This is a genomic window from Porphyromonas sp. COT-239 OH1446, from assembly GCF_000768875.1.
In the GTDB taxonomy this organism is placed as follows: Bacteria; Bacteroidota; Bacteroidia; order Bacteroidales; family Porphyromonadaceae; genus Porphyromonas.
Window position 1 is genome coordinate 173,015 of record NZ_JRAO01000015.1, and the last position, 57,671, is coordinate 230,685.

The window sequence follows — 57,671 nt, forward strand, 5'->3', positions numbered from 1 at the left end:
CAGCCCTTGCGAATAGAGTCTCCGAAGCCCTCCCCTCCAGCAAAGAGAGCCCCAATCAAGGCCAATATCAGTATAACACCAATGATCGTAAGCACACCACCACTTATTTCAATATTTTAATACTTGAGCATTCCAAGCACTCTAGAGCCATCTCAAACTTAATAGGACATTCTTCAGTACGAAGATAAGGAAATTCGAGCAATTGCATCTGCCCCTCGCCAAAGATATCCCCGAAGGCTCGTCTGAGATCTCGGAAGGATCGCAAGTGAGGCTCAGATAGGAGTTCGATCGAGGTCTAAGTAGGATCGAGGGTGAGATCCTATCTAAGTCTCGACAAAGGCCTAGATAGGACTTCATCTGAGGCTCCCCCGAGAGCGAAGACGGACTCTACTCGAGAGCTCTAGGGTTGCCCTCTGAGAGAAGTTTACTAACTTCGCCCTAGCATTCTTGCACTTATCCGAATATGAAGTCCGACCACAGAGATCCTCAGAGATCTATATCTTCCGACCTGCCCCTCCTCAGCGTCATTGTCCCCGTCTACAATGTAGAGGCCTACCTTCGGGATTGTATAGACAGCATTCTGGCACAGAGCTATCCTCGTCTAGAGATCCTCATCGTCGATGATGGCAGCTCCGACACCAGTCCTCAGATATGCGACACCTACGCAGCACAAGATCCTCGCATCAAGGTCTATCACACGACCAACGGTGGCCTATCGGCTGCCCGCAACTATGGTCTTGAGCGTATGCGAGGGGATTATGTTACTTTCATCGACTCGGATGATTGGCTAGAGGGGGATATTCTCAGTACTTGTATGCAGTACATCGGGACACATCCCAAGACAGACTTCTTGCAGTTTGGGATGCAAGAGTACTGGCAGGACGAGGGCGTTGGGAGGGTTACCACGCCAACATTCCGATCTGAAAATCAAGAAGAGATCCTACGAGACTATGCGCTTAAGAGAGAGATACAGCACTGCGCTTGTGCCAAGATCTATCGGGCTCGTCTCTTCGACGAGCTACGCTTCCCGGTCAGGAAGTACCACGAGGATATCGCCACGGTATTCGATACACTCTGCCTCTCTCGAAGCGTTGCTAGCCTGCCTCAGGCTGGGTATATGTACCGACAGAAGCGTCCAGGCTCCATCACCGAGCATTTCTCTGAGAAGAGGCTAGACATCTTCGACAACATCCAGGCCTCCATAAATCGAGGGGCAAACGCTCCTACCGATAGGGCCATCTACCTCAATACCATTCGAGTTATGTACCTGCGCTTCTATGCCCTTGAGGCATGGGAGAATGATCCTCAGAGACGCAGCTATTGGCTGCAACAGTTTAGACCCCACCTCAAGAGGGCTAGATCCATGGACTATATTTGGGGGAATAGGACAGAGCGACTGCACTGGGCAGCCTTCCTCGCAATGCCTCGCCTCTATCTAAGCCTCTGGAGCTCCTATATGAGAAATAAATAACGCAGAGACACTCCCCTAGAGACTATGATGCACTGGGCACAACTACTCTCAGACAGGCGCATGGGTGCAGACAAGCAACCAGGAGCTACGAGCAATACCGGCCGGGTGGCACGAAGCGAATTCGAGCGAGACTATGACCGCTTGGTCTTCTCCCCAGCCTTCCGCCGACTGCAAAACAAGACGCAGGTATTCCCCCTACCCCGAACCATCTTCGTCCATAATCGTCTCACCCATAGCCTCGAAGTAAGCTGCCTCGGACGATCCCTCGGCAACATGGTAGCCTCCTGCCTACAAGAGCGGCATCGGAGGGAGGGGGGCATCCCCTTCATCCCAGCGGTCAGCTCAATCGTCAGTGCAGCTTGCCTGGCACATGACCTGGGCAATCCCCCCTTCGGGCATAGTGGAGAGCGAGCTATCGGGGCATACTTTAGAGAGGGAAATGGAAGGCGATGGGAGGAGCTGGTACGCAGAGAGGGGGGGCGATGGGAGGACTTCTTGCTCTTCGAGGGCAATGCCAATGGCTTTCGCCTGCTGACGCATCAGTTCATTGGTCGCAGACCAGGGGGCTTCGCCCTGACCTACAGCACGACGGCCAGCATCATCAAGTACCCGTACAGTAGCCTCTTGGGAGCAGGAAGGCCGAAGTTCGGCTTCTTTGCTACCGAAGAGGAGACCATGCGAGGCCTTGCCGACGAATTGGGGCTGATACAGCAGAGCCGAGAGCCTCTAGCCTACGCCCGCCATCCGCTTGTCTTCCTCGTCGAGGCTGCCGACGACATTTGCTATCAAATCATGGATATTGAGGATGCCTACAAGATGGGGATCCTCTCCTACGATGAGACTCGAGAGCTGATCCTACCCTTCTTCTCAGCAGAGGAACAGGGAGAGGTACTCAGCACCCTCAGGCTCATCAGCGACCGAAACGAACAGATTGGCTACCTGCGTTCTAAGGCGATCAACCTCATGGTCGAGGAGGCTGCCTCGATCTTCCTCGACAGCGAGACCGAGATCCTCTCGGGCAAGCTCTCTCGCCCGCTCATACGCCTATCCTCCCCACGCATTGTCGAGGCCTACGACCGGTGTAGCCAAGTCGCCTGGGAGCGGATCTATCGAGCCCGTGAGGTGCTGGATGTAGAGCTTGCAGGACATCGCATCTTCAGTGCCCTATTGGACAGCCTCGTCGAGGCACAGATGTCTCCCGAGCACCTCTACAGTCAGGCTCTGCTCGGAAGGGTGAGCTCTCAATACGATACCCGTCGGAGTACCGTCTACGGACGGATCCAATGCGCCCTAGACTTCATCTCAGGGATGACAGATATCTACGCCCTAGACCTCTACAGACAGATCACAGGGATGAGCCTCCCAGCGATTTAGCCTAACTTTGTCCCCTAATCTTAAGGAATAGACCCAATAACTGAATGAACAAGAAGATTATTGTCGCTATCGACGGCCACAGCTCTTGCGGTAAGAGCACTATGGCCCGTAAGCTCGCCGCACAAATAGGCTATATCTATGTGGACACAGGGGCGATGTATCGAGGCGTTACCCTCTATGCCCTGAGGCATGGCTACCTCACCGACGAGGGGCTCGACGAAGAGGCTCTGCGTAGGGATATGCCTCAGATCGAGCTAAGCTTCAAACTCAATAGCGAGACCGCACGCCCAGACCTCTACCTCAATGGGAAATGCGTCGAGCAAGAGATCCGATCGCTAGAAGTAGGCCAATATGCAAGCCGTATTGCTACGCTGGACTTCGTCCGTGAGGCCCTCACAGCCCAGCAACAAGCCATGGGCAGAGCCAAGGGCATTGTCATGGATGGCCGGGATATTGGGACGAACGTCTTCCCCGAGGCTGAGCTCAAAGTCTTTGTAACGGCCTCACCGATGATCCGAGCAGAGCGCAGACGACTGGAACTCCTGGAGAAAGGGGAGGCTGTCCCCAGCCTCGAAGAGATCTGTGCCCAGCTTCAGGAGCGAGACTATCGGGACTCCCACCGAGCCGTCGCCCCACTGCGTCAAGCCCCGGATGCCATCGTTCTGGATAATAGTCATCTGAGCATCGAGGAGCAGCACGCACGCCTCGTCGAGCTCTTCGCCCAAGCTTCCTCAACCCCACAGCCATAGCTAACCGAAGAAACTGACCCATGCAACCTAAACCACACTTTGCACACCTCGATCTGCTCAAGGGGATTGCAATCTTCCTCGTAGTCTGTGGACACATCTTCGTCTACGGTAGCAATCATTTGGGTGGGCATGACGACTTCGTCCTTTGGAGAGTCCTGGAGGGCGTACATATGCCTCTATTTGTGATGCTCTCAGGATATTTAGCCTTAAGTACGAGGCACGAGCTGAGGGCTCTACCCAGCTTCCTAAGGAGCAAGGCTAAACGACTCCTCGTACCTCTGCTCTTCATCCCGCCACTCTATCTACTCTGCTTCGACGAGAGCTTTAAGCTTGCGATAAGTCAGACAAAGAAGGAGGGCTACTGGTTCACCTTCGTACTCTTTGGCATCATGCTGGCTTTCTTCCTCTTCGGCTGGATAAACTCCTGGTTCAACAAGCGTAGGAGGATCTCTGTCGAGCTTGCACTCGGGGCTATATCCGTCCTGGTTGTTGTGCTCATCGATGGGGTACTGCATGCCGTCAAGGATAGCTTCTATGAGAGGCTGCTCAGCTTCGACCAGTTCAACTGGCTGTACAAATACTTCCTACTGGGCTACTTCGTTCGACGTATCCCTCGGCTAGAGGCCCTTCTTCGCTCGGATCATATCGTGGCTGTGCTCACGCTGAGCTTCATCGGCCTAATGCTGCTGCCCTACCAGGGGATCACATTCCCTGAGAGCTGGAGTTGCTATCACGGGCTCATCGGCCTCAACCTCGAGGCTCTACAGACTCTGACAGGAGTACTCACCCTCTATGCCCTAGGGTTAAGGGCCTGCGACCTCGGGATCGACAATAGAGGGACAAGGTTACTGAACTACTTGGGCCGAGAGAGCCTGCCCATTTACCTAACCCACTATTTCTTCCTGCCAGTACTCCCCATGATGATGCCCTTCCTGCTGGGACTGCCTAACCCCGCAGCAGCCTTCTCTTGGGAGCTGCTCTTCGCCTTTGTTGGCTCGACCTGGGTACTGCTACTCACCCTCGGGACGATCCGAGTCGTCAAGCTCAGCCCAACACTTGCCATGCTGCTCTATGGCGAGCCACTCAAGCGACACACCAATAAGCAGAGATAGATATGTCGGTGGCACTCAAGATCGCCCTAGCGGAGGCGAAGTACATTGGCCCAATCCATGCCCGATACCTGCTCGAGGAGCTGGGGAATGTGGAGGCGATCTTCTCCTCGGAAGCAGAGCTCAAGCGCAGACTGCCTCGGCTCAGTCGGCGCATACTGTCCTCGCTCTTCTCAAGTGAGCTACACCATAGGGCTCAAGAGATCGCCCGATGGAGCGAGCAGAGGGGCCTTCGCTGCCTCTTCGTCGAGGATGAGGGCTACCCTCAGCTCTTGCGGGAGTGCCCCGATGCCCCTGTGATGCTGTATGCCTCGGGCGACTATGACTTCAACGCCAGCGAGCTCCACCTAAGCGTCGTGGGGACGAGAAACATTACCCCCCACGGACAGAGTGCCCTCGACCGACTCCTCGAGGAGATCTACAGCCTCACACCTCGGATGCCGATCTACAGTGGTTTGGCCTACGGGGTGGATGTGGCGGCACATCGCAAGGCCCTCGCCCTCTCGATGCCAACGGTTGCTGTACTGGCGCATGGGTTAGACCGCATCTACCCCTCGGTGCATGCACAGACGGCCCAAGAGATCGTGCAGAGGGGTGGAGCACTCCTCTGCGAATACCCCCCTGGCACTCGACCCGACCGATTCAACTTCGTCGCTCGCAATAGAATCATCGCAGGGCTAAGCCAAGCCAGCCTCATCATCGAGGCTGGGAGCAAGAGCGGGTCGCTGATCACGGCCGAGCTAGCAGCCTCCTACGATCGAGAGGTCTTGGCTGTACCAGGGCGCATCCAGGACACCTACAGCCGTGGCTGCAACGAGCTCATCGCCTCGATGAAGGGGGTGCTGGTGCAGAGCGGCCAAGACATCCTCAGCCGCATGGGCTGGAAGCAAGAGGGTAATGCCCTCCTACAGGAGCTTGCCTTCGCCCCACCGCAGACGATCGACCAACCACTACTACGGCTCATCGCCGAACTACAGCCTGCGCACATCAACGACCTCATTCGCCGCTCAGGCATGGATATGCGCAAGATCAGTGCCGAGCTCTTCGAGCTAGAGCTAGAGGGGCATATCCGCTCTCTACCTGGGAGCCTCTACGCCCTAGTCTAGAGACCTCAATACAGCGACAAACATCTAACCCGCCCGAATAAAACCAATGAACTCAATGAGACGAAACCTACTCCTAGCCTCCTGCTCGGCCCTCCTACTTTGGGGCTGCTCGACACATCTGCCCTCCTCTCGCTCCCAGAAGCACCAGGCCCTCACGGCACAAGCCAAGGAGGGGGTGCGCAGCTATCTAATGGCACAGATGGACAAGGAAACCCCCGAAATGCTACAGAAGCGACAGCGAAACCTACTCTCGAGCCTGCCTTTGAGGGTAGGACATCTCGAGGAGGCCCGGGAAGAGCTATGGCAACTGTGGAGAGAAGCCAACGAAAAGAGAATGCAAGATAATCAATTTACGAGCCTTTGTCAAGCCCCCCAAGAGGTCATTTGGGATCTCCCCGAGGGAGAGCGGATGAAGATAGCCCTCTTCTGCAAAGGGAATAAGCCCAGTAGAGGCTATGCCCTCTACATCAACCTGCACGGAGGGGGCAAGGATCCCAGTGCTAGTTCGCCCTGGGGAGCGGCCTTCAACGACAGAGAGTGGGCCGCTGCCCGCTCACTAGGGCAGGCCTATAAAGATACCGGCTCGCTCTACTATGTGCCTCGTATGGCTGACGATCGCAAGGGGAGATGGTATCTAGCTCCGCAGCGCGTAGCCTTTCGCCGAGCCTGGCAACTGGCAGTACTCAGCGGCGAAGTAGACCCCGATAGGATCTACCTGATGGGAATCTCGGAGGGGGGCTATGGCAGCCATCGCCTCGCCCTCTATATGCCAGACTACTTCGCAGGCATAGGGCCTATGGCGGCGGCCGAGCCCCTGAAGGCCGCGGAGAACCTGCGCAACGTTGCCTTTCGCCTCTCTGTCGGCGAGCATGACCGTGGCTTCGGGCGCAACAAGCTGGCCCAGGCGTGGAAGGAGGAGCTTGCCCGTCTAGCAGAGCAGAACCCTGGCGACTTCGTCCACGAGGTCCACATACAACCCGCCATGGGGCATGGGATCAATTACTACCCCACAGCTCCATGGCTCGAGCATCATAGTCGCCGCAACTACCCTAAGCGGGTCAGCTACAAGTACCACAACATGACCCACGACTATGCCGCGGCAAGCTACTCGGCTGGGGTGTACTACCTAGACTTTCGTCAAATTCGAAGGGCCTCCGATGCCAGCAGCATCTCGCTCGATGTACACCGCTCGGGCAATACCCTCTCGGTAACTACCCACGAGGGCAATGGGGTCTCGGGCAAGCTGCGCCTCTACCTCGACGAGATAGACTACAAGCAACCCATCGTTGTGCAACTCAATGGCGTAGAGGTGGTGCGCAAACGCATCGAGCCCAGCTGGGATGCCCTCGTCGAGTCGCTCATGCTCTGGGGAGACCCTAGACGCCTCTACGGCTCGTATGTAGAGATCACCCTACCTTAGCGGCAGAGAGGGCAGCACAAAGCGACCATCCCCAGTCATCACTCGGATGACTGGGGATGGTCGCTTTGTGCTTAGTAGCCCTGAAGGACTAATGCTTAGAGCGCAATATCGCTCTCGATAGCTAGCTTGCCACGATAATAACCGCAAGCTCCACACACGGTGTGGAAGATGTGCCATTCACCGCAGTTAGCGCACTTAGCGAGTGTAGGTGCCATAGCCTTATCGTGTGAACGACGCTTGGCTGTTCTTGTCTTGGACTGTCTTCTTTTTGGATGTGCCATTTTATTTATTATTTATTATTACTGATCTCTTAATTTTTTGAGGGCAGCCCATCGATGGTCTATACCCTCCTCGTCCCGATCGCTCTGATCCTCGGGCACACGCAGCTCGTCCACAGAGAGACGGGCAAATCGCTCAAGCATCTCGGGGTCACAAGCCTCCTCGGCGTGCAGACGCTGTAGGGGCAGAGCCAGCATGATCTCTTCGTAGATATACTGTCTGAGGTCGATGACACCCTCCCGCTCAGGGACGATAACAATATCCTCCCCCTCGTCGAGGTACTCTGCTCCGAACTTTACTACGATCTCTCGCTCGGACTCGAGATCTACCTCGACGGGCTCCAAGCAACGATCGCAAGGTACATCGACCACACCCTCTAGGTTCAGCACAAGTGTATGTGTACCACCAGCTTTGTTGAGGTCTACCTGTACATCCACTTCGCCGCCAAGCAGCAGAGGGGAATGGAGGCTATCGAAGAAGTCCTGCTCGATGAGGTAATCAAAAGTATGATCACCCTCGGAGAGGGACTTGAGGTTCAGCTTGTATGTATCGCTGTGCTCCACTTGCATTTTGAGTAAAATCCGTGCAAAGGTAATCAAAAGTGAGCATTATTCCAATACATCCTAAGGGCAAATACCCGAGGGAGGCCTTCCGAGCTCAGCTCAGGCAGGGGAGATGCTCCAACCCCAAAAGTCAAGACCTAGACCCAGGGACTAGGAGGCAAGAGCTCAGATATACGATGACTATAGGATGATAGAGGGTATCAGTTGGGCAGCTATACAGGAAGTACTATCTTTGTAGCAACAAACTAAAATTCATCGATATAAATCAGACAATCACTATGAGCGTACTAGCATTTACAGGCCTTGAGCAGGCTAAGGCCAGCAAGGTAGCCGAAGCACTAGGTGTGCTGCTGGCAGACTTCCAAATCTTCTACTCAAATCTACGTGGCTACCACTGGCACGTACGTGGGGCAAACTTCTTCACCCTGCACGCACACTTCGAGAAGATGTACGATGGAGTGGCAGAAACTGTGGACGAACTAGCTGAGCGCATCCTACAGCTCGGTGGAGTGCCCGAGAACCGTTTCTCTCGTTACATCGAGCAGAGCAACCTGCGCGAGACACATAACGTAAGCAATGCCAACGAGATCCTCAATGACATCCTCGAGAGCTATCGCCTTCTGATCGCTCAGGAGCGTTCGGTACTGGCACTGGCCGAAGAGGCTGAGGACGAGGTTACGATCGCCCTCGTAGGCGACCTGCTCGCCTCTCAGGAGAAGGATATTTGGATGATCGATGCCTTCCGCGGCTAGACCCAGCAAGACCCTCCTAGCAGACAACCGTCAAGATGTACGGCATCGTAGGCCTCAAGGGGCTTCACGATGCCGTACTTTAGCTTTTTTCAAGCTTCACCATCTCCAACCAGTCAGACTCTAAGAGCAAAAGAGAAGGCGTGTCGATGACTCGACACGCCTTCTCTTTTGCTTGGCTTCGTATATAGAGAAACCTCAGACTAGGGAACTAATCTTGTCCCCAGTAACTTACTTAACCTCTTCGGCCTTTACTTCCTGTACTTCCTCAACAACCTTTTCTGTAGCCTCCTGAGCAGCTTCGGCAGCATTCTCTACAGCTTCCTGAACAGCCTCAACAGACTTTTCGGCAGCCTCCTGAGTAGCCTCAGCAGCGTTTTCTACAGCTTCCTGGGCAGCAGCCTGTTTGTTCTCCTCGCAAGAAGCGAGACCAAGGACAGCTACAAGGGCAAAGAGAGATACGATCTTCTTCATTTTCGTTTTTGTGATGTAGTGAATAGCAATATTTACTAGATGTGCTTTGTCTAAAGCGGTGCAAATGTACGGCAAGTTTTAATACCAACAAAAGTTTTCCCGATCTTTTTTCTGATACACAGACTTTTACCCGACAAGTATTCTTCGCTGGATCTATTCAGCTACCAATAGAGATCGAGGACAAAGATTTCGCTGCGAGAGAGCACTCTATAAGGCCCTCCAGCTGCACCCAATCCACTATTAACAAACACCTTAGTTTCGCCATACTGAGCCCATCCGCTCACGATCCCGTACTTGAGCCACACAGCCAGGTGCATCGGCCAGATTTGCCCGCCATGCGTATGGCCGTAGAGAGCCAGGTCGATGGTCTCCCCCTCGAGCAAATCCAGCCCCTCGGGCGTGTGCTCGAGGAGGATCACAGGCCTCGATGTCTCGACCGAGTCCATGAGCTGAGCTAGCGTGGCCCGAGTATCATTCACATAGTCATCACGCCCGACGAGGGCCAGCAGACTATCGGCCGGGTAGACTACTTCGTCTCTAACAAGGCGTGCCCCTACCCGACGCACCCAGTCGATCTTCTTCTCCACCCCTGCCCGATACTCATGGTTTCCGAGCGTGTAGTAAACTCCCATAGGGGCTCTGAGGCGGCCCATCGAGGCAATCATCTCCGACGTCTCGGCATAGGAAGCATGGTGATCGATATAGTCCCCGCCGATGAGAATGAGGTCGGCCTCTTGCTGCATCACCTGCTCGACCGCTCGATCAATGTAGCTCTGGGTAATCCCCTGTCCAATGTGTAGGTCTGTCAGGTGCACGATGCGCAGCCGCCTCTCAGGGCGGACACCTGGCTCGGTCAGACGATCCAGGACAATGTGCTCGTGCCTGAGGCGTGGGTAGCGCACGTTATAGTAGCCCACACAAAGCATCAGTGGCACGATGCCCCCTGCTACAGCGAGCAGGAGCGAGAGGCCTCGCCGACGAACCGAGGGGCTGAGCCTTGACACCAGTCCGAGCCAACGCCTGTCGATCCAGAATAAGAGATCCCACAGCACGAGCCACATCATAGCATAGCCCATAGAGAAGAAGAGGGAGCTGCCCCCGACAGCATACAGATTGACCCATTCGTCTGTAACCACGAGCTGTAGCAGGAAGCCCAACAGATAGAGGACAAATTCGCCAATCATCGCCCGACGTAGCCACTTCACCCCTCGAGGCGAGAGTACAACGGGGGCTCTGAGGCCTAGATACAGATAGAGGATAATACGTCCAATGAGGGACTGCAGATATACCATAATGGTTGAGTTTTGGTGAATAGTCTTTGGATTGGGCCTAGGGCCTCATCTCCTGGTGCATCATGCGACGCATTTGCCAGCCGATAAGCAGCATACCGAGTATCCCCGAGCAGGTATCGGAGATCGCAGCAGCATACCATACCCCATCAACCCCCAACCTAGGGGGCATAACCAGGAGCAGAGGGATGAAGAAGAAGGTCTGCCTTGAGATGCTCAGCACAAAAGATCGCTGCACCACCCCGAGGCTCTGCAAGAACTGCGTTGCCGTAATCTGAAAGCCCACAAAGGCAAAGCCTACAAGGCATTTGCTTAGGGCATCCGAGGCCACAAGCATGAGCGTCTCGCTCTGCGTGAAGGCCGAGACGATAAAGGGGGAGAGCAGTAGGGCCGATAGGGCGATCACAAGGCCCACTAGGGTATTGATCGAGGCACACATGAGAAAGGTCCTGCGTACCCGATCGTAGAGCCCCGCTCCATAGTTGTACCCGACGATGGGTTGCATCCCCTGCGAGATCCCCAGCATGAGCATGACCCCAACCATCGCATAGCTGCTGATGATACCATACGCCCCAATGGCCAGATCCGCCTCGTGGCTGCTGGGGCTGTAGATAGCGAAACTTCTATTGAAGAGCACGCTTACGAGACTGCCCAAAAGCTGCACAGCAAAGGGTGAGAGCCCGATCGAAGCAATCGCCCACATCGGTGCCCAAGACAGACCGATATACCTACGGCGGAAGCGGATAACACTATCCTTGAGGAAGAAGTGCCTCAAGACGAACGCCGCCGAGACGGCCATCGCGATCACTGTTGCCCAAGCTGCCCCTGTGATGCCCCAGCCGAAACCATAGATGAAGAGCGCATCAAGTAGCGTATTGAGCACCGCCCCGATGAGCATGGTGTACATGGCCTTCGTCGGGTAGCCCGAGGCCCTCATGACAGCATTGTAGCTGAAGCAGAGAGTCATGAGGATATTGCCAGGGACGATGATCCGAAGATAATCTACCGCATATGGGATCGTCCGCTCACTACCGCCAAAGGCCTCGAGCAGCTCTCGCATCCAGATCATCGAGGGAATGATGGTCATCAGCTGGGTGATGAAGGTCAAAACGATCGCCTGACCGAGGATGCGCTCTGCCCCCTCTCGATCTTGCCGACCGAGTAAGATGGAGACCCGAGCTGAAGCCCCAGCCCCGATCAGCATCCCGAAGGCTTGCAGGAAGATCGTAATTGGGAAGGTCAAGGCTAGCCCTGCGATGGCATGCTCGCCCACGCCTTGACCGATGAAGATCCGATCGACTACATTGTACAGAGCCGTAACCATCGTCCCCACTGTTGCAGGGATGGCATAGTGCATGAGCAGCCGCCTCAGGGGCTGCTCGGAGAGGCGTCGTGTGCGCTCCTGATGATCCATCATAGTCATATCGTAACGTATAGGGGAGGCAGGGCCTCGCAGAGACCCTAATAGGATCGCAAGTGAGGTCCTATCTGAGCCTCGAGTGAGATCCTATCGAAGCCTCAAGGGCAAGCCCTCCGAGAGCTCGATCGAGCAGAAGAGCTTCGCTCACCGACGAAGCTACCGAGATCGAAACGCCGAGGGTGAGGGGGAATACGAAACAAGGGCGTTGCAGCTAGGTTCAAGCTCGCAACACCCTTGATGAGTAGCCTAGCCCTGAGGGCAAGGGGTGATTAGTCCGTCCTTTGAGAGTAATCGACTATGCGAAAAACTCCTGAACGGCTTCGTTGGGTACCATCTCTTCCATGAAGGTATAGGCACCAGTCTTGGGAGACTTAACCATTTTGATCACCTTCGAGTAGGTACGACCATCTGACTTCTTAAATGATGCAACCGCTTTCTTTGCCATTGTTCTAGTCTCCTAATTATTTGATTTCCTTGTGAAGGGTCATACGCTTGAGGATGGGGTTATACTTCTTCAGCTCCATGCGCTCAGTCGTATTCTTACGGTTCTTTGTAGTGATATAGCGAGAGGTACCAGGCATACCGCTATCCTTGTGCTCCGTGCACTCGAGGATCACCTGTACTCTATTGCCTTTTGCTTTCTTTGCCATTGTCGTGAACTCCTTATGAGGTTATGCGTTTAGATAGCCCTTCTCTGCAGAACGCTTGATCGCTGCATCGATACCAATCTTGTTAATGAGGCGCAGACCTGCTGCCGATACCTTAAGGATCACCCAGCAGTCGTTCTCTGGCCAGTAGAACTTCTTAGTAAAGAGGTTTACGTCGAACGTACGCTTCGTGCGTCTCTTAGAGTGCGAAACGTTGTTGCCGACCATAGCCTTCTTACCTGTAATCTGACAAATCTTAGACATTTCCTATATTATGTTAGTGTTATATTTTCGGTTCTGTAGCGTACTACATATACGAATCGGGGGACTGGCTACTCGCTAAGCATCATCGGAGTGAGGCGCAATCGACGTGCAAAGTAAGTGATTATTCCCGACATACACAAGTTGGTGAGCATTTCAAGGTCGATGTATTTGATTCATCGTATGCATCTTGATTCGAAGCTTTGTACCCGAGCGAAGGTCTGGATGGATGACCTCAATCTGACGTCTTTGTCCCCTAAGCATATCGAAACAGTTGTCCGAGAGGCGAACTGCACACAGCTCTGGCACTTCGATCACAAGATCCTTGACGAAGCTATCCGCCCGGAGCTCGATGATGGCCCTCCCTGCCTCTTGGCGCACGATGCGGTGCTGAATCTTAGCCTCAGGAAGCTCTAGAGCCTTCGTAGGCACTGCATACCATAAGAGCTCCGAAGTACCCGAGCTCGTCTTGAGCTCAAGATGTAGCACTCGAGAATTCAGACTCTCAGAAAGGCCTAGAGAGGCAAGACTATAACGGCCGAGCAACTGTGAGCTATTGGGCCGAAGAGACTCCCTCGAAAGGATGCGCTCTGTCAGGAGTTCACCCGAGAGTGCATAGACCCTTGAGCGCAGCCTCACCCCCGAACGGCCGTCGAGATCATCGAGTAGGCCATAGATCTCTAGTGTGTCTCCCCCTACGAGGCGCACACCGAGGGCCATCGGGGCATAAGCCCGTGCAGCAGTGTAGTGCATCGCTTTGTACTCGTGGTAGTAATCTATACTGCTCCACGAGACGGCAGGCCAGGCATCGTTGAGCTGCCAATAGAGCGAGCCCATACAGATGGGGCGATGGCTACGCAGAGTCCGCATGACCCGCTCCATTCCTCTAGCCTGGAGTACCTGAGATACATAAACAAAGTCTTCGAAATCTTTAGGAACAATGTAGTCCCGATCCATATACTCACGAATAAGGCCATTGCCCGTAGAAGCCTTCTGATGAACCCGCATTACAGGGGTCTCGAGGCCATAGTCCTCGGGCTCGGCAAAGCGAGCAATGCTCGGCATCGAGGGGAAGGACTGGAAGCCGAACTCACTGACCATACGCATCGGACGGTGGTCAAAGACCTCGAAGGGTTGCTTACCATACCACAACCCCCAGTAGTGGATGTCTCCGTGGGCAAAGCTCTCGGGACGACCCCAATTCGCCTGCATTGGAGAACCATGGATGTAGGCCTGCTCTGGTGCATGGGCTTGCACAACCCTAGGCAGGAGATCACCGAAGAGGGGGGCATAGCCCTCGACCATACGCTGGTAGTGCTCGGGGGCGAACTTACGCTGCCAGCCCCAGTACTTGAGGGCTTCCTCGACCTCATTGTTGCCACACCATAGGGCGATCGAGGGGTGATGCCTCAGTCGTTTGACCTGATGTACGGCCTCTGTACGGACATTGTCGAGGAAGTCTCGATCGCTCGGATAAGCCGTGCAGGCAAACATAAAGTCCTGCCAAATCAAGATTCCCGCCCGATCTGCGGCATCATAGAAGGCGTCATCCTCGTACACTCCACCGCCCCACACACGGATCATATTCATCTCGGCGAAGGCAACATCCTGCATCAATCGGTCGAAGTCCTCTGCTCTGCGTCGGGTAAGGAGCAGCTCGCCAGGGATATAGTTCGCCCCCTTGATGAAGAGAGGGTACTGATTAACCTCGAAGGAGAAACTCGTGCCGAGGCTGTCCGCTTCATTCACTAGACGAAGCTCTCGCAGCCCAACCGAGCGACTCAGACGATGGAGCTCGTACCCCTGGGCATCCTCGAGGCGCAGCTCGAGACGATAGAGATAGGGCTCGCCCCAAGGGCGAGGCCACCACAGCCGTGGCCGATCAACCTCGAGACTAATACGATGATTTTCCTGAGAGTCAAGCTCTTGAGTAGCCTCTTCCACAACCTTTCCTCGAGCGTCATAAAGTTGAGCTACGAGCCGATGCCCCCCTCGGGCCTCCCACAGCTCGACCTCGGGGCTGAGGCTGAGGTGAGCCCGCTGAGCCTTCCCTCTCTCATGCCAAGAGATCTCGGTCTCGATCCGACAGTCGTCGATACGACCCGAACGATAGGAGGAGAGGCGTACGGGCTGCCACGGGCCGATCGTAACGAGGCGCATCCCCCAGTCCCAACCGTAGTGATAGGGAGCTTTGCGGGTGAAGGGGCTGTAATGAATGGGGGCATGGTCGTTGTCGGCTGGGTAATTGAAGCCGTTGGAGAGGTACTGAGCATGTGCAGCCCTAAGGGGAGAGGTGAAGTGGATCACCAGGTGATGCTCCCTCGTCTTGGCCAGGAGGTCTGTGATATCGATGCGCTGAGGGACGAACATATTGCGGCTACGGCCAATCAGCTGCCCATCGAGGTAAATATCGGCATAGGTGTCGAGCCCCTCGAGCTCGAGCCGATGCCTGAGCTCAGGGTCTACGCCCTCGGTCTCTAGGGTGAAGCTAGTACGATAGACCCAGTCTCGCTCGCCTGGCCACTGTACCCGAGCCTCGTTGTCTCGATACCAGGGCTGGGGTAGGCGACCCTCGTCGATGAGGGATTGCTGCACGAGCGAGGGGACGGAGGTAGCGTACCAAAGGCTGTCCTCAAGGGCCTTGTACTGCCAGCTCTGCAGCAGGGCACTCTTACCAGCCTCGGGACGGATGGGGGTGGGGCTTAGGGCCAGGGTTGTGCCCTGCACTGGGGCTTGGGGGATATGGGGTCTTGTGGGCATAGCCTGTAGGGATGTCCAGCCCCCCATGCAGAGCACGAGGGCTAGGGCGGTTCTAAGTCCTTTGTTCATCATCTTGGGGTCTCTTTTGTGATGTATGGCTCAAAGATAGGCAAAAGGGGCGATAGGGGCGAGGCCAATGGCTCGCCCCTATCGCCCTTCTAGCCCCACGGGAGAGGGGAGGGCTAGCTCAGCCCCTCGATGAAGCCATCGACCAGGTCAATTCGCTCTGCTTGGGGAGACTTGGGAAGCCCTGGCATACGCATGATAGAGCCCATCACCAGGACGATCATCTCCGCCCCACAGTTGATCACAATATCTGCGACCTCGAGGTCGAAGTCCTTGACGCTGCCGTAGGCCTTGGCATCTGAGGAGAAGGAATACTGCGTCTTGGCGATGCAGATCGGGAAGTCGCCCCAGCCATGCTCGGCAATGCGGCGCAGCTGCCTCTGAGCCTTGGCACTAAAGCTCACCTGGCGAGCTCCGTAGATCTTGCGGGCGACGGCCTCGGCCTTGTCCTGAATGCTCGCCTCGAGCGGATAGGTGAACCGTAGGGGCTGCGACGGACGACGCTCGATAGTCTCGACCACGAGGCGGGCTAGGGCCTCAGCCCCTGCGCCCCCCTCGGCAAAGGCTGTATTGACAGCAAAGCCCACGCCCCGAGCAGCACAGTGCGAGCGCACGAGCTCGATCTCCTCCTCGGTATCGGTGGCGAAGCGGTTGAAGGCCACGACAGCACTCTGCCCGAAGTGGGCAATGTTGTCGAGGTGTCGATCCAGGTTAGCCAGTCCTCGAGAGACTCCCTCGAGGTTGGGGGCTTTGAGCTCTGTCTCGGGCACGCCGCCGTGCATCTTGAGCCCGCCGAGCGTCGCCACCACGACGGTAAGGGCGGGCGAGAAGCCTGCGGCACGGCACTTGATGTTGTAGAACTTCTCTGCCCCGAGGTCAGCCCCGAAGCCCGCCTCGGTAACGGCATAGTCGCCATAGGTGAGGGCCATGCGTGTGGCCAGGATCGAGTTGCAGCCGTGGGCGATATTGGCGAAGGGGCCTCCGTGGATGAAGGCGGGGGTATGCTCGGTCGTCTGAACGAGGTTGGGGCTGATCGCCTCCTGTAGGAGGACGGCAATAGCCCCTGCCACGCCCAGGTCTCGCACGTAGAAGGGTGCACCCGAGTGCGTGTAACCCAGGAGGATATTCTCCAGGCGACGGCGCAGATCCTCACGATCTCGGGAGAGGCAGAGGATGGCCATGATCTCGGAGGCAGGGGTGATGTCGAAGCCACTCTCGGCAGGCAGCCCATTGGCCGAGCCTCCGAGGCCTGTTACGATGCTGCGCAGCGAGCGATCATTAACGTCCAGCACACGCTTCCAGAGCACCTCGGAGAGTCCCTTCGAGGCATCGGCCCTATGCTGGTAGATATAGTTGTCCAGGAGAGCGGTGATCATGTTGTGCGCCGAGGTGATAGCGTGGAAGTCGCCCGTGAAGTGCAGGTTGATGCGCTCCATGGGCAGCACCTGGGCATAGCCTCCGCCAGCCGCCCCACCCTTCATGCCGAAGCAAGGGCCGAGGGAGGGCTCGCGCAGGGCCACGACAGCCCTCTTGCCTATTCGATTGAGCCCGAGGGCTAGGCCGATCGAGACGGTGGTCTTGCCGAGGCCTGACTTCGTCGGCGTGATAGCGGTAACGAGGATGAGCTTGCCTTGGGGCTCTCGACCCTCTAGGGCAGAGAGCGATACCTTGGCGATGTGGTGCCCGTAGGGCTCGAGCTGCTCGTGGCTGAGGCCTAGACGCTCAGCGACCTGGGTGATCGGCTGGAGGACGACCTCACGTGCGATCTCAATATCTGTCTTCATTGCTGTAATGTATAAGGGGTTTGTAAACCTAACCGAAAGACAAATATACACAATTAGCCACTCGATCGACGCCTCTCGGGGGACAAAAACTCATCCTCTAGGCAAGAGAGACCCGGCAAAGGTCTCGCTAGAAGCGATCCTCGCTGGAGTCGCTGCTGAGGCTCTTGCGGGGCGACTTGTCCTCGACCTTGCCAAACTTGTAGGAGACAGAGATATAGAGCGTGGGGTATTCGTAGCGATTGTTGAAGTGGATCTCAGCTCCTCGCATGCGAGAGACGCCTTTGTAGTTCGTCGTCCAGAGGTTCAGGGCCTGTAGCGAGAGGTTGAGGCGTCGCTGCATCAAGCTCCAGCGCAGGCCTCCACCCATGTAGGGCTGAGGCTCGACGGTGGAGTTGGAGCTGTACTGACGTCCGTTGTAGCCTGCCCAGAGGTAGGCGGTCAGGGTGCGAGCTTTGTTGAGGATGAGGGTCGAGGAGGCATTCACATTCCAGTCCTCCCCCTTAGCCTCGAAGGGCAGAGCTGGGATGATGCCCCAGGAGCGAACGTAGCCATAGCGACCATTGAGCGAGAGGCTGACGGAGCGGCTTCTGTCCCAGTACAGCGAGCCAGTGAGACCGAGGAAGGTCTTGCTCTGCGCATTCTCTTTGCGAGAGACGATCACATCGCCCTGCATCTGAGGTACGGAGAGGACCTCTGACCTCTTCTCCTCCAGCAGGACGCCCAAGGTCAGCATGCTGCGGTACGAGTAGCCTGCCTTGAGGGCATAGTTCGTTGCCAGCCCAAGATCAGGGTTACCCACATAGTGCAGGTTGGGCGAGATCATCCAAACGAAGGGGTTGAGGGCGGCGAACTGAGGCCTCGAGAGCCCTGAATTGAGCGTAGCGAAGACCCTGTGCCGCTCCGAGAGGCTATAGTCCCAGTGCAGCGAGGGCAAGAGGTGTAGGTCGGTCGTCTGCTGAGAGCTCTGCCCCCCAAGGGCGGTCTCTCGCCAGGTAAGTGGCAGCTGAAGGCCGGCCCGAGCCCACATCCGCCCCCCCTTAGGACGCCAGGTGAGGCTTGCATAGGGCATTACCCAGGCCTCGGTATAGACAAAGTGCGCCCCCTGCTCGGGCATCGAGCCGCTAATGTAGTTGCGTCGGTTGTTGGTTTGACTCCAGGCGGACTTCTGCCCCAGCTCAAGGATCCAGGCCCTATCTGCCCTCAGGGGCAGGTAGAGGTCGAGGCTGCTGGAGAGCCCTGCGGTAGAGATGGCATCCCGATCTCTGTAGCCAGGCAGGGCCTTGGGCTCTAGGGCTGGGCGCAGCTCCTCGAGACTACGCTCGCCATCCCGATCGCTCCAGTAGCTATAGCCCGAGAGGTCGAGCCAGAGCTGAGAGCCCCGAGGGCTAAACTTGAGCTCGGAGTAGAGGGTGGCGTTGAGCTTGTGCTGTAGATCCCGATTGTGCTCCTGAGAGAGGAGCTTGAGATCCAGCTGCCTCGTAGGCAGGGTGTAGTAGAGCTCCGAGCGATCGAAGTCCGACCGATTGTCGATGTAGTTGTACTTGGCGAAGAGGCCTACATTGCCCCTCTGGCCCAGCTCCCTCTGCAGGGTGAGGCGAGCCTGGGCGAAGCCCCTCGTCCCTGTACTGGGGGCGAGGACTTCACGCTCCTGCTGGGGGTAGAGATACCTAGATCGCTCGCGATGCTTGCTGCCCGACTGATTGCCCGAGAGACCGAGGGATGCACCCCAAAGCCCTCGGTTGAAGAGGGTTGTGCTATAGAGTGCATCACGGAAGCTCTTCGGCTCGCTACTGGGCATGGCCTCTGCACCGACGACCCCGCCGAAGTACTCCGAGAAGGCTGAGATCATGTGCAGCGTGATCATGGCCGTATTGCCATCCGCATTGTAGCGTAGGGGCGGGTTGAGCGAGACCTCGACGGACTTGACCAGTCGGGCATCGTAGCCCTTGAGCAGGTCGGGCAGCTCCCTCGCCTCGACCCTCTGTAGGACGTTGCCGATGCGCAGGACGATATTGCCCTTGCCCACCACCTTGAGGTCATCCCCCTGCACGATGATGTGGGGAAGGCCACCCAAGAGGTCGAGGGCATTGTTGCGAGTCTTCCTCATCTCGGTAACATCTACGATGAAACCCGTCGGCAAATTCTTCACCTGCACCGGACGGCCCTGCACGAGGAGGGTCTGCAGCTCCTCGAGCCGCTCCTGCATGGTGATCTGTAGCCTTGGACCACTATGGGGCAGGGTGATCTCCTGCTCGTGTCCCTTGTAGCCCAGGGAGGTAACCACGAGGATGTAATGCCCTCGGGGAGCTGTGAGGCTCCAAGTCCCCTCGGCAGAGCTGATGGCGTGGGTCTGTAGCTTCGGCTCTCCCTCGACCTGGCGCATGAGGGTAAGGGTTGCATACTCTACGGGTGCGCCCTGGGCGTCGATGAGCCGGCCCTCTAGGCGATGCTGCTTGCCCTCCTCGGGGGCGGTCTGTGCCACGAGAGGGGTAGCACAGAAACAGAGGATGAGGCTGAGTAGAATGGGTCTCATAGGGTTCTTGTTCTTCGGGTTGAGTTCGTTTTTCGACGAGCTGCGATAGATGTTGTAACACGACGTCAAAGTAACAAAAAAAATCAAGATCCAAGGCTTCTCCGAACATATTCGTAGGGAACAGAGATATAGAGCGTGGGAGAGGGGGAGGGAAGGCTGGCCCTTGGGGCGAGGGCTAGGCGAGGGAGGGGGCGAATGCCCCCGAACGTGCCCTCGGATGAGGGGCAGTTAGAAGGAGTAGCCCACACCCATCCTGAGCCTCTGAACCAACTGGATCAGTTGAATAAAATCGCTATCCGCAGGAAGAATGCCCCCTGGCTCGAGGAGCTCCGCTCATAGACAGAGCTATCCGCATGACCTACAGGATACCTATAGCCGAAGGAGGTATAGGAGTACCCCAGAGACGGAGCGATCCCTACACGACCCAAGAGGTGGGGGAGCTCCCAGCCAACGGCAAGCGAACCGAGGAACTTAGGGTAGAAGGTCTCATTGGACGAATTCCTCCCGAACGAGTCGGTCAGCGTCGAGAGTCTCGTCGAGAGCTGAAGCCCTCGCAGGCTAGAGAGCGGCCTATACTTGAGCTCCAGATGCCAGCCATGAAGGCCGAGGGACTCGGGATTGCTGTAGGCCATCCTGTAGACGCCGACCCCCACCTGTAGTCCATCCAGCCTAGGAAGGTGTAGCCCAACGGTGGCATAAAGGGAGGCGAAAGTGTCTTCGCCATGATGTAGCCCTTTGTAGAGTGCGGTATTCGTTACAGAGCCAGGCTCGAAGCCTACCTCGCCCCATATCCCCCTGCGATCGTAACGCCCCTGTGCATTCAGCGCTCCACTGATGAGGGCGCAGACTAGGAGCAAAACACACCTCACGCTCATGAGGGAGGCTATCGGATGCGGGTCATACTGCTTTCTCTTCATTGTTCATCATATTTTGCTGTAAAAACGAGATCTATAGGTCGGGGTGTCCCGGTGTATGTAGATCAGAAGGAGTAACCAATCGAGAGATAGGGAGTAGTCTTCCGACCAGCGGCGTAGAAGTGGGTGAAGAGGCCCTCGAGCCTATGTACCGACAGCCCTGCCCCCAGGGTGATCCCGCCTCTAGAGACGAAGCGATAGCCAATGCGCCCATAGTAGTGATTGGCAAGCTTGCTCCCAGGGCTGGCCAAGAGCTCAGCGGGCGTGGGGGTCTCGCCCAGGGTCTTGCGGGAGGAGTGGAAGTTCACCCCTACGGAGAAGTAGTCGAGAGCGATGCCGCCGCCAAGCTCGAGGAAGTGCCTCCCCTTGCCGTGGAGGTAATTCGCCTCCACCCCCAGGGAGTACTCCTGGAGGTCACCGAAGTCGTAGAGGGCTCGATCCCTATTCCCCTCGTCGTCGGAGGGGAGATAGGTAGACAGCCTCCAATGGACGAACCCCGAGCCCGTCTGCTTGCTGGAGCTGAACCCATAGCCCAAGAAGCCTCTGAGGCTCAGATGATCCTCAGCAGAGAAGCTCAACAACCTCTGCTCATACGATAGGGTGATCCCTCTGGTCTCTGCCCCAAGGCTGAGCGAGAGAGCCCTCCCCCTGGCAGCATCCTGTGCACTGAGCGCACAAGGGAGTAGGAGTGCGCAGGCGATGCTGAGTAGTCGTTTGTTCATATTAGATCACGATAGAGTGTGATAGGATAATAGACGACAGCCCTCTCGAGGGAGGTCTATTCAAAAACCGCTTAACAAAGATAGCACATTAACCAAATAAACACCTACCTCCGCAGAATTATTCGTAAATACCTCGCCCCTCCTCTAGGAGAGTCTCAAGGCTATTGGTGCAGATCGATATAGGGGGCTTATGCGCTGCTGTAGCAGCGCATAAGCCCCCGAACGTGCCCTCGGATGAGGGGCAGTTAGAAGGAGTAGCTCAGGCCGACCCTCAGGCCATTGCCCCAGCCCGCCTCGGTATTGAAGCCCCAAGCCCCCTCACGACTCTTGCCATCGAAGGTATAGGTTTCGTCCAGCATCTTATTCGAGCGATAGCCCAGGAGGCCATAGCCCAGCTCTACCGACCAGCCTCGGGCGAAGCGATAGCTCAGCCCAGGTCTTAGGCCGACGAGCCAGCGAGACGACTGATAATCGACCCTAAGCTTACCATAACCAGGATCACCAGGAGGCAGGGCAGCATCAACCGTATTGGACACCACCTTGTAAGGGCCTGTAATCCCCCAAAGGCCGACGGCTGAGAGCGTCAGTCTGAGCTGAGGCAAGAGCTCGAAGCCCCTCGAGAGGGATAGCTCGAGGCCCGTAGTATGGCACACGGCCCAGTCGCCCCGTGCCGAGGCTAGAGGGAGATGTAGTGCACCGCCCACGCTCCAACTCGAGCCAAAGTGGTAGCGTACGGAGGGGATGAGGGCTGCGCCCATAGTCCGATCGCTCTCACGGGCAAGCGTGCCATACTGGGCAGAGAGGCCGATCGTCCAGCGAGGGTGATCCTGGGCCGAGAGGTTCGTCCACAGCCCCGAGAGGAGGCAGAGGACGAGGAGTGTCAGTCGTTTCATTGTCTTGGACGTATTTATGAGATTAGAATAAGAACTATAGCAAGAGAGGCACTAGACACAAGGGGTTAGAAGGAGTAACTCACGCCGACCCTCAAGCCATTACCCCAGCCCACCTCGGTATTGAAGCCCCAAGCCCCCTCACGGCTCTCGCCATCGGAGGTATGGGTCTCGTCCAACACCTTATTCGAGCGATAGCCCAGGAGGCCATAGCTCACCTCTGCCGACCAGCCTCGGGCGAAGCGATAGCTCAGCCCAGGCCTTAGGCCGACGAGCCAGCGAGAAGACTGGTAGTCTATTCGAAGCTTGCCATAATTGGGATCTAGAGGGGAGAGGGACGCAACGACAGTATTAGAAACCACCTCGTAAGGGCCAGTAATCCCCCAAAGGCCGACGGCCGAGAGCGTCAGGTGAAGGTCCCTCTTCACCTCAAACGCCCTCTGTAGGGAGAGCTCTAGACCCGTAGTGTAGCACACGGCCCGATCACTCTTCGCCGTCGCCCAGGGGAGGAGTAACGCACCGCCCACGCTCCACCTCGAGCCGAAGTGATAGCGTACGGAGGGAGTGAGGGCAGCAGCCTTTGGCCGAAAATTGTTCTCAATAAGCGTGCCAGACTGGGCAGAGAGGCCGATCGTCCAGCGGGGGTGATCCTGAGCCGAGAGGTTCGTCCACAGCCCCGAGAGGAGGCAGAGGACGAGGAGTGTCAGTCGTTTCATTGTCTTGGATGTATTTATGAGGTTATTAAAGATCATGAGGGATTATCATTACACTTTAACAGGTATTGGCATCTAGAGATTGCCTAAACAGTCCTCCAAAGGTAGGGTATTAAAACAATATAAAACCTGAAAGCATGATTGAGTTTATAAATAGATCTATGCTCCGCTAGAGCTTGAGGGCTCGAACTCTAAGCCTGGGGAGAGAGGCTGTACAAGTGATCAGGAGCGTGCTAAAGCCCTCGCGCTAAGCCCAGTATGGAGGTCACCAGGATCGCAACAGAGACCCAAATAGGATCGCAATAGAGACCCAAGTAGGAGCTCCATCGAGGTCTAAGTAGGAGCGTAGCAGAGGACTCAGATAGGAGCTCCACAGAGGTATCAATAGGATCGCAAGAGAGGCGTAAGTAGGAGCAGTAGGGCTGTGATTTTTTTTTGGGGGGGGAATTATTCATATCTTCGCCGCCGATTTTTCCTCAGCCCCATCGGCCTCCAGGATGCGAGAGGGGCTAACCCACTACATTATTTTATGATGAACAAAAAACTAGTATTCCTCCTCCTGAGCCTCCTCTTCATCGCCGAGGCTCAGGCACAGCGATCCCTGGGTGTTGAGCTCGGGACGGTCAATGCCCTCAGCTACACCTCCAAGCTCAGCAGGCACTGGGCCTTCAGTGCTCGTCTAGGCCTAGAGCTGGACGACCCCACTGTGCTGAGGGAGGGGCTGAGCCCCACCCTCTCGATCGAGCCGATGTACACCCTCTCTTCCCGCCCCGAGTCTCGCTACTATCAGAGAGGGGCTTATTTCGGTCTGCATCTCTTCGGCCGTCTTCCCCAGCTAGACCCCGTGGGCGTCAGGTACTCCGATGAGTATCTCTACACCAATGCCTACCTCAACTTCGGGTTTGCCCCCACCTTTGGCTGGGTGCTCCCCCTGGGCGAGCGATCCTATCTGCGGGCCTCACTAGGCCTGGGCTTCCTCTGGGCACAGTACAGGCACACGAGCGGCGAGGCTTACTGGGATAGCAGCGCAGGGCGCAATACGCTCCCCCTCCTCTTGCAGGCAGTCTATAGCTTTAGATTCTGACCCCTCTGAGGCTAAGCCAAATGCCAAGGGGCTACAGTGCACGATGCACTGTAGCCCCTTGGCGTTGTAGAGCATTGGGGGATAAGCCCCAGGGTTGGCTAACGCTTGCCCTTGACCCGGAGCGAGCCCTTGTGCTGCTTCATGAGCTCATCGAGCTTCTTGCTGATGGCATCACCACGCAGATCACGAGCCACCACGGTACCATCGGGCGCAAAGAGGATGATCTGAGGGATGCCGTCGATGCCATAGAGCTCAGTAGCCTGCTTCTCTGAGAAGATCTGAGGCCAAGAGATATGGTCGTCGGCGACGGCCTTGAGGTGATCCTCCATCTTGTCCCAGACGGCTACGCCCACGATCTCGAGGCCACGCTTCTTGTACTTGGCATAAACCTTCTTGAGGTTAGGAGCTTCGCCACGGCAAGGGCCGCACCAGCTAGCCCAGAAGTCCACGAGCGTGTAGTGGCCCTGACCCACATACTTGCTGAGCTTGAGGTCTGCCTTGTGGTCGTCTGCGAAGTCCACGAACATCTTCCCGGCCTCGGTAGCCTCACGAGCCTTGAGCACCTTGAGGATGCGCTCGATCTTGGCATTGTTGAGTACCTTCTCACCAGCCATAGCGGTCAGCTCGGCAGCCTCGGTAGCATTCGAAACCGAGCGCAGCAGGGCCGAGAGGGCACGCACACCGAGGATGTCATTGGGGTGGGCAGCGAGCAGCTCTTTGTTGTAGAGGTTCATCTGCTGCTCGTAGCGATCGACTACCTCCTGGTACTTCTGCTCGGCAGCCTTCTTCTCCTTGGCAGGGGCAGCAGGATCTTGCAAAAGTGCAGAGAGAGGAGCTACCTCCTCCTCGGCCTTGGTCTGGTAAGCCTTGACCTTGGCTGAGTGTGCCGAGAGGGCATCATTGAGCGGAGTCCCCTTGGCCGAGAGCTCAGCCATATCGACAGAGATCTGACCTGGCTCGAGAATTACTGGGGTGCGATGGCCTCTAGGCCTCACACGTACCATCAGTACCCCCTCGGGCAGGCTATCCACCACGGGACGCTCGGCGAACTTAAAGGTGAAGTCCTTCACCAAAGCACTGTCGATAGGGCCTGGGACATTGTTGGCATAGAGGTAAACGTACAGTCCCTCAACGCCCTTGAGCGAATCAACCTGAGGGATCGTCCCACTAATCGTATAGCCAGTGGGGGCAGAGGGCTGCTGGCAGGCGGTGAAGAGGCCAGCTGCGAGCAAAGCGATTAGAGACAGTTTCTTGTTCATAAGCGATAAGTATTGATGAAACATCGCAAAGGTAATTAAATTCCCTCTCATCTCTCTGCATTTCAGAGGAAACAATCATTGAGGCAGAGCGATACAGCTAGAGGCGAAATTGATTAATTTTGCTCCGAGGCCTCGACCTCTAACCTATTCACTTATCCTGACACGCATCGTACGTATGAAACCAATCCGTATCGGCCTCCTGCCCCGCATCCTCATCGCCATCGTGATGGGGGTAACCCTCGGAGGATGGCTTCCCCTGGGCCTAGTCCGCCTCTTCTCGACAATTAACGCCCTCTTCAGTGAGCTCTTGAGCTTCTCCATCCCCCTGATCATCCTGGCCTTAGTAACCGTGGCCATTGCCGACATCGGCCGTAGCGCAGGGCGGATGCTCCTGATGACCGTCTCGATTGCCTATGGGGCGACGCTGCTCTCGGGTCTGATCGCTTTCGGCACAGGGATGCTTACCTTCCCGAGCCTCATCGACAGCAGCACCCCACTACAGCAGATGGAGGTCAGCACGGTCGTAGAGCCCTACTTTAGCATCTCCATCCCTCCACTGATGGGGGTGATGACAGCTCTCGTTACCGCCTTCGTCCTGGGGCTCGGCCTCGCCTCTCTCGAGAGCGTGGCCCTCAAGAGCGTAGCCCGAGACTTCAAGGAGATCATCACACGCCTGATCGCCTCGGTCATCATTCCCCTGCTGCCGATCTATATCTTCGGGATCTTCGCCTGCATGACCTCGCTGGGGCAGGTGTACAGCATCCTCGAAGTCTTTGTCAAGATCATTGGGGTGATCTTCGTCCTGCATATCGGGCTCTTGCTCTTTCAGTTCACCATCGCAGGACTGATCACTGGGCGCAACCCCCTACGCCTGCTCTCGACCATGCTGCCCGCCTACTTCACCGCCCTGGGGACGCAGTCCTCGGCAGCTACGATCCCCGTCTCGCTCGAGCAGACCCGACGCAATGGGGTCTCGGACGAGGTCGCTAGCTTCGTCATCCCCCTCTGCGCTACCATACACCTCTCGGGCAGTACGCTCAAGATAGTCTGCTGCTCGCTGGCTCTGATGATGATGCTGGGAATGCCGATCGACGGCATGCAGTACATCGGCTTCATCTGTATGCTCGGGGTAACGATGGTAGCCGCCCCAGGCGTCCCCGGAGGGGCTATCATGGCCTGCCTCGGCATCCTACAGTCGATGCTCGGCTTCGACGAGGGGGCGCAGGCCCTCATGATCGCCCTCTACATCGCCATGGATAGCTTCGGCACAGCCTGCAACGTAACGGGCGACGGAGCGATCGCACTCATCGTCGATCGCCTTAGCCAGCGCAGCCGAGCTCGGGCAGCGGCCTAGCCGCCCTCGAAGATCCTCCCCTTCGGACGACAAAGACTTGGTCTCTAGAGACAATTTGGGGAGGGCTCGCTATGAGCCCTCCCCAAATCGCAGGAGTTTACCAAGACAACTACAGACCAGGCCAAAAGCTAGCCTCTGGAGCTTCAGCCTCGACACGCTCCTCAAGCCTATCCTCGAGGTTGTGGAAGAGGTCTAGACCCGTGCGCTGCTCCAGCTCGTCGATCGAGATCGCCAGCGAGGAGAGCTCCAGTAGTGCGGGATACTTCTTGTGATCTGTCCAGAAAGCAATCGCCTTGTAGAGATCCCCTCGCTTGAGCAGGAGAGCCATCCAGTAGTGCTTGGGCACTACCATCTTGCCTCGGATTCTCTTGGGCTCGACCTGGTCATCACGGATCGTCCCCCCCTTGGCCACATAGAGAACCTCTCGAAATGCCCCGTCTCGACCCCAGTCTTGCACCTTCTGCTCGAGCCGAGACCATACCCCTGCATTATGATCCTGTCGCTGAGGGCTCATGTTGGTGTAGTAGAAGGTCTGCTCGTTGGCCTCACGACTGTAGTAACGATCACTCGAGGCGACCATATGACCTCGGCTGAAGCCCGTACCTCTGAACCAATGATCCTTATTATCAAAGCCTGTAGCGTACTCCTCGGGCACTTTCGGATCCCAAGCCCAAGCGTCAGTGCGCTTGGGGTAGTTACGGGCCGACGTAATGGGGTCGAAGGTCAGGGCAACCCAGCGAGGATGCCGACGCTGGACGTCGTACTCGAGAGAGAAGTTTACCACACCCTCACTGTAGTGGGAGACAAAGTAGTTCCCATCAGCCTCATTGAGCTTGGGGACTTCGATGCGGGCGGCATCGCCCTGGATATGCTTTCCACTGGTCTGCTCGATCTTGAGCACCTTGGTCTCCGAACCCGAGGCGAAGTGCAGCTCCGCAGTACGCAGCCCACCCTCATTGCGCTCAAGCACAATGGCAATGCTCTGCTCTGCTCCTATGCCTCCCTCGATGCGATCGGCCTTGACCCATGCGGCAGCCCCCTCGGGAGCGATCTTCATCCGCCAGGGACTAGAGGCACTCACCCGAACGAAAAAGGCATCTCCACCAGCAGGCGAGACCTTCTTGTCGGCCTCCGAGCCCAGGAACTGCACGACAAGCGGCCCATCAGGCCCGGGGATGTCGGGCTTGGACTTAGGATCGCAGCTCGCCAGCAGAGCCAGGGCCAGGAGGCTGACCAGTAGACGACTAAACAAATGCTTCATATCTCAACGGCTCTTGGGGCAGGACTATTCTACCTCAGGAGCTTTGCCGAGGAAGCTCAGCCCTGCATCCGTCTTGATATAGTCCACATACAGCGTACGCTGCCACTGGGCAGCCTCGTCGAAGCTCTTACTGGGCTTCTTGACGCTCTTCTTGCGCTTGAGGACGATGTCCATCCCGGCAGGCTTCTTGTCAGCTGTCAGCCAGGGCTGAGGCTCTCCCGAGGCATTGGCCGCAGCCCCGATGAAGTCTACGAGAGTCTTGCCGTAGTAGAGTGCCACATTGTCATTACCGTTGAAGTTCAACACAACATCGTCCTTGACCACACCCTCAGCGGTATAGAGGTTGGCAGACTTGTGAGCATAGAGCTGAGTTGCCCCTGCGGCGAGCTTGCCCGTGAGCTTGAGGGACTTGTCCCCAGGCACGAGGGTGTTCTCGCCCGAGAAGTTCTCCAGCACGAGGCTATAGGCCGAGAGGTCGATCTCCTTGGCCGTAGGGTTGTAGATCTGTAGGTATTTCTCAGTTCCCTTACCCTCGACATAGGCCGAGATGATGGGGTGATCCTCCGAGGGTTGAGGCTCGGGCTGAGGGTCTGGGGAGACGGGACCCTCCTGGCAGCGACTGCCCTTGAGGTCGAGATCGCCGAAGGTGCGGCTCCAAAGGGCGAACTGCTTCTTGTTTTGGAAGACAGAGAGCAGCAAGATCCCCGTGATGCTACCATTGCCCGTGGGCGTAGCCTCGCCCTTGTAAGTGCTGTGGAAGGAGATGGGCAGCGAGAGTGGCTGCACACCCTCCAGGGTTGCGGTCGCACAGTCTGTGAGCGTGTGGTACATGGTGCCCTTGGTACGCTCATTGAGCTTGCCCTTGGCCTCCTTGATCTGCACACCGCTGACCTTCACCAGCACGTTCTCGTACTTACCGGCATAGATGTCCGAGAGCTTGGCGTCGATAGGCTCGACGGCCTTGGTCTTGCCCGTTGCGCTGACACGAGTGTCCGCATCGTCGAGGGCAGAGAAATCGATCTGAAGGCCACCGCCCTGGTAGCGCAGAGCCTTAGCCCCCTTGACGCTGACCTTGAGCACATCACCAGCCTTGAGCTTATTGCTCACGTTACTCTTCAGGCGTAGGCTAACCCCCTTGTCGCCGTCCTGCACGGTGATGTTCTTGAGGCTAACGAGGTTGTTGGCCTCGATATTGTTGAGCAGTACGGCCTCGAAAGCAAACTCCTCATTGATCACCTTGCCCGTAGCATCGACCTCGCCGAGCTTGGTCAAGAGGTCTGCCAATTTGCCAGTGGCAGGCGTTGGATCAGGATCGGGATTGGGACCGGGGCTAGGGGTACAGGCCTGGCCCGTGAAGGCAATATCGCTCAGATCACGAGGCCAAAGGTTGAGGTTCTTGCGCTCCCCGCTCTTCGAGTGAGTCAAGATACCTGTGATAGTACCATTGAGCTTGGACATCTCCTCACCCTTAAACTTAGCATAGGCCGAGACAGCCACGCTCAGATCGCCCACAGAGGCTGGGGGCGTCGTCGCACAGTCTGTCAGAGCTGAGTACTTCGTCCCGCTGGCACGATCATTGAGCTTACCCTGAGGGTTCTTGAACTGTACCCCCTGGACGGAGACAAGGATGCTCTCGTGCTTACCGGTATAGATATCAGCGAGAGTCAGATCCGTAGGCTTGACCTCTACCTGGTCGCCCGAGGCCTTGACCGCCTCGGCAGCCCCTGCCACGCCTGTGTAGTCGATCTGTAGCACGCCACCCATATAGCGAGACACCTTCGTCCCCTTAGTCTTGAAGGTCAATAGAGTCCCTCGCTTGAAAGTGCCGTCAGAGGCCAAACGCACAGCGATGCCGACCTTGCCTGCCTGCACAGTGATATTCTTACGGCTGGTGCTGTTGCTCTGCTCATAGTCGCTGATCACAACGGCCTGGAAGGTCTCGTCCTCGGTGAGCGTTACATCGCTACCCTTATCATACTTTTTGATGAAGTCTGCTAGAGGCATTCCCTCGAACACGATATCGCCACCCTTACCCGCCTGAACAACGGTGAAGGTGAACCGCTTAATCTTGGCCACCAGCGTGATCTGAGCCGTACGATTAGCCCCGAGGTTGGGGAGCACCTTGACCGTGATGGTGTGCCTACCCTCAGAGCCTCTCGAGGGGCTGACAGAGATCCAGGGGGCAGTATTGCTCACGCTCCACTCACGGTTCGTGTCGATGGAGAGCTTCTGCTCACCGCCCTCGGCAGGGATGTTGATCTGATTGTTCTCTAGTGTTGGGGTGATGATCACCTTGGGCTCTTGGTAGTCGTCGTCGTTGTCTTTGCACGAGGACAAGAGGCCCAACCCTAGCCCGCCTGAGAGGAGGCCGAGGGATAGAAGCTTGAGGCTTCGGAGCATGGATGAAGAGGTCATTGCTATTTGATTTTTAGAATAATAAGCATTGGATACTTAGAAGCGAGGGTTATTGAACGCCACATCTGCTTCACGCAGCAGGAGCAGCTGGGGCGTATCCCGGAAGTAAGTTAAGAGAGCCGTGATGCTCCCCGAACCTTGGGGGAGGGTCTTGCCTGCGAACTTAGCGTAGCTGCTCGTACGCACTACTAAACGATTGCCTGAGGCATCGACGAGGTTACGATTGACGTTGGGCTGCGCCACCTTGTTCTCCGGAGAGGCATAGGTAGAGCCTAGCTCGGAGGAAGCGAACTGCACCCCCTCGAGGCGCACCAGCGTACCCGCATCAGCCTTCGAGAGGGTCTTGATCTTGCGATCCTTGATCGACAGCTCGCCTCGGCCAGCCTTGATGAGGGCCATGGGGACGAGCTTCTCAGGATAATAGGCCGTCTCGTAGCGAGGCTCTAGGGAGCGATAGCCGAGGTTGATCTGCTCGCCATATCGGCCGAGGGTCATGCCTTGGGCGCGCAGCCAGATGCGAGAGCCCTGGGGGTAGAGGGCACTGAGATTGCCCATTGAGAGCTTGAGCTCAATCCCTCCTGTTTGGTCTGCAATGTAGCACGACTTGTAGAGGTTACCCTCGGTATCGTCCGAGACCATAATAGCCTCGACGACGACCTCTTCCTCGATAGTCGTTGCCCCCCCCCTATAGAGGTTCTTGAGGGCTGCTACAGTATGCGTTGAGGTCAGCTGTACTGATGGGCTATCGCCTGTATCCTTAGGTTCTTCGGGGCGATTATACTTACAAGAGCTCACGAAGACCAGGCTCAAAGCCAAAAAGATATAGGATAATGCTTTCATATTCGTCTAGAACTTAGAATTGAAGGGAAGTATTGAAGAAGAAAGTTGTCCCATACACATACGAGTACTTCGAGTCGAAGGGAGCATAGAGTTTACTCTGCCCATCCTCGCCTCGGATGGTGCGCACACGCAGCTGCTCGAATCCACTGCTCACAAGGCTCTTGTTGTTGAGCACGTTATTGACCGAGAGGTTGAAGCGCAGGAAGACATCTCTCTTGATGCGCCAGGAGTAGCCGGCATAAAGATCTACAGTGAAGCCATCCCGAAGCCTCTCTGGCATGATGTAGCGAGCATCTAGCTCCGCCCGCCCACGATCGGTACGGGTTGTAGGGGCCATGGAGATATAGCTACGACCGAAGTAATTGGCATTGACCCCGAAGGTGCCGTACCAAGGGGCACGATAGGTCAGCCCGAGGGTAGCAGCTGTCTGTGGAGTGCCTGAGACGTTAAGCCCCTTCCAATAAACGACATCTTGGTCGACTGTGCGGTGCGAATTGTCTATCGTCTGAATGTACTCGGGATTGCTGTCATACTGGTATTGTCCAAGGGCAAGGGCTGCCGTAGCCGATAGGGTTGGCGAGAGCTTAGCCTCGAAGCCAGCCTCTAGCCCCAGGTGGCGAGTGGCAATGCCCGAGAGAGCGTAGTTAGAGAAGGAGGCCTGGGTATCGTCGTAGAAGTTCATCGTCCTAGCCTTGTCAGCAATACGAGTATAGAAAGCTGTTAGACGACCACGCAGCCAGGGCAGACGTACCACATAGCTCATATCGGCCGAGAGCATGCGCTCACGCTGAGGTCGGGTGATGTAGCTATTTCGGGTTCGAGGAGAGACGAAGACGTTGATAAAGTGAGGGGCCTGCTCGAGGTAAGCCCCGTTGAGAACGAGGTAATGCCTACCGCTGAGCTTGTAGGTCAGCCCGAGCTTAGCTCCAAGGTCTAGGAAGCCTAAGCGATCCGACTCCCCCTTGGAGTTGTTGGGGAATAGCCCTCGACGATAGTCTCCAATGCGCTGCATAGAGGTCTGTGTCAAAGAGAGAGCAGCATAGGCGTCGAAGGAGCGATGGGTATAGCGAGTATTGAGCCAGAGCTGATAACGATCTGTCAGCGAACGATAGCTATAGCCGAAGCGATCCCCCTTGCGGACGATACGATCAGGATGATCAAGGTCGATCTGTACCTTGGAGGGATCTCCACCGAAGTCTCTCTCGGCGAACTTATCTATATCATGTAAATAATCCGCACCCAAGAGATCTCCAACCTCAGCATAGTTGTCCGTATTATTGCGACGCAGATTGAGCCCAGCCTCGAGGCTCAGGCTAGGAGAGATCGTCCAGCTGGCCGAGGAGGCCAGTGCAAGTTCTCTCTGATCCGTATGTCGGTTCTCAATCATGTAGAGAGCCTTGCGCCCAGAGGCAATGAGCTTGCCCGAGGCGTCGTAGGTATCACGCACGTTAGAGCGGTTGATCCTATAGAGCTTGTCCCAGTCGATGTAGCGGGTATTGGGATCGCTGCGCCACAGCTCCTCATAGATGCCTGCCGTCTCGGGGTCTTGTCCGTTGGGGCCAGCCATTCGGGTGAAGTAGCTCGGCATATAGCGGTAGTAGTCAGGGCGAGGGTCGGGAGCATTGTACCAGTTGAGCGACGAGTAAGAGTTGAAGCCGAAGCGATAGCTGAGGGTTGTATTCACACTCAGCCTCTTGTCAGGAGTGGAGAAGTAGTGCGAGAGCTGTAGGATCGGCTCGTGGTTGCTGCGTTCACGAGCATTGCGCCACTTGCCCCCCTGACGACCCATATTGGGGTTGTAGAAGTTCGACCCAACGAGGTCGTAAGCCTCCTGCGTGGAGGCACTGGCTACGCCTCGGCGTGTGGGAGCAGCAAAGGCCACAAGGCCTAGGCTGTGGCGGGCATTGAGTCGCTTCTCGACAGAGACGAAGTAGCTATAGGCGTCATAATGCTGGCCACGGACATAGGAATGCAGTCCATCACCCCAGCGGCGGCCGAGCGAGAGGGCTAGCGACCAACCACTCTGTAGCTGCCCCGTCGTTAGGGTCATCATCGCTCTATTGGTATAGGTACGGTTGCTGTTGGAGTAAGTGAGGCGACGCTGCGCTCCGTAGGCTGAGGCACGGGTGAGGACGTTGTTGCTCCCCCCCACTCCTCCAAAACCCGAACTCGTGGGCTCCATCGTCTCGGAGGTCATTTGGTTGCGCACAACGTCGTTGAGCCCGCCCCATAGGCTCCAGACGGAGTAACCATTGTTGAGGTCGTTCATGGGGACTCCGTTGAGCATCTGCTCCGAGTATTGGTTGTCATAGCCTCTGATGCGGAAGCGAGCGGAGCTGAAGGTATAGCTGGCAGCACTGTTGAAGGGGTCTCGTGAGGCGGTCAATAGCCCCCCAATATCGGTCGACCCCTCCTCCGAGAGATCATCCACGAGGGTCAGTCCCTCGAGCGAGAGATCTGAGCTCTGGCCGAGGGGCACGAGGCGCAAGATGCTCTCTCGGCTCTGCCCCTTCTGCGAGGCCTGCCAAATGTATTGCATCGGTTCGTAGCCTGGGGCCATGATGGTGATGGTATAGCGACCTTCCTGGGGAAGGCTCAGCATATACTGACCCAAGGCATCGACCGTCGTACGCAGGCGAACAACCTTTGAACCATGATAACCAAAGACCGACACCTCTGCCTGAGTGATCGGCTTGTCTGTAGACTGATCTCTGAGTTGCCACTTGAGAGGGCCTTGTTGGGCCAAGGCCAAGCCCGTCGATAGGGCGAGGGCGGCAAGGGCGTGAAGCAGTTTATTCATTTCTAACGATTAAGAGTAATCCCGACGAATAGGTGTATAGGCCGATCCTGCACTCAGTCTCGGCGACCAAGCTCAGCCTTGGGGAGGGCTCTCAGATGTAGAAACGTTGCTCTGCTAGGATGTACTCCCACGACTAAGCAATCCCAAAGATAGAGATAATTCGAGACTATTGTCCCAAAGGAGAACAAACGAGAGGCCTAAATTTGACTTAGGTGGGCAGGGTAAGATCAAGGTGAAAGGGGGAGACAGAGGCTCTCCCCATGAAGAGCGCACGCATCACGGCATCCGTTAGCAAAGGGATAAGCCCTCAATGGAGAGATAGCTACGGGCTAAAAGAGTCTCCGAATATGATCGAGATCAGCTTGGTAACTGTTTTGGACTAGATAGCAGAGTAAATCTTGCAGTCTTTTCATCTCCTCATGAGTACGAAGAGCTGAGAACAGCCTCCTAAATCGAGGATCTTGCTTAGAGGCAACCCTCTTACACTCAGACTTAAACTCCTCAAAAGAAGAGGGCAAGTCGTAATCGGAGAGATTAATCTGATGATTACTGGCAGAGTTGTTGAGGTCATCGACACAATCGAAGATGAACCGATCCATTGCTGGACGCACAACGACTAAGAAGTGGGGTCTATCCTTGTGCTTCTTAATGCTCAGATGTTCAGATCTACAGATCTCCCCAAAATTCTCACAATACTTAGGCTGACGCTTATCCTCGTCAATGACCCCCAGGGCGAAACTCTCGCCAAACTTCTCCTTCATGGTCTTGGCGACCGTATTGCACCCTTTCTGATGATTGACACCTCCGCGCAGAGCCCCACAGAGGGACAACAGGCTCTCGACGAGGGCAGTATCGATATAACATTCGGGGATAATATCTTTACTCATCGCCGGCTTGATGACTTGATGAAAAGAATTCGATATTGAAGAACGCATCTATGCCACAGTCATAAATATCCCCTAGTTCTGTTTCGGAGGCGGTAATAACCTCAGACCCTACCCCATCGGCTTTAACTAAAAACACCGCCAGGTCTCGATCGTCTTTCTCCTCCAAAAAAGCTGTCAAGATATACGGACTATGGGTGGCAACAAAGAGGTTGCTCGCATGCTCTCCCTCGGTCATTGTCCTCAACCAGTGCACCAATACGCTCTGTGTAGGGGGGAAGAGATTGGACTCAGGCTCTTCTAGGAATATATCACAGTGATGATAATTTTGATAATTCTCCCTAATGCTTATAACTTGCTTGTTTATCTCCTCTGCAATCTCCTTCTGCAGTTCCTCCTTGATTTGCTCATCAAGATCAAGATGGTGGGAGTAGCTCTTCAATAGTTGATTGATATATTCAACAACACGCTCTGCACCCCATTCCTCTAAGAAATCTTTTTCCTCCAAACTCTGTATGACACTCCGTACCTCCTGATGCTTGTGAATATTCTTGAGGTAGTTTAGATGGACAAAGAGCGGGATGAGAGACTGCAACCCACTCGAGGTATTCGTCAGATCAAGGTCAAGAGCATTGGAGGTCTGATCGACCAAGACATTGTCTCGTCTAGAGGAGTTATCGTAGTGGTATGAGACCCCAAGATTGAGGACATCAAGCTTGTCTGTAGTTGCCCTTCGGGCTGTCTCCCAGTCGCTCATGAAGCTCCGGATGTTGTCATCAGCCAGCTTGACATCAAACCAATTAGGGATCGCCGCAACCATATTTCTCTCTGCAGGGATATAGGATACCTTAGTCCTTCGGTATTGCAAACGCTCTAGCTGCCATGAGAAGCGAAATTCTTTGCTAGAGTTGTCATAGCTGAAGCTCATAAACTCAGACTCGTACGCTATATAGGTATCACCTTGAATATAGCCATAGAGCTTATGAAAGCGTTCCAGCTCCTTGATGAAGTTATCCCCTGAGCGAAAGTACTCCTCAGACTGAGCCAACTCGATACGCTTCTCCACCCACACACAGTAGCATGCGGTTTTGAGGACGCAACTCTTACCCGAGCTCTGCGGCCCGATGATAACATTCCTCCTCTTAAGCTCAATATTTGCGCTGGATATAGGCCCCAAGTTTCTTATCTCAATTCGTCTCATAGCATCATAACTTTACCATTTCTCTTCTCTCGCAAAGATAAGAAATAGATCTACAGGATGCGACGAAACGAGCAGCGACCCAAGAGGAAGGAGAGGGCGTCGGGGAGGCGAAGGCTCGACGCTCAAGGGAGGCTCAAGAGGGAACACAGATGAGGGCCCGGGGGCAGCTCGATCGAGGTATCGTCTAGATGCCCCATAGAGATCTAAGTAGGATCGCACTTGAGGCTCAGATAGGATCGCACTTGAGATCTAAGTAGGAGCGCGATCGAAGTCCTATCTATGCCTCGAGAGAGGCGGTAGCAGGCGGCTCAGAAGGCTCGAGATCCCCCCTCCCGAGCCCTCGTGGGCAGCTGTCCACGAAGGGAATTCTAGCGGCAGAGCAAGGAGCAGGTAGCCCCCAGAGCCAACAGGCCCTCAGAGCAGGCAACAAAACATTCTATCCGTGAATACAATAGGTGCTTGCTCAGAGAACAAATTTCTATTCTAAGCACAGCGGATTTTTCGGAGCAAAAGTTTGGGGAGAATGCTGTATAGAGGAATTTAATGCTCAGGGAAGTATCTCTGATTAAATACCATTGTATCAAAATGAGGCTTCGCTTTCAGAAAATAATTACCTTTGCCCGCAGATATTATTAACTCTAATTCTTATACAAAGTGGTTTCCATCGAAAAGCCTTACGTATTAGGCGTAGACATAGGCGGGACAAACACTGTCTTTGGCATCGTTGATGCTCGTGGTAATGTGGTCGTAAATGCCTCGATCAAGACCGGTACTCACAACGATATTGAAATGTATCTGAACGACCTAGTCGTGGGGCTTACCATGCTCTGCGAGCAGGTCGGAGGCAAGGAGATGATCCGCGGGATCGGCGTAGGAGCTCCAAATGGGAACTACTTCACCGGCTCGATCGATTTCGCCCCTAACCTCCCCTGGAAGGGTAAGATCCCCCTGGCACAGATGATCAGTGAGCGCATGGGCATCCCCGTAGCCCTGACCAACGATGCCAATGCCGCTGCTATCGGAGAGATGGCCTATGGTGCGGCTCGTGGGATGAAGGACTTCATCGTCATCACCCTCGGCACAGGCGTCGGCAGTGGGATCGTTGTCAATGGCCAGCTCGTCTACGGACACGATGGCTTCGCAGGTGAGCTCGGACACATGATCGTGCGCCGCAACGGACGCATCTGCGGCTGTGGTCGCCAGGGATGTCTCGAGACCTATACCTCTGCCACTGGTGTAGCACGTACAGCACGCGAATATCTCAGCATCCGCTCGGATGAGAGTCAGCTGCGAGACATCGAAGCCGACAAGATCACCTCCAAGGATGTCTATGACGCAGCCATCAAGGGCGACCGTCTTGCCCTTGAGATCTTCGAGAGCACGGGGGCAATCCTCGGAGAGGCCTTCGCCGACTTCGTTACCTTCTCCAGCCCCGAGGCCATCATCCTCTTCGGAGGTCTGACCAAGGCAGGCGACCTCTTGATGAACCCCATCAAGCACCACATGGAGAAGAACCTGCTCAATATCTACAAGGGTAAGACCAAGCTGCTCTTCTCACAGCTCAAGGAGAGCGATGCCGCCGTACTCGGGGCTAGTGCTCTCGGGTGGGAGGCTCGTTAGGCTCTATGCCCTAGCCCATACCCCATTGCCTTATGAAGCTAAAGGAGCATCCATTAGCCTCGTTTGCCTATTGCCCGCGTTGCGCAGCGCATGACTTCACTCCCTCGGGGGAGCGAGCCATGCACTGTGAGCAATGCGGGCTCACTTATTACGCCAACGTAGCCTCGGCCGTAGCTTGCGTCATCATCGACGAGCAGGGCAGGCTCTTGAGCGTACGCCGAGCCCATGAACCAGCCCAAGGGACACTCGACCTGCCTGGAGGCTTCGTCGATCCACTCGAGACGGTCGAGGAGGCCGTCGCCCGAGAGCTCATGGAAGAGACTGGGCTCGAGGCTCGAGCCATGCGCTACCTCATGTCGCTGCCCAACGTCTACCCCTATTCGGGGGTAACGGTCTACACGTCCGACCTCTTCTTCCTCGTCGAGGTGGATGATCTCGACAAGGCTGTCGCCCGAGACGATGCTGCCGAGGTCGTCATCTCTCTCCTCTCTCAGCTCAGGGCCGAGGACTTCGGCCTCAGCTCGATCCGTCAGGCCATTGCCTACCTCATCGAGCATCAAGACCTCATCCTCCCCACCAGGAGAGCCCCCCTCGAGCCATGACCCAACGCCTGCGAGGTATCCTACCCGCACTGGCCATGCTCCTAGGATGCCTCTTAGCTCCTTATCTCTCTCGGCTCTCCTCGGGCATCCCGCTATGTATCTCAGGGATGCTCTTCTTCACTTTCCTGCGCCTCAGCCCTAGGCAGGTGGTGCTGAGGCCCGTACACCTCTACCTCTTCGGCCTGCAGATGCTCCTCGGAGCAGTGGCCTACGCCCTCCTGCTCCCTCTTGATGAGCTTTGGGCCGAGGCAGCTCTTCTGTGCCTCATGACTCCAGTGGCCACGGCATCTCCAGCTATCGTGTCGATCCTCAGGGGCGATGTGGGCTTCATCACGGCTTTCGTCCTACTCTCACACATTCTGATCACCTTCATCGTCCCTCTCGTCTTCCCCTATGTCGGACGGGAGAGCTCGCTCGGCTTTTGGGCTATGGCGTGGGAGGTCTTCGCCATCGTCTTCCCGCTGATCATCCTGGCGATCGTGTCGGCTCAGCTGGTGCGCTGGCTCTTACCAGGCCTTGCCACTAGGCTCAACAAGCTGCACGAGACCTCCTTCATCCTCTGGCTCTGCTCGCTGCTCCTGCTCATGGGGCATACGACCGAATACATCACCTCGAACCCCGAGATCCATTGGCAGACGATCGCTCAGATGAGCCTAGTCGGTGCACTCGCCTGCCTGCTACAGTTTACCCTAGGGCATCTCCTAGGCCGCTTCTTTGGGCTCGAGCCCCATGCAGCTCGTCAGTCGCTCGGGCAGAAGAATACAACGCTAGCCATTTGGCTCGCATTGCTCTTCCTCAATCCTCTGACTTCGCTCTCGGCCGCTGCCTACATCGTCGTGCAGAATGTCGTTATCTCGCTCCTGATGGCCCGTTCCGAGCCTAGAAGAGATCCCCTCGACCCCGCCAGCGAGCAACGATAACGCCTTCCCCTTGGACTCCGAACAACCTTCCCATCGCAGCATACATGGCATACAAACGACCCCTAAGCAATACACAGATCGCCTGCATCATCCTCCTTTGGGTAGTGATGGTCGGCTGGATCCTCTCTCGAGTACCTCTAGATGGCTTCGTCGTCCTGACGATCCTCATGTCCGGGATTATCGTCTTCTACCCTGTAGTCAAGAGCCTCAAAGAGCGCAAGGGGAGGCCATAACGGCCTCCCCTTGCGCTCTTTGAAGAAGGAGCAATTTCCTTGGGAACGGCTAAACGAGGGTCTGCCCTACTCGCAGCTGATGCATCTCTTCGGGCACAGCCTCTAGGATGCACTCCATGAGTACCTCTTTGAGCTTCATGCGAACGAAGTCCGCCCGCGTGCAGAGGTTAATTTGCCGTGCAGGTCGGGGGATGGTGAAGGGACGAGCGAAGCGGCGACGAGACTGATCCAGCGAGAGCATACACAGCTCTGGGATGAAGGTGATCCCACTACCTCGCTCCACCATGTGCATGAAGGTCTCTAGGCTTCCCCTATTGTAGTCGAGGCGGCGAGGCTTGTTCCCCCTGAGCGCACAGAACTTCAGAAGCTGATTGCGGAAGCAATGCCCCTCATCCAAGAGCCACAGATGAGTCGGATCTACCTCCGAAGACCGCAGTACCTGCTGCTCATACAGAGGCTCTCGCTCTGAGATATAGGCAATGAACTCCTCATAGTAGAGTGGAGCATCGATGAGATCCTCGGCCTCAGAGAGACTCGCAATTAGGGCCACATCGATCTCGTCCGAACGCAGATGCTCGAGGCAGGCCGAAGTGATCAGCTCCACGAAGGTAATACTCAGCTTGGAGAGCTTGCGCTCGAGGATGGGGATCAAACGAGGCAGGAGGTAAGGGGCAATAGTGGGTAGCACCCCGATGGTTAGATGCCCACTCAGGGCATTGCTCTCGTTGGTGATAATCTCCCGCATGATCTCTACCTGTCGCAGGATGACAGCAGCCTGAGCGAGGATCTTATGCCCCACGGGAGTGGGTTGAATGGCTTGGCGAGATCGGTCGAAGATCTTAACCCCTAGCTCGTCCTCTAACTTCTGTAGCATCGTGCTCAGTGTGGGCTGGGTAATACTACAATGCTCGGCAGCCTTGCCAAAGTGGCGGTGCTGCCCGAGGGAAACGATGTATTCAAGTTGTTGCAAGTTCATCGGATGCTTAGGTTAATGGCGTTAGACCTTACGCTCAAGGATATAGTCCGAGAGAGACATGAGGGCTCTACGGTAAGGAGTGTCGGGGTAATGCAGCAGGAGCTCCTTGGCTCGATCGATAAGCTCATGCATACGCTGATAGGCATAGTCGATGCCTCCCCGCTCCTGAGCCAAAGCAATCATCTGCTCTATCTCTCGAGGACCATAGCTGCGACTATGCAGCCACTCGAGGCACTGGCGCACCTCTGCGCTAGGCTCAGTCTCTCGGGTAAGGACGTAGAGCAAAGGCAGGGTAACCTTACCCTCCCTCAGATCATTGCCCGTAGGCTTACCTATGTCTTGGGGATAGTAGTCGAAGACATCATCGCGTATTTGGAAGGCAAGCCCGAGGAGCTCTGCACACTCTCCGAGACGCTCTAGATCCTCGTCAGAGCCATCGGTCGTAACGACGGCGATCTCGGCGCAGGAGCGGAAGAGAGCTGCCGTTTTCTGTCGAATGACCTCCATGTAGATCCTCTCATCAAGGACTGCATGCTCGGCCGTCTCGAACTGCCGTATCTCTCCCTCGGTGAGCTCTCGTCCAATAGCCGAGACAATAGCCACGACCCTAAGGTCGCCGATACCAATCGCTCCGATGAGGGCCGAGGCGAGGACGAAGTCGCCCATGAGCACGGCAATACGATTGTCAAAGAGAGCATTGAGCGTAGGTCTTCCTCGGCGAGTGGAGGCCTCGTCGATCACATCGTCGTGGATGAGGGTAGCTGTATGAATAAGCTCGAGCAATACAGCTGCACTAATGGTCTTGGCAGGGAGGCTTTCACGCACCAGCCCAGCCATCAAGGTGGTCATGATAGGGCGGACCATCTTGCCCGTAGAGCTACGCAGATGCTCAACGGCCTGCTGTAGCCATTCGGACTTGGAGAGCAGAACCTGCTCGTATTGTTGGTGAAAGCTATCTACATACTCCGCTACTGGAGCTTTAATTTGATCTAGGGTTGTCATCTTTGGAGGGTTATGTATGGAGCGCATGGTGAGGCTGCCCACAATCCGAAGACAAAGATACACAAAGACTTTCAATGCCCACAGTTCCTAGAGCGACCAGCGAAGGCCGACCTGGGGGCTCAGCACTAGGGGTTGATCCTGGTAGATGGTGCGTAGATCCTGATCGTTCGAGAAGTAATAATCGAGGCGTCCCTCTGCATAGAGACTCAGACGAGGCCATATCCTGTATTGAAGTCCGATTGAGCTGTAGAGCGACCACTGAAGCTCTCGTGGATGAAGATCCTCTACAGTCGAGGGTTCACTCGAGCCAGCGATGACGGTTTGGCTGCGACGCATGCCCGAGAGGGGGATATCGAGGCCGAGGCCCATCTGGGCATAGAGTTCGAAGCTCTTCCCCTGCCAGAGGTTATAGCTTACTCCTATGGGGACACCGAGGTAGTGTAGATGTTGCTCTCCCTGGACACCAGCCATACTCATGTTAGGCTGATAAGTGAAGTCAGAGGAGAGATGACTGTAGACTAGGCCTGTCTCCAAGCTCCAACGTCCCCCTAGTCGATACCGCAGTGAGAGGCCAAAACGCTTAGTAGGCCGATGGGCATAGTCATAGGAGCTCTCACCCGACTTTGAGTACAATTGGGGTTCCTCCATAAGGTCATCATCAGTTAGGTAGAAGCAATCGGGCTCTTGACTCACTCTAAGGGCAAGATCTCCGCTAAGAGAAGACGAGCCTGTAGTCAAGGCCGAGGCATAAAGCCCTGCTTGCCAAACCGATCCTCGGGAGCGGCTGGGTCGCAGACGAGACTGCGAAGTAGAGGTTGGGGAGGAGTTGATTGGCTCCAGGCGAGGTACATCCTCACGCTGAGATGTACTCTCAGATGAGGGGTCGGGCGAAGGATCGGAGCTAGGGGACTCGATATGCTCTGACTGTACTGAGGTCTCGGGCAAGAGACCTGGAGTTTCGGGCTTCGAGTTAGAGGGCTGCAAGACTCGGGAGTGGCGATGCGAGGGGACAGACTCTGTAGGGATCAACACCTCGGCCAGCTGGGACATACCTATGAGCCCCTGCTCATCTGATGGGGTCGAAGGGGCTTGGGTCTCTGCCGTTAGCTCCGAGACCTCGGGCAGCTGAGGCGAGAGGAGGTAACCCCCGACACCCAACAGCAGCAACAGGACGGCCGCCGAAGCATAATACCATGGCAATGGTATTGGTTTGCGCTGTAGTACAGGAGGGGTTGCAGGCAGAGAACGCTCGATACTCTCCCACAGATCTGCAGGGGGAGGGGTCTGATGCTCCTGTAAACGCTCTCGGAGCTTTTCTGTCCAGTCTTGTTTCATGACCTTAGAGCTGTTTTTTGTATTCCTTAATCTTTTGTGCCAGCAGGCTCTTGGCTCGGTGAAGCTGTGAGGCTGAGCTACTCTCCTTGATCGAGAGCAGCTGGGCAATCTCTCGATGGCTACGCTCTTCGAAGACATAGAGGTTGAGCACCGTACGATAACCCTCGGGGAGCGAAGCGATCATATCTAGAAGGACGCCCTCGGGGATGGTATCAACATCCTCATCTTCAACCAGTGGTTCGGGTAGTTCTTCGACAGGCAGAACGCTCTCGAAGCCTTTGTTCTTACGCAATTGTCCCAGTGCTTCATTGACAACGATGCGTGCCATCCACGCTCGGAGCGAGCCCTCACCACGATACTGAAAACGCTCTATCGAGGAGAAGATCTTGATGAAGCTCTCCTGTAAGATATCCTTACGATCATCCTCGCCCAGGATATAGCGATGACATACGGTCGCCAAATAACCGATGTGGCGATCATACAGCTCTCGCATACTAGCGGGCTCTCGACTAAGCACTCCCTGGACTAGGGCTATCTCTTGGCTTTCGTTCACAAGTGTCTCTTGAGCGAGGGAAGGAAGGCAGGCCACGAGAGCGAGGTTCTTGGGAGCAATCCTCGAACCTCGTCTCTAAGGCCTAGACAAAGTTATATATCTGCGAACAGATATCAGTGCACTACGGGCATTTAAAGCTAATTGTCTAGCTATACTGGTTTTTTACTCACTCGAGGACAAGGCTTAAGCATGAAGATCATAGGGGGGAAGTCTGCGATAGGATTACCGTTGAGCTTAACAGACTTGACTCCTATTCGGAAGGTGAAGAGACGCGTTACAGCTCCCCAAACTCCTCCACTCTCCTGGTGAAACTCCACCTTAACCTTATTGACCTTACCCTTGACTGTATATTCAAATTCCAAATCAGGAGGCAGCAGCCAAAGACGGATTTGCGTCCCATAAACGAGTGCCTTAAACTTCATCTTCATAAATGTCTGGGACAGGCTACTCAGAGCCTCGACTCGATCTGCACTGGTAACCAGCTGGGTAACGATGCTCTTGGTGGGGAAGTCATAGATCTCGATCTCCTTATTGTCCACACGCACATGCATGGTCTCCTCGCCCCAGTTACTGATGAGCATCTTCCCTTGATACTCTCCGATGAAATCCTCAGCTCGAGGAGTAACTGGAGGGACACCTGGCTCGTCCTTGAAGCAGGAGGTGAAGAGGAGTAGGACGAGGGGGCTCAGCAGAGCCAGTTTCTTGGCAAGTCTCATTGTTTCGTTTCGTATTTAAGTTGAACATCTAATTTGCCTCTCTGTAAGGGTAAATGCAAACTAGGCGATAACATTGCACGAGGGGAAAATGTTTTTTTCATCCAAATCTCTTTCTACCTCCTCTTGCGAGATCCTACTTGAGCCTCTTATGCGATCCTATTTAGACCTCAATCGAGGCTTAGATAGGAATTCGAGCGAGATCCTACTTGAGCCTCCGAAGAGCTCTCATATAAGTCTTCGATCGAGAAGCCCTCGAGAGCTCAATCTAGCTCTCGAGGGGGCTGCGGTGTGGCGAGAGTATCGGTAGCGCACTAGAGACCTCCTACCCCTCAAGTAAGAGGTAGAGGGCTCTCACCTCAACGAAGCCCCCTCAAAAAATGCCTCGCAGCCCAACCCTACATGGGGCACAGGCTACGAGGCGGACATTCGAAGGGCTCGATTAGCTGAGGAGCTCCGAGAGCAAGCGATCCCAAGTATCATCATTGACCTCGGGGCGATAGTCGAGGCGATGCTCGAGAATACGCTCCTGAAGAGCACGAAGCTCGAGCGGATCAGAGCATACCTCCACCAGCGCACGAGCATAGGCCTCCCGGTCAAAGGGCACGATGAGGCGGCCAAACTGACCATCACGGCCAATCACCGTACGTACCCCAGGACTACAGTCGAAGGCCAGTGGGACGACACCAGCATTCTGTGCCTCGGCCAATACCAGTGGCCAGCCCTCATAGGTCGAGGTAAGGCAGAGCACTGAGGCCTCGGCATAGATCCGCTCGACATCGGAGCGATAGCCGCAGAACTCCAGCCGAGGCAATTGCAATTTCTCTGCCAAGCAACGTAAATAAGCCTCCTCACGCCCCTTGCCATAGATCTTGAGCTCCCAGTCGGGCAGCTGCGCATGGGCCCGATGCCAGATGTACAGCAGCCGATCGACACGCTTATCGGCACGAGAGAGGCGACCGAGGTAGACGATCTGCCTCTGCTTCTCCTCGAGCCTCACCTCGGGGAGCGGCTCCATCGTATTGATGATGGGGACTATGCGTTGAGCCTCCTGACTCGACAGGGCTAACCTCTTGACAAGAGTATCCTTGTCCCCCTGGCAGAGGCAGATGTAGCGATCGTAGCCCTCGATCTGCGTCCTATAGGCCTTCTTGAGACGATTGAGGAAACCATCGCTCCACACATATTTAGGTTTCTTGATCAAGTGCCACAGCAGCCAGTCGCCGATCGAGCGAGAGGCTCGTGTACGAGCATTCTCTACCTTATTGGTCAGCTCCCAAAAGGGTATGCTGTGCAGCCAGTAGCACAGACGGCAACCCGTCTCCTGGCGAATGCGCTCGGGCACTACGAGCGAAGGGGAGGCGACGAAAAGGATGCGGATATTGTATCGCCGCACCTGCTCGATGATATAGTCTACATTGTCAGGGGTGAAGAAGCCACCCTTATTGGGCATGAGCAAGAGATGAGACTCGTCTTCGTCGAAGGGGCTCTTGACCTGCTCATCCCGATGATAGGCGAAGAAATAGGCCCTGAGACCATGCCTCTTACGCAGGCGATCGGCCGTAGAGAAGGAGACACGCTCCGCACCACCAAGGACGAATTGGTGATGAGCAAAGGCAATAGAGGCTGGGGGTAAGTGCATAGAAAGATAATGGTGGATGGGGGTGAAAGCCCCCTAGAGCCCTTAGTCGCGCTCTAGGAGGACACGCTCGTAGATCCCTCGGAGCTCTCGAGCGATGGTTTTGGGACTGAAACGCTGGATGTAGAGCTGACCACGAGAGACGAGCCGATCACGCAGCTCCTCTGAGGCCAAGAGCTGCGAGATCATCGAGGCCAGCATATCGGCATCGTCGGGGTCGGTGTAGAGGCTGTCAGGGCCTGCCGCCTCCTCGAGGCACGAGCCCGTAGCCCCGATGACGGGCGTCCCGGCCTGTAGGGCCTCGATCAGCGGGATGCCGAAGCCCTCGAGCCTAGAGGGGTAGACGAAGACCTCAGCTCCTCGATACAGCCCTGAGAGCATGTTGTCGGAGATATCATGCAGGAGCTGCACCCGAGAGCGTACCCTTAGACGTCGAGCCTCAGCCTCGACGATGGCGCAGTAGGGCGTTCGCTTACCTACGGCTACGAGGCTGATCTCTCGATCTTCGAGGAGCGAGAGGGCCTGCACTACGAGCTTGAGATTCTTACGCTCCTCGATGCTCCCGACGAAGAGCAGGTAACGCCCCGATAGACCATACTGCCGCCGAGCCTCGGCCTCCGCCTCGGGGGCGATATGGGCATAGCGGGTTGCACAGCCCTGGTAGACGACCGAGATACGCTCCTCCGGCACGCCGAAGATCTCCACCACATCCCTCTTGGTTGCATGGCTGATGGCGATCACATGATCCGCATTCCGAGCCGAAGCCCCATACTTGAGGCGATACAGGAGGCGATCAGCAGGCTTGTAAAACTCAGGGCAACGCACAAAGGCCAGGTCGTGGATCGTTACCACAGTACCTACCCGACGGCTCTTGTAGAGGCCGATGGGCAGCTCGTTGCTCAAGCCATGGTAGAGATCGATCTTATGCTCCGAGAGGCTGTGCCCAATGCCCCAGTTGCGCCAAAGCGAAGGGAAGGGCTTGCCCAGAGGCGAACGGGGCGTACGCAGACTTAGCGAACGGTACTCGAGCAGGTCGGCATACAACTCCCTCTGCCCCACCGAGGGGGAGAGTAAGAGGTAATTATTCTCAGGCGAATATTCGGCTAGAGCTTTGACCAGGAAGCGACTATAATTGCCCAGACCAGTACGGTTGTGGGTGATGCGCTTGGCGTCGAAGGCAATGTTCATGGTTAAGGGGTTTCGGGGGTAAAGAAACGCCGCCGATAGCCATAGCGTCGCTGTAGCACACGGCGAATATCTTCCTCGGCGAGGTAGCGAGAGTAGTAGTCCTCCTCCCATCTCTTGAGGCGTTGCGCTAGAGGGCTCTGCGACCCAAGGGAGAGCCTAAGCCTGCGCACGAGACGATAATGAATATAGAGGCGAATGAAGCCCAGGAGAGGGATGCCGAGGTTGCGTCGAGCATGACGCAGGCTGAGCTTAGGATGGCGAGCAGCGAAGAAGCGATCGCTGGCCTCATTGACCGCACGGATGACCTCTCGCCTCTCTAGACCTCGGGCGAGGGCATAGTAATGCGCTAGCTGCGTGCTCACCGAGAGCGACGAGGAGAGCTTGCTCAGACCTCGGTAGGCCTTACGTCCCGAGAGGGCATAGGGATAGAAGTGCATGCGATTGAGATCCACGAGGTAGAAGCGGTAGGGCTCTTCCTCCTCCTCGCCCCGAGCATAGAGGATATTCCCAGGCGAGAGGTCGATATGCTCGATGCCCGCCTCATGCAGCGAGGCGATGAAGCCCCCGAGAGCCTCGTAGAAGCCCTCCGGGGCACTATAACCATACATCTCGGGCTGTAGGTCTACCCGACCTGCGATATACCGACAGACATAGTAGCTATCGCCGAGGATGCCCATCGCACTCCGCTCCTCGACGTAGCCCAGCGGCTGGGCCGTACCGACCTCCAGCTGGATGAGCTCCAGGGCATTGAGCAGGGATCGCTTGGCCTTGCTCTGATTGGTGATCGAATAATAGAGCCTGCGCAGCCAGGCAATACGACCAAAGCTCTTGACCACATAGTCCTCACCCTCAGGGCCACCAACACGATAGAGGCGGTTACGACCCGAGTAGATCACCTCACACCACCAGCCCTCGGGCAGCCCCAGAGGCGACTGCTCATACTGGCGCACCAGGCCTACGAGCCTCTCGAGGAGCTCTAGGCCTTCATCGTCATGACTATAGAAGTACAGCTGTGGGGTCATATTGGGGCAAATGTAGCAATTTATCCAATGCCTATTCCTCTCCCTGCCCCTGGGGGTTGGAGGCATAGCTCCGTGCATATTCTTCCAAGTTAAGCCTATAGGCACATCCCTCACGCCAGGCCGAGCAGCCGTAGGCCTCTCGCCCTCGGATGATGCGGCCACGACCACAGAGTGGGCATAGAGGCCCTTGGGGTTCGGCAGGAGGGGGGCTAAGGGGCTCTCGAGAGCGAGGGGCAGCAGGAGGCGAAAGGACTTCGCTCACTAGCTCAATCACCATCGCCTTAAGCTCGTCGATGAAGGCTGATGCAGGCAGCTCTCGACGCTCAATTTGTCGAAGCTTGTACTCCCATTGCCCCGTCAACTCTGCGCTCTTGAGCAGCTCGGAGTTGATGGTCGAGATGAGTCGCATCCCCATCTGTGTGGGGCGAAGGACGTTCTTACGCTCCTTGACGATGTAGCCTCGCTTGAGGAGAGTCTCGATGATGTTAGCTCGGGTCGAGGGACGGCCGATACCATTGTCTTTCATTGCCTCACGCAGCTCTTCGTTCTCGACCAGCTTACCAGCCGTCTCCATAGCCCTAAGGAGCGTAGCTTCGGTATAGGGTTTGGGGGGCTGCGTTTGTCGCTCCTTGATCTCCGGGCTGTGAGGGCCTCTCTCTCCGACGACGAAGGTGGGCAATATGCGTTCTCCCTCGCTCTCCGCCTCCTCGCCCTCGCTCTCCGTCCCGCTGGAGGACTGCCCTCCTCTCTCCTCTTCGAAGACTACTCGCCAGCCTGGAGAGAGCACCTCTCGCCCCTTGACCTTGAAGGGCAGCTGCCCCACCCGAGCTTCTACACTCGTCGTGCTGATCTCACAGTCAGGATAAAAGATCGCTATGAAGTGCCTCGCCACCAAATCAAAGACTTTTGCCTCTCGATCGCTAAGGCCATGCACGGGTTGTCCCGTCGGGATGATGGCATGATGATCGGTAACCTTGCTGTTGTCGAAGTGTTTCTTGCTTTTGCGGATTTTACCCGAGTTGAGAATCGGGCTCGTGAGAGCTCGATAGCTGACTAGCTCGAGCAGGATCTTGCCCACCTTGGGATAGATATCCTCACTAAGATAGGTAGTATCGACACGGGGGTAAGTGGTGAGCTTCTTCTCGTAGAGCGACTGGATCGTCGAGAGGGTCTCCTCGGCACTCATGCCGAAGCGTTTATTGCACAACACTTGCAGGCTAGTCAGATCGAAGAGGCGAGGGGGGAGCTCCTTGCCCCCCTTCTTCTTCACGCTTACGATCTCGAGCTCTTCGTCTCGGATCTGAGCCAGTAGGGCCTCGGCTTTTGTCTTGTCGTCGAAGCGGCCTTTGTCTGCACTAAAGGTTGTCGCCCGATAGCGTGTCTTGAGCTCCCAATAGGTCTCGGGGGTGAAGTGGGCGATCTCCTGCTCTCGCTGCGTCATCAGGGCCAACGTAGGGGTCTGCACACGCCCGATGGAGAGCACCTGCCCTCTAGCCTTGGCATAACGCAGAGTGTAGAGACGAGTGGCATTCATCCCTAGTAGCCAGTCGCCTATGGCTCGGGCTAGGCCTGCCTCGTAGAGAGACTGTAGCTCGCTCTCGTCTCGAAGGTGAGCGAAGCCCTCCTGAATAGCCTCGTTCGTGAGCGAAGAGATCCAGAGCCGCTTGACGGGTACTCGACAGCCGCAGTGCTGCAGTACCCATCGCTGGATCAGCTCCCCCTCTTGCCCCGCATCGCCACAGTTGATGACCATCGTGGCCGAGGTCAAGAGACGCTGGATGAGCTCTAGCTGCCTCTGATAATGCTCCAGGTCGATAGGCTTGATGCCGAAGCGATGGGGGATCATCGGCAGAGCCTCCAGCTGCCATTGCCTCCATTGGGGGTAGTAGTCGTGGGGCTCTTTGAGCGTGCAGAGATGTCCGAATGTCCAGGTAACGCAATAACCATTGCCCTCCATATAGCCAATTCCCTTGGTAATATGACGGTTCTTCGCCCCCAGCACAAGGGCGATGTCTTTGGCGACGCTTGGTTTCTCGGCGATACAGACAATCATGAGAATAAATGCTTGGAGAGTAGTCGGTTGAGGAGCTATTCGGAGCTAGGCATATGGGGCGATAAATTTTCGCATATGCGAAAATTTATTTTTGTATATACGAAAAAATATTTCCGCATATACGGAGATTTCCCTCCTTCCGCACCCAGTCTCATCGGGGCTCATACGCCTTACAAAGCAGGAGGGGGAGTAGTCAAAACCTATTTGATACCTCCCCCTCACTTTTTGCTTCTAGACAAAAGCTGAGGCAACGACTACTCTTCGCCCTCCTCTTCTTCCTTCATATTAGTGAAGACATTCTGCACGTCCTCATCCTCCTCGAGCTTGTCAATGAGCTTCTGCAGCTGCTCTCTCTGCTCAGGGGTAACCTCCTTGGTGTCGTTGGGCAGGCGGACGAACTCGGCCGAAGTGATCTCGTAGCCAGCCTCCTCGAGGTGACTCTGGATGGCAGCATTGCTAGAGAACTCTCCATAGAGAATAATTTCGTTGTCGTCCTCCTCCAGCTCATCGACGCCATAGTCAATGAGTTCGAGCTCGAGCTCCTCGATATCCATCCCCTCCTGCTTGGCGATGTGGAAGATGCACTTATGCTCGAAGAGGAACTCCAGGCTACCCGAAGTGCCGAGGCTACCGCCAGCCTTGTTGAAGTAGCTGCGCACGTTGGCCACCGTGCGGGTGGTATTGTCCGTGGCCGTCTCGACGAAGATGGCGATGCCATAGGGGCCGTAGCCCTCGTAGTTCATCTCCTTATAGTCGGTGAAGTCCTTGCTGCTAGCCTTCTTGATAGCACGCTCGACGTTCTCCTTGGGCATATTCTCCTTCTTAGCCGTCTGTATGAGCACGCGCAGCCTAGGGTTGGTCTCGGGGTCAGGGCCACCGGCCTTGACTGCGATGGTGATTTCCTTGCCGAGCTTGGTGAAGACGCGGGCCATATTACCCCAACGCTTCATCTTACGAGCTTTGCGATATTCGAATGCTCTTCCCATTGTGATTACTGTATAATAGGTTTGATGATAGTTTGTTACCTGGTGAGTTATCTGAGCGAGGCACCGAGTTTCTGCTCGAGGGCCTGCTGTAGGCGGCTCATGATGCCGTCGATTTGCTTGTCGCTCATCGTCTTGTCGGTGTCCTGTAGATAGAAGGCCACAGCGTAGCTCTTCTTCCCTGCGGGCAAGTTCTTGCCTTCGTAGACATCGAAGAGCTCGCAGCGTCTGAGCAGCTTACGCTCCACGCCTCTGGCTATGGCCTCGATGGCGGCGAAGCTCGTCTCGGCATCGATCAGCAGCGATAGGTCTCGGCGCACGACTGGATACTTGGGCAGGTCTTTGATCTCGGGGCGATGCTTCTCGGCCAAGGCCTGCACGACTGCCCACTCGATCTCGGCGAAGTAGACCTCCAGGTCAATATCCATGCGTCGGGTAATCTCCGCCGATACCACCCCGAGTGTGGCGATCAGACGGCCATCAACGGCACGGATCTGTAGAGCCTTGGGCGCGAAGGCATCGAGCAAGACCTCCTCATAGCGCAGCTGAGCGGGCTGAATGCCCACACGGCTCAGCAGATGCTCGACATGGGCCTTGAGCTCGAAGGGCGAGCAAGCCTCGTCGGCATGGGCCCAATGACGCTCTACCCGAGAGCCAGCGATCCACAGACCGAGGCAGCTGCGCTCGCTGTAGCCCGAGAGGAGATCAGAGGCAGAGGACTCGGAGGTGGGCTTGCGATAGCTGTAGCAATTGCCCCACTCGAAGAAGTAGAAGCGGTGCTGCTGGCGGCGTAGGTTGCGACCGATCGAGGCCAGCCCCCCGAAGAGGAGCGTCTGACGCATCACCCCGAGCTCTGCGCTCAGAGGGTTCATGAGGCGCACCAGGGCCTCAGCAGGATAGGTCTCGAGCCCCGTGTAGTAGGCCTCGGCCGAGAGCGAGTTGCACAGGATCTCGGAGAAGCCTGCCCCGACCAGCTGCTCCGAGAGGAGGAGGCGACGCTGATACGAGCGGTCGGCCTCGGTCTGAGAGCTCAGATTGGCATGTACATAGCCGCTCAGGGCGACCTGATTGTAGCCATAGATGCGCATGATCTCCTCGATGACATCGACATCACGAGTTACATCGACACGATAGCGAGGCACGCTGAGCCGTAGGTGATCGCCCTCGCGCTCCAGCACCTCGATCTCGAGGGCTGCGAGGATGCGCAGCACATCGGCCTCGGGGATCTCCTGCCCCACGAGGCGACGCATCCGCTCGAGGGAGAGCCCCACGACATAGGGCTCGGCCACCACGGGATAGTGGTCGGCAATGCCCCCGTCGATATAAGCCCCCTCGACGAGCTCGGTGATGAGGCCTGCGGCACGGCGCAGAGCCCAGGTTGTGCGGTTGGGGTCTAGGCCTCGCTCGAAGCGGAACGAGGAGTCTGTCCCGAGGCCCTGCCTACGAGCTGAGCGGCGCACAGAGGAGGGATTGAAGTTCGCTGCCTCGAGGATAATATCCGTCGTCTCGAGGGTCGTCCCCGAGTCGAGGCCACCCATTACACCACCCAGACAGAGGGCAGTGCCCGAGGCGTCGGCGATGATAATATCCTCGGCCGAGAGCTTGCGCTCTACGCCGTCCAGGGTGGTCATGCTCTGCCCCTCCTCGGCCAGGCGTACCCGCAGGCCGCCCTCGCCTACCCGTCCGAGGTCGTAGGCATGTAGGGGCTGGCCACACTCGTGCAGCACATAGTTGGTAATATCCACGACGTTGTTGATAGGCCTGAGGCCAATGGCCTCTAGGCGGAAGCGCAGCCACTCGGGGCTAGGGCCTACCCTCAGCCCACGGATGACGAGGGCTTCGAAGCGGGGCACAAGGCTCTCTGCCGCCTCTACCACTACGGGCACGGGGCAGGGCTGCTTGGGGATCTCGGGCAGCTCGGGTAGGCGTAGCGACACGCTCTGCTTATGCTCTTGGCTTAGGTAGGCGGCTAGATCTCGGGCTACGCCTAGGTGCGAGGTCGCATCGACACGATTGGGGGTAATATCCACCTCGAGGACTTCATCGTGCTGCACGCCGAAGTACTCTGCGGCACTCATCCCGATGGTAACCTCATGAGGGTCGAGCAGGATGATCCCACTATTGTCCTCCCCCACACCGATCTCAACCTCGCTGCAGAGCATCCCATAGCTCTCTACGCCTCGGATCTTGGACTTCTTGATCGTGAAGCTATCCACCCCCTCTCCGAGGACTGTGCCTACGGTAGCGACGACTACAGCCTTGCCTGCGGCCACATTGGGAGCTCCACAGACGATCGAGAGGGGCTCACCCGAGCCAATGGAGACGGTCGTAACGTGTAGGTGATCCGAATTGGTGTGAGGCTCGCAGGTCAAGACCTCACCGATGACGAGGCCACGCAAACCGCCCTGGACGGACTCGACCTCCTCGATGCCACCCGTCTCTAGGCCTATGGAGGTCAGGGCTCGAGAGACCTCCTCGGCACTGAGATCAGTGTCGATATAGTCTCGCAACCATTTGTAGGATATATTCATTGATCTAAAGTTTGTTTTCGTTTGATTGGAGACGCAAATTTAATCAATAATTGCGACCCATCGACCCGCCAGAGCGTGCGGCCTCGACCTCTAGGGCCCTATGGGGCAAATGCCTCGAGCTCGGGCGGAGGTCGAGTGAAGTCTCCTCGAGGGCTCAGCTGCGCTCTCGGCTGGAGCTCTCCCGAGCTCTAACTGCCCCCTCGATTGCGATCCTATTACCCTCTCGATAGAGACTCAAGTAGGAGCTCAATCGAGCTCCTACTTGAGTCTCACTTGCGATCCTATCTAGACCTCTAGGGCGGGCCTATCTCAATCGCCATGCGATGCAGAGCCCCTCAAGACATCCACCTCGCAAAATGCAGCAGTGCAGACCACTGGGGAGGGTCTGCACTGCTCTCATCGGATGACCACCTCGGCCGATGCGCTCCCGAGACCCCGAGCTTCGAGGATTTTGTGGGGAGGGTCTCAGCCTCGTTGGATAAATAATAGGCCTGGGCTCGATCAGTCGAGGATCTTCTTTCGGTCTTCTCGAGAGTCTTTCTGCTCCTTTTGCTTGGGAACGCTGTAGCGGGGCTTCTGCTCAGGCTCAGAGACATAACCATTCCCATTCATAAGAGAGGTGGTCGCCCCCGTTTCATCACTAATAAAAACAGAGAAGACGAAGAGCCACTCATAGAGAAATTTTTTATAGGCATCCTTATTGTACAGGTCTACGACATAGTAGAGTGCAGGGGATTCTCTCGGGTCTTCTGGCAGCCAAATATCCTCCCGTATATGGACGGAGTCAATCTCAAGCTGCCACTCCTTATCCTTGAGGTAGGGGGAGGTCTTCTGCTCCTCCTTGGCCCACTTAACGAGCAGGGCCTCACGCTCGGCCTTAGGCATCTGAGAGAGGCGACGCTGGCCATGAGCCTCCAGACCTGCCCCCAGGAGCAAGGCCAAGGCCCAAGAGATCATAAAAATATTGCGGCACATAGCATAGAAACGTATTAGGGTTGGCTCTACCCCCTACGGAGAGGAGGAGGAAGAGGAAAGGGTTCTATAAGCAGGGANATTGCGGCACATAGCATAGAAACGTATTAGGGTTGGCTCTACCCCCTACGGAGAGGAGGAGGAAGAGGAAAGGGTTCTATAAGCAGGGAGGAAGGTCTCTAGCTGCGCTCCTGTGGACGCAATATCGAGGGTAAGACAAAGGTGATGTATTCGCCTCAAAGGTAGCAAAATACTTCCTCTCCACAAGTTTTTTACGTAACAATCTTTACAGCGATCCTACTTGGGCTTGCATTGCGATGCTAGACGTCCTCTCGCTCGAGATGCTGCCGAGGCTTCACCTCTGCTCCTATCGCCTTCTCAGCCTCGCCTCAGCTCGTCCCCCAATGGGAGTTCTGCACCTCATCGAAAAATATTCTCTCCCAGGAGCTGTTTATGCTGATTATATCAATATATTTGTAGGCGCATATAGGGGAAATAAGTATTTCCGAGCCCACTTTGTTTTGTAAATAACGCATATAAATCAGTTTAGATTGTTGTTTAATTATCCATATAGTAACCTTGATACGAATAAAAAGATGTTGACTATTGGTATCCCCAAAGAGATTATGCACGGTGAAGCCCGTGTGTCTGCAACGCCAGAGACCGTTGCGAAGTTTGTAAAGGATGGCTTTCGCGTCCTCCTGGAGCGTGGAGCTGGTGTTGGTGCGCTCTACAGCGACGAGGAATATGCCAAGAGCGGCGCAGAGCTGATCGATGGCCCTCGTGAGGTCTACGAACGCTCTGAGATCATCCTCAAGGTCAAAGAACCGCAGATGAACCATGCACTCGCCACACACGAGGTAGACCTTATGCACAGCGGTCAGTATCTGATTACCTTCATCCACCCCGCCTCGCCCGTCAATCATGAGATGGTACGCCGTCTGGCCGAGCGTGGCGTGATCGGGTTAACCCTAGACGGAGTACCCCGTATCAGCCGTGCGCAGAACCTAGATGCCCTCACCTCGATGAGTACCTGTGCGGGTTACAAGGGTATCCTCATGGCTGCGAACGATCTGGCTAGTTTCATCCCCATGATGGGTACGGCTGTGGGGATGATCCCCCCTGCCAAGGCCCTAGTCATCGGTGTCGGTGTAGCTGGTCTACAGGCCTTGGCCACGGCCAAGCGTCTTGGAGCAGTAACCTATGCCGCAGATATTCGTCCCGCAGCCGTCGAGCAGGCGCAGAGTCTCGGGGCTAAGATCGTAGAGCTGGGTGTCCCTGCCGAGTTGGCCGTCGCTGAGGGTGGCTATGCTGCGACGCTGCCCGAGCATATCCTAGAGGGTGAGCGTCAGCGGTTGGCAGAGGTGATCAAGGATATGGATATCGTCTTCTGTAGTGCTTTGATCCCAGGCAAGATCGCTCCAATCCTCATCACCGAAGAGATGGTCAAGCAGATGAAGCCTGGTTCGGTCATCGTGGATATCTCCATTGACCAGGGTGGTAACTGTGCCATCACTCCCGCTGGCGAGCGTAAGGTCATCCACAACGTAGTGCTAGAGGGAATTAAAAACATCCCTGGGATGTTGCCCAAGAGCTCTACCTGGATGTTCGCCAACAATATGTACAACCTTGTCAAGTATCTTGTCAAGGACGGCTCGGTTCACCTCGATATGAGCGATGAGATCTGCGCCAAGATCCTCGTTACCCGAGACGGACAGATCGTCCACGCTGGTACGCTCGAGGCTATGGGCCGATAGTCCAGCCACCTCGCTTCACAGACGTCGAATAACTAGAGCAGGGGCTGCCCAGCCAACCGCAGAGGGCAGCCCCTGCTTCTTCTCAATACACTATACTATGACACCCCTTATCTCGATACTGGTACTGCTGGCCTCGACCATTGTGGGCTATTTGCTCATCAGAAACGTTCCCAGCCTCCTGCACACCCCTCTGATGTCGGGGATGAATGCCCTCTCGGGCGTAACTCTTGTGGGAGCGATTGCTGCTACAGGCTTAGCCCTGCTCTCGGCTCGTGGTGGTGAGCTGTGGATGAGCCAAATCCTTGGCGGCATCGCCATCATTCTCGCTACGATCAACGTCGTTGGGGGCTTTGCCATTACCCATCGCATGCTTCGGATGTTCAAAAAGAAAAAGCATTAGACAGCCATGACCGAAACACTCTACTACATCCTTTGCTCTCTGCTCACCCTCATGGTGCTGGGCGGTATCGCTATGATGAGCCGTGTACAGACTGCCCGACTAGGCAATATGCTCAGTGCCCTGAGTATGCTGCTGGGCATCCTGCTGAGTTTTGCCTATTATGAGGTCTTCAGTGCTACGGAGATCTACCTCTTCATCCTCGTCGGCTCGGCTCTAGGGCTAATGCTGGCCCTGCGGGTCAAGATGATTGAGATCCCCCAGCTGGTCGCCGTCCTCAACGGCCTCGGTGGTGGGGCTTCGGCCCTCGTCGGCATCCTAGCCCTTCGCTTGGGTCTCCTGGGACTTGCCAAGACCGATTACCCTACCTTCGCCGTCGGGAGCTCGATGCTGGCGATCCTCATCGGGATGATGACCCTCATCGGTAGCCTTGTGGCAGCGGGCAAGCTGCACAAGTTGCTCCCCCAAAGACCTGTCGTTTACCCTGGGCATAGCCTTTGGGCGAACCTCTGTGTAGGCTTTGGTGCAGCTCTCGTTGTCCTAAGTTTCTTCGGGGTGCTCGAGGGGGACTTCTATTCCGTCCTGGCCCTGATCATCCTCTCTGCACTCTTTGGCTGGCTGCTCGCCATTCGTGTGGGTGGGGCGGATATGCCGATCACCATTTCACTGCTCAATTCCTTTAGTGGCCTTGCAGGAGCGATTGCAGGGATGGCTACGGGCGACCTCCTGCTCATCTCGATCGGTGGAGTCGTTGGGGCTAGTGGCCTCTTGCTGACACAGATCA

At 56.1% G+C, this 57,671-nt stretch carries 51 protein-coding genes (2 of these 51 running past the window's edge); 16 read left to right on the forward strand and 35 right to left on the reverse strand.

All coding sequences use genetic code 11. The features are described 5' to 3' along the window. A protein-coding gene (locus HQ37_RS08375; RefSeq protein WP_160215064.1) for a hypothetical protein crosses the window boundary here: on the reverse strand, positions 1-95 show its 5' portion. 61 nt of this gene lie to the left of the window's left edge; 95 of the gene's 156 nt are visible here — the first part of the coding sequence; its start codon is at positions 93-95; the stop codon falls past the left edge of the window. A 368-nt stretch (positions 96-463) separates the two neighbouring features. Here HQ37_RS08375 and HQ37_RS08060 point away from each other — a divergent pair, with 368 nt between their 5' ends. Genes HQ37_RS08060 through HQ37_RS04070 form a run of 6 tightly spaced genes read left to right on the forward strand, consistent with a single transcriptional unit; the run spans position 464 to position 7,229 of the window. Next, a complete protein-coding gene (locus HQ37_RS08060; protein WP_052080738.1) occupies positions 464-1,471 on the forward strand; it encodes a glycosyltransferase family 2 protein in 1,008 nt (335 codons plus the stop codon). Between the two features lie 27 nt (positions 1,472-1,498). After that, positions 1,499-2,845, forward strand: a complete 1,347-nt coding sequence (dgt, locus tag HQ37_RS04050) for a dGTP triphosphohydrolase (RefSeq protein WP_036880918.1) — start codon at positions 1,499-1,501, stop codon at positions 2,843-2,845. Between the two features lie 44 nt (positions 2,846-2,889). After that, positions 2,890-3,594, forward strand: coding sequence for a (d)CMP kinase (gene cmk / locus HQ37_RS04055; RefSeq protein ID WP_036880806.1), 705 nt, complete (start codon positions 2,890-2,892; stop codon positions 3,592-3,594). 20 nt (positions 3,595-3,614) lie between these two features. Continuing rightward, positions 3,615-4,706 carry an acyltransferase gene (locus HQ37_RS04060; protein ID WP_036880808.1) on the forward strand — a complete coding sequence of 364 codons (1,092 nt, stop codon included), beginning with the start codon at positions 3,615-3,617 and terminating at the stop codon, positions 4,704-4,706. A 2-nt stretch (positions 4,707-4,708) separates the two neighbouring features. Beyond that, the gene (gene dprA, locus HQ37_RS04065) at positions 4,709-5,809 is read left to right on the forward strand and encodes a DNA-processing protein DprA (RefSeq protein ID WP_036880810.1); all 1,101 of its coding nucleotides are present in this window, start codon (positions 4,709-4,711) and stop codon (positions 5,807-5,809) included. 55 nt (positions 5,810-5,864) lie between these two features. Beyond that, positions 5,865-7,229 (forward strand): hypothetical protein, encoded by a 1,365-nt coding sequence (locus tag HQ37_RS04070; RefSeq protein ID WP_052080739.1) that lies wholly within the window; start codon positions 5,865-5,867, stop codon positions 7,227-7,229. Between the two features lie 95 nt (positions 7,230-7,324). Here HQ37_RS04070 and rpmF read toward each other — a convergent pair whose 3' ends face one another. Next, positions 7,325-7,510 carry a 50S ribosomal protein L32 gene (gene rpmF, locus HQ37_RS08180; protein WP_081951752.1) on the reverse strand — a complete coding sequence of 62 codons (186 nt, stop codon included), beginning with the start codon at positions 7,508-7,510 and terminating at the stop codon, positions 7,325-7,327. An 18-nt stretch (positions 7,511-7,528) separates the two neighbouring features. After that, on the reverse strand, positions 7,529-8,077 hold the full coding sequence (locus HQ37_RS04075) for a DUF177 domain-containing protein (RefSeq protein WP_036880811.1): 549 nt from the start codon (positions 8,075-8,077) through the stop codon (positions 7,529-7,531). A 272-nt stretch (positions 8,078-8,349) separates the two neighbouring features. Between HQ37_RS04075 and HQ37_RS04080 the strand changes: the two genes are divergently transcribed. Then, positions 8,350-8,823, forward strand: coding sequence for a Dps family protein (locus HQ37_RS04080; protein WP_036880813.1), 474 nt, complete (start codon positions 8,350-8,352; stop codon positions 8,821-8,823). Between the two features lie 228 nt (positions 8,824-9,051). Here the strand turns inward: HQ37_RS04080 and HQ37_RS04085 are convergent, their stop codons facing one another. The 13 genes from HQ37_RS04085 to HQ37_RS04140 form a co-directional block, all read right to left on the reverse strand. Then, complete coding sequence (locus tag HQ37_RS04085; RefSeq protein ID WP_036880814.1) at positions 9,052-9,294, reverse strand: hypothetical protein; 243 nt, start codon at positions 9,292-9,294, stop codon at positions 9,052-9,054. 161 nt (positions 9,295-9,455) lie between these two features. Then, entirely contained in the window at positions 9,456-10,586 is a 1,131-nt protein-coding gene (locus HQ37_RS04090; RefSeq protein ID WP_036880816.1) for a metallophosphoesterase, read from the reverse strand. 37 nt (positions 10,587-10,623) lie between these two features. Next, a complete protein-coding gene (locus HQ37_RS04095) occupies positions 10,624-12,000 on the reverse strand; it encodes an MATE family efflux transporter (RefSeq protein ID WP_235264634.1) in 1,377 nt (458 codons plus the stop codon). A 298-nt stretch (positions 12,001-12,298) separates the two neighbouring features. After that, complete coding sequence (locus tag HQ37_RS08185; protein WP_081951753.1) at positions 12,299-12,448, reverse strand: DUF4295 domain-containing protein; 150 nt, start codon at positions 12,446-12,448, stop codon at positions 12,299-12,301. A 16-nt stretch (positions 12,449-12,464) separates the two neighbouring features. Further along, positions 12,465-12,653, reverse strand: a complete 189-nt coding sequence (gene rpmG / locus HQ37_RS04100; protein ID WP_036880818.1) for a 50S ribosomal protein L33 — start codon at positions 12,651-12,653, stop codon at positions 12,465-12,467. A 21-nt stretch (positions 12,654-12,674) separates the two neighbouring features. Continuing rightward, positions 12,675-12,914, reverse strand: coding sequence for a 50S ribosomal protein L28 (rpmB, locus tag HQ37_RS04105; RefSeq protein ID WP_036880820.1), 240 nt, complete (start codon positions 12,912-12,914; stop codon positions 12,675-12,677). Between the two features lie 153 nt (positions 12,915-13,067). Then, a complete protein-coding gene (locus tag HQ37_RS04110) occupies positions 13,068-15,743 on the reverse strand; it encodes a glycoside hydrolase family 2 protein (RefSeq protein ID WP_081951754.1) in 2,676 nt (891 codons plus the stop codon). A gap of 110 nt (positions 15,744-15,853) precedes the next feature. Continuing rightward, complete coding sequence (locus tag HQ37_RS04115; RefSeq protein WP_036880821.1) at positions 15,854-17,521, reverse strand: formate--tetrahydrofolate ligase; 1,668 nt, start codon at positions 17,519-17,521, stop codon at positions 15,854-15,856. Between the two features lie 127 nt (positions 17,522-17,648). Further along, positions 17,649-20,054 (reverse strand): outer membrane beta-barrel family protein, encoded by a 2,406-nt coding sequence (locus tag HQ37_RS04120; RefSeq protein ID WP_036880823.1) that lies wholly within the window; start codon positions 20,052-20,054, stop codon positions 17,649-17,651. 275 nt (positions 20,055-20,329) lie between these two features. Then, positions 20,330-20,971 carry a hypothetical protein gene (locus HQ37_RS04125; protein WP_152566783.1) on the reverse strand — a complete coding sequence of 214 codons (642 nt, stop codon included), beginning with the start codon at positions 20,969-20,971 and terminating at the stop codon, positions 20,330-20,332. 62 nt (positions 20,972-21,033) lie between these two features. After that, positions 21,034-21,690 carry a hypothetical protein gene (locus HQ37_RS04130; protein WP_036880834.1) on the reverse strand — a complete coding sequence of 219 codons (657 nt, stop codon included), beginning with the start codon at positions 21,688-21,690 and terminating at the stop codon, positions 21,034-21,036. Between the two features lie 245 nt (positions 21,691-21,935). Beyond that, entirely contained in the window at positions 21,936-22,583 is a 648-nt protein-coding gene (locus tag HQ37_RS04135; RefSeq protein ID WP_036880836.1) for an outer membrane beta-barrel protein, read from the reverse strand. A gap of 65 nt (positions 22,584-22,648) precedes the next feature. Then, complete coding sequence (locus HQ37_RS04140) at positions 22,649-23,296, reverse strand: outer membrane beta-barrel protein (RefSeq protein ID WP_036880838.1); 648 nt, start codon at positions 23,294-23,296, stop codon at positions 22,649-22,651. A gap of 526 nt (positions 23,297-23,822) precedes the next feature. On the opposite strand from HQ37_RS04140, the gene HQ37_RS04145 reads away from it, so the two are divergent. Beyond that, positions 23,823-24,377: a DUF3575 domain-containing protein gene (locus HQ37_RS04145; RefSeq protein WP_036880839.1), complete on the forward strand. Its 555-nt coding sequence runs from the start codon at positions 23,823-23,825 to the stop codon at positions 24,375-24,377. A gap of 98 nt (positions 24,378-24,475) precedes the next feature. On the opposite strand, the gene HQ37_RS04150 is transcribed toward HQ37_RS04145, so the two are convergent. Beyond that, on the reverse strand, positions 24,476-25,636 hold the full coding sequence (locus HQ37_RS04150) for a TlpA disulfide reductase family protein (RefSeq protein WP_160215065.1): 1,161 nt from the start codon (positions 25,634-25,636) through the stop codon (positions 24,476-24,478). A gap of 175 nt (positions 25,637-25,811) precedes the next feature. On the opposite strand from HQ37_RS04150, the gene HQ37_RS04155 reads away from it, so the two are divergent. Then, positions 25,812-26,990, forward strand: a complete 1,179-nt coding sequence (locus HQ37_RS04155; RefSeq protein ID WP_036880928.1) for a dicarboxylate/amino acid:cation symporter — start codon at positions 25,812-25,814, stop codon at positions 26,988-26,990. A gap of 109 nt (positions 26,991-27,099) precedes the next feature. Here the strand turns inward: HQ37_RS04155 and HQ37_RS04160 are convergent, their stop codons facing one another. From HQ37_RS04160 to HQ37_RS04185, 6 genes are all read right to left on the reverse strand, one after another. Continuing rightward, entirely contained in the window at positions 27,100-28,251 is a 1,152-nt protein-coding gene (locus tag HQ37_RS04160; protein ID WP_036880841.1) for a DNA/RNA non-specific endonuclease, read from the reverse strand. Positions 28,252-28,275: 24 nt separating this feature from the next. After that, positions 28,276-30,666 carry a DUF5689 domain-containing protein gene (locus HQ37_RS08065; protein WP_081951757.1) on the reverse strand — a complete coding sequence of 797 codons (2,391 nt, stop codon included), beginning with the start codon at positions 30,664-30,666 and terminating at the stop codon, positions 28,276-28,278. 36 nt (positions 30,667-30,702) lie between these two features. Then, on the reverse strand, positions 30,703-31,506 hold the full coding sequence (locus HQ37_RS04170; RefSeq protein ID WP_036880843.1) for a DUF5689 domain-containing protein: 804 nt from the start codon (positions 31,504-31,506) through the stop codon (positions 30,703-30,705). 13 nt (positions 31,507-31,519) lie between these two features. Further along, entirely contained in the window at positions 31,520-34,306 is a 2,787-nt protein-coding gene (locus tag HQ37_RS04175; protein WP_036880845.1) for a carboxypeptidase regulatory-like domain-containing protein, read from the reverse strand. A 329-nt stretch (positions 34,307-34,635) separates the two neighbouring features. Further along, complete coding sequence (locus HQ37_RS04180; protein ID WP_036880847.1) at positions 34,636-35,193, reverse strand: hypothetical protein; 558 nt, start codon at positions 35,191-35,193, stop codon at positions 34,636-34,638. Further along, complete coding sequence (locus HQ37_RS04185) at positions 35,186-36,010, reverse strand: ATP-binding protein (protein WP_160215066.1); 825 nt, start codon at positions 36,008-36,010, stop codon at positions 35,186-35,188. Before HQ37_RS04185 ends, HQ37_RS04180 begins: the two co-directional genes overlap by 8 nt. A 1,044-nt stretch (positions 36,011-37,054) precedes the next feature. Between HQ37_RS04185 and HQ37_RS04190 the strand changes: the two genes are divergently transcribed. From HQ37_RS04190 to HQ37_RS04205, 4 genes are read left to right on the forward strand one after another with little or no spacing between them, the layout of a single operon-like run. Then, on the forward strand, positions 37,055-38,011 hold the full coding sequence (locus HQ37_RS04190) for an ROK family protein (RefSeq protein ID WP_036880935.1): 957 nt from the start codon (positions 37,055-37,057) through the stop codon (positions 38,009-38,011). Between the two features lie 32 nt (positions 38,012-38,043). After that, positions 38,044-38,613 (forward strand): NUDIX domain-containing protein, encoded by a 570-nt coding sequence (locus HQ37_RS04195; protein ID WP_036880848.1) that lies wholly within the window; start codon positions 38,044-38,046, stop codon positions 38,611-38,613. Then, a complete protein-coding gene (locus tag HQ37_RS04200) occupies positions 38,610-39,533 on the forward strand; it encodes a bile acid:sodium symporter family protein (protein WP_052080746.1) in 924 nt (307 codons plus the stop codon). The genes HQ37_RS04195 and HQ37_RS04200 overlap by 4 nt, the downstream gene beginning before the upstream one ends. Positions 39,534-39,577: 44 nt before the next feature. After that, entirely contained in the window at positions 39,578-39,766 is a 189-nt protein-coding gene (locus tag HQ37_RS04205) for a hypothetical protein (protein ID WP_036880850.1), read from the forward strand. Positions 39,767-39,815: 49 nt separating this feature from the next. Here the strand turns inward: HQ37_RS04205 and HQ37_RS04210 are convergent, their stop codons facing one another. The 12 genes from HQ37_RS04210 to HQ37_RS04270 all read right to left on the reverse strand — a co-directional run bounded on the left by HQ37_RS04210 (position 39,816) and on the right by HQ37_RS04270 (position 54,736). Next, positions 39,816-40,742: a LysR substrate-binding domain-containing protein gene (locus HQ37_RS04210; protein ID WP_036880853.1), complete on the reverse strand. Its 927-nt coding sequence runs from the start codon at positions 40,740-40,742 to the stop codon at positions 39,816-39,818. Positions 40,743-40,763: 21 nt separating this feature from the next. Then, positions 40,764-41,744: a polyprenyl synthetase family protein gene (locus HQ37_RS04215; protein WP_036880855.1), complete on the reverse strand. Its 981-nt coding sequence runs from the start codon at positions 41,742-41,744 to the stop codon at positions 40,764-40,766. 87 nt (positions 41,745-41,831) lie between these two features. Then, complete coding sequence (locus HQ37_RS08070; RefSeq protein WP_052080748.1) at positions 41,832-43,079, reverse strand: porin family protein; 1,248 nt, start codon at positions 43,077-43,079, stop codon at positions 41,832-41,834. 4 nt (positions 43,080-43,083) lie between these two features. Beyond that, positions 43,084-43,632 (reverse strand): RNA polymerase sigma factor, encoded by a 549-nt coding sequence (locus HQ37_RS04225; protein WP_036880940.1) that lies wholly within the window; start codon positions 43,630-43,632, stop codon positions 43,084-43,086. Between the two features lie 149 nt (positions 43,633-43,781). After that, positions 43,782-44,348, reverse strand: coding sequence for a DUF4840 domain-containing protein (locus HQ37_RS04230; protein WP_036880859.1), 567 nt, complete (start codon positions 44,346-44,348; stop codon positions 43,782-43,784). 439 nt (positions 44,349-44,787) lie between these two features. Next, the gene (locus HQ37_RS04235) at positions 44,788-45,987 is read right to left on the reverse strand and encodes a glycosyltransferase (RefSeq protein ID WP_052080752.1); all 1,200 of its coding nucleotides are present in this window, start codon (positions 45,985-45,987) and stop codon (positions 44,788-44,790) included. A 42-nt stretch (positions 45,988-46,029) separates the two neighbouring features. Then, a complete protein-coding gene (locus tag HQ37_RS04240) occupies positions 46,030-47,172 on the reverse strand; it encodes a glycosyltransferase family 1 protein (protein WP_036880861.1) in 1,143 nt (380 codons plus the stop codon). 2 nt (positions 47,173-47,174) lie between these two features. Further along, positions 47,175-48,194 carry a lipopolysaccharide kinase InaA family protein gene (locus tag HQ37_RS04245; RefSeq protein ID WP_036880863.1) on the reverse strand — a complete coding sequence of 340 codons (1,020 nt, stop codon included), beginning with the start codon at positions 48,192-48,194 and terminating at the stop codon, positions 47,175-47,177. 31 nt (positions 48,195-48,225) lie between these two features. Beyond that, positions 48,226-50,247, reverse strand: a complete 2,022-nt coding sequence (locus HQ37_RS04250) for a DNA topoisomerase 3 (protein WP_036880865.1) — start codon at positions 50,245-50,247, stop codon at positions 48,226-48,228. 254 nt (positions 50,248-50,501) lie between these two features. Beyond that, complete coding sequence (locus HQ37_RS04255) at positions 50,502-51,233, reverse strand: YebC/PmpR family DNA-binding transcriptional regulator (protein ID WP_036880867.1); 732 nt, start codon at positions 51,231-51,233, stop codon at positions 50,502-50,504. Positions 51,234-51,280: 47 nt separating this feature from the next. Continuing rightward, positions 51,281-53,761, reverse strand: a complete 2,481-nt coding sequence (gene pheT / locus HQ37_RS04260; RefSeq protein ID WP_036880869.1) for a phenylalanine--tRNA ligase subunit beta — start codon at positions 53,759-53,761, stop codon at positions 51,281-51,283. A 501-nt stretch (positions 53,762-54,262) separates the two neighbouring features. After that, on the reverse strand, positions 54,263-54,736 hold the full coding sequence (locus HQ37_RS04270; RefSeq protein WP_152566784.1) for a hypothetical protein: 474 nt from the start codon (positions 54,734-54,736) through the stop codon (positions 54,263-54,265). A gap of 596 nt (positions 54,737-55,332) precedes the next feature. On the opposite strand from HQ37_RS04270, the gene HQ37_RS04280 reads away from it, so the two are divergent. From HQ37_RS04280 to HQ37_RS04290, 3 genes are all read left to right on the forward strand, one after another. Beyond that, complete coding sequence (locus tag HQ37_RS04280; protein WP_036880944.1) at positions 55,333-56,490, forward strand: NAD(P) transhydrogenase subunit alpha; 1,158 nt, start codon at positions 55,333-55,335, stop codon at positions 56,488-56,490. Positions 56,491-56,587: 97 nt separating this feature from the next. Further along, the gene (locus tag HQ37_RS04285) at positions 56,588-56,890 is read left to right on the forward strand and encodes an NAD(P) transhydrogenase subunit alpha (RefSeq protein ID WP_036880876.1); all 303 of its coding nucleotides are present in this window, start codon (positions 56,588-56,590) and stop codon (positions 56,888-56,890) included. Positions 56,891-56,896: 6 nt separating this feature from the next. Beyond that, the coding region annotated (locus tag HQ37_RS04290) for an NAD(P)(+) transhydrogenase (Re/Si-specific) subunit beta (RefSeq protein WP_036880877.1) crosses the window boundary (this coding region is incomplete at its 3' end): on the forward strand, positions 56,897-57,671 show 775 of its 1,060 nt. The annotated region continues 285 nt past the right edge of the window.

Coding starts and splice junctions, on each gene's coding strand:
- HQ37_RS08060 (WP_052080738.1), top strand. CDS start 464: ATGAAGTCCGACCACAGAGATCCTCAGAGATCTATATCTTCCGACCTG.
- dgt (WP_036880918.1), top strand. CDS start 1,499: ATGCACTGGGCACAACTACTCTCAGACAGGCGCATGGGTGCAGACAAG.
- cmk (WP_036880806.1), top strand. CDS start 2,890: ATGAACAAGAAGATTATTGTCGCTATCGACGGCCACAGCTCTTGCGGT.
- HQ37_RS04060 (WP_036880808.1), top strand. CDS start 3,615: ATGCAACCTAAACCACACTTTGCACACCTCGATCTGCTCAAGGGGATT.
- dprA (WP_036880810.1), top strand. CDS start 4,709: ATGTCGGTGGCACTCAAGATCGCCCTAGCGGAGGCGAAGTACATTGGC.
- HQ37_RS04070 (WP_052080739.1), top strand. CDS start 5,865: ATGAGACGAAACCTACTCCTAGCCTCCTGCTCGGCCCTCCTACTTTGG.
- rpmF (WP_081951752.1), bottom strand. CDS start 7,510: ATGGCACATCCAAAAAGAAGACAGTCCAAGACAAGAACAGCCAAGCGT.
- HQ37_RS04075 (WP_036880811.1), bottom strand. CDS start 8,077: ATGCAAGTGGAGCACAGCGATACATACAAGCTGAACCTCAAGTCCCTC.
- HQ37_RS04080 (WP_036880813.1), top strand. CDS start 8,350: ATGAGCGTACTAGCATTTACAGGCCTTGAGCAGGCTAAGGCCAGCAAG.
- HQ37_RS04085 (WP_036880814.1), bottom strand. CDS start 9,294: ATGAAGAAGATCGTATCTCTCTTTGCCCTTGTAGCTGTCCTTGGTCTC.
- HQ37_RS04090 (WP_036880816.1), bottom strand. CDS start 10,586: ATGGTATATCTGCAGTCCCTCATTGGACGTATTATCCTCTATCTGTAT.
- HQ37_RS04095 (WP_235264634.1), bottom strand. CDS start 12,000: ATGATGGATCATCAGGAGCGCACACGACGCCTCTCCGAGCAGCCCCTG.
- HQ37_RS08185 (WP_081951753.1), bottom strand. CDS start 12,448: ATGGCAAAGAAAGCGGTTGCATCATTTAAGAAGTCAGATGGTCGTACC.
- rpmG (WP_036880818.1), bottom strand. CDS start 12,653: ATGGCAAAGAAAGCAAAAGGCAATAGAGTACAGGTGATCCTCGAGTGC.
- rpmB (WP_036880820.1), bottom strand. CDS start 12,914: ATGTCTAAGATTTGTCAGATTACAGGTAAGAAGGCTATGGTCGGCAAC.
- HQ37_RS04110 (WP_081951754.1), bottom strand. CDS start 15,743: ATGATGAACAAAGGACTTAGAACCGCCCTAGCCCTCGTGCTCTGCATG.
- HQ37_RS04115 (WP_036880821.1), bottom strand. CDS start 17,521: ATGAAGACAGATATTGAGATCGCACGTGAGGTCGTCCTCCAGCCGATC.
- HQ37_RS04120 (WP_036880823.1), bottom strand. CDS start 20,054: ATGAGACCCATTCTACTCAGCCTCATCCTCTGTTTCTGTGCTACCCCT.
- HQ37_RS04125 (WP_152566783.1), bottom strand. CDS start 20,971: ATGAAGAGAAAGCAGTATGACCCGCATCCGATAGCCTCCCTCATGAGC.
- HQ37_RS04130 (WP_036880834.1), bottom strand. CDS start 21,690: ATGAACAAACGACTACTCAGCATCGCCTGCGCACTCCTACTCCCTTGT.
- HQ37_RS04135 (WP_036880836.1), bottom strand. CDS start 22,583: ATGAAACGACTGACACTCCTCGTCCTCTGCCTCCTCTCGGGGCTGTGG.
- HQ37_RS04140 (WP_036880838.1), bottom strand. CDS start 23,296: ATGAAACGACTGACACTCCTCGTCCTCTGCCTCCTCTCGGGGCTGTGG.
- HQ37_RS04145 (WP_036880839.1), top strand. CDS start 23,823: ATGATGAACAAAAAACTAGTATTCCTCCTCCTGAGCCTCCTCTTCATC.
- HQ37_RS04150 (WP_160215065.1), bottom strand. CDS start 25,636: ATGAACAAGAAACTGTCTCTAATCGCTTTGCTCGCAGCTGGCCTCTTC.
- HQ37_RS04155 (WP_036880928.1), top strand. CDS start 25,812: ATGAAACCAATCCGTATCGGCCTCCTGCCCCGCATCCTCATCGCCATC.
- HQ37_RS04160 (WP_036880841.1), bottom strand. CDS start 28,251: ATGAAGCATTTGTTTAGTCGTCTACTGGTCAGCCTCCTGGCCCTGGCT.
- HQ37_RS08065 (WP_081951757.1), bottom strand. CDS start 30,666: ATGACCTCTTCATCCATGCTCCGAAGCCTCAAGCTTCTATCCCTCGGC.
- HQ37_RS04170 (WP_036880843.1), bottom strand. CDS start 31,506: ATGAAAGCATTATCCTATATCTTTTTGGCTTTGAGCCTGGTCTTCGTG.
- HQ37_RS04175 (WP_036880845.1), bottom strand. CDS start 34,306: ATGAATAAACTGCTTCACGCCCTTGCCGCCCTCGCCCTATCGACGGGC.
- HQ37_RS04180 (WP_036880847.1), bottom strand. CDS start 35,193: ATGAGTAAAGATATTATCCCCGAATGTTATATCGATACTGCCCTCGTC.
- HQ37_RS04185 (WP_160215066.1), bottom strand. CDS start 36,010: ATGGTTGCGGCGATCCCTAATTGGTTTGATGTCAAGCTGGCTGATGAC.
- HQ37_RS04195 (WP_036880848.1), top strand. CDS start 38,044: ATGAAGCTAAAGGAGCATCCATTAGCCTCGTTTGCCTATTGCCCGCGT.
- HQ37_RS04200 (WP_052080746.1), top strand. CDS start 38,610: ATGACCCAACGCCTGCGAGGTATCCTACCCGCACTGGCCATGCTCCTA.
- HQ37_RS04205 (WP_036880850.1), top strand. CDS start 39,578: ATGGCATACAAACGACCCCTAAGCAATACACAGATCGCCTGCATCATC.
- HQ37_RS04210 (WP_036880853.1), bottom strand. CDS start 40,742: ATGAACTTGCAACAACTTGAATACATCGTTTCCCTCGGGCAGCACCGC.
- HQ37_RS04215 (WP_036880855.1), bottom strand. CDS start 41,744: ATGACAACCCTAGATCAAATTAAAGCTCCAGTAGCGGAGTATGTAGAT.
- HQ37_RS08070 (WP_052080748.1), bottom strand. CDS start 43,079: ATGAAACAAGACTGGACAGAAAAGCTCCGAGAGCGTTTACAGGAGCAT.
- HQ37_RS04230 (WP_036880859.1), bottom strand. CDS start 44,348: ATGAGACTTGCCAAGAAACTGGCTCTGCTGAGCCCCCTCGTCCTACTC.
- HQ37_RS04235 (WP_052080752.1), bottom strand. CDS start 45,987: ATGCACTTACCCCCAGCCTCTATTGCCTTTGCTCATCACCAATTCGTC.
- HQ37_RS04240 (WP_036880861.1), bottom strand. CDS start 47,172: ATGAACATTGCCTTCGACGCCAAGCGCATCACCCACAACCGTACTGGT.
- HQ37_RS04245 (WP_036880863.1), bottom strand. CDS start 48,194: ATGACCCCACAGCTGTACTTCTATAGTCATGACGATGAAGGCCTAGAG.
- HQ37_RS04250 (WP_036880865.1), bottom strand. CDS start 50,247: ATGATTGTCTGTATCGCCGAGAAACCAAGCGTCGCCAAAGACATCGCC.
- HQ37_RS04255 (WP_036880867.1), bottom strand. CDS start 51,233: ATGGGAAGAGCATTCGAATATCGCAAAGCTCGTAAGATGAAGCGTTGG.
- pheT (WP_036880869.1), bottom strand. CDS start 53,761: ATGAATATATCCTACAAATGGTTGCGAGACTATATCGACACTGATCTC.
- HQ37_RS04270 (WP_152566784.1), bottom strand. CDS start 54,736: ATGTGCCGCAATATTTTTATGATCTCTTGGGCCTTGGCCTTGCTCCTG.
- HQ37_RS04285 (WP_036880876.1), top strand. CDS start 56,588: ATGACACCCCTTATCTCGATACTGGTACTGCTGGCCTCGACCATTGTG.